Genomic DNA, 57,671 nt, shown 5'->3' with positions numbered 1-57,671 from the left:
GTTGGCCTGAAAATGCGATAACAGACATAAGGTACAATACCAATAATTTGCCGACTGGCGATTTATGTTTAGTATATCCAAGTACATCGGGACATTTACTACCTTCACTAAGGTTAAAACAATTATATCGAGGAATTGAAGACTTTTCTTTATTAAAGAAAGCGGAACAAATAAATTATGAAAAAACGCAAGAGTTAGTGGTAGAATTATTGCACGAAGAAGATCCAAAAAAATGGATGCAAGACAGCCATTTAAGTCGATTAGATTTATTCAGAACAACCGATGAACAGTTTAAAAAGTTTCGTCAAGCTTTGTTAAAAATAATTGAATAACAAAAAACACGTTGAACTTCAAAAGTTCAGCGTGTTTTTATTAGTTGTAATTATTTCTTAGCTTCTTCAATCATCTTCTGCATCATTTGAGCTTGATATTGAGCAGCATATTGTTTAGAAGCTTTAGCCGTTGTATCAGCCATTAGTTTCTTTTGATCACTAGCACTCATTGTAGGATTCTTCTTAAGTGCTGCAGCCATTGTTGACTTCACAGTAGCTGTGACCTTAGCTTTAACATACTTTTCAGCATCAGCTTTCATTTGAGCTTGATTCTTTTTAACGTTCTTTTGAAGCTTAGCGGCTTGTTCTGTTGATAAGGTAATCCAATTATTAGGAACGTAGAAAGTATTAACACGTTTTGAAACTTCACGGTTATTACCGGCAATTCCAAACCAGAACTTGTAAGTGTTGTTCTTATAAGTCCAACGGGTTGTAGATTTAACTAAACGAGCCGTACTCTTTTTAGTTGTTTTAACCTTGTTAGTAGTTTTATCAGTTTCAGTATGACTAGGTTTCTTTTGAGAAGTAGTCTTATTGTAGATATAAACTCGATCTTTATCAGCGGTACCGATACTCTTATAGAGTAACATGCTCATTTGTTTAGAAGGTGAGACTGAGTAGATTTCTTGGGTAGTTGTTTCAGTAATTTTATGCATCCCAAAATGTTCACGATCATTCATTACCATCAAAGCAACCGAAGCGATTACGACGATTGCAGAAATAGCAGAACAAATAACACGGACAGCTGTTTTAGAGATAAGTGTCATCGAAAGGAACGTTGCGATGACTGCGATAATTAAAAGAAAGATAATCATTATTTATTACCTCCTGCTTGAGGTTGTACTTTGGCAGTGCTGCCTGCTTTACGACTTACAAAGAATGCGATGATTAAACCAAGGGCACTAAAGCCAATAGCAATCCAGAATGTCGCATGGTAACCAGCAACGGTTGCGTCAAATGCTTGATCTTTGTAAGCGAGTGGTTGGGCTGAGAGAAGATGCTTACCAGGCATTTGGTTCTTGGTAACGTTGGTCAAGACACTAACCAAGATGGCTGTTCCAACAGAACTGGCTACTTGACGAAGAGTGTTATTAACCGCAGTACCATGACCCATCTTTTCAAATGGAAGAGAGTTCATACCAGCAGTTGTTACAGGCATCATTGCCATCGCAATTCCGGCCATTCGAACAGCATACAAGACAATGATATAAATCATTGGTGTAGTCTTAGTAATGAAAGCAAATGGAAGCGTTCCGGCAGTTAAGAGGAACATTCCAGTGATTGCTAGACGACGGGCACCAATTTTATCAAATAGGCGACCAGTAATAGGGCTTAGGAATCCCATCATTAAAGCACCCGGCAATAGTGTTAAACCTGAATGGAAAGCTGATTCGCCACGCACGGTTTGAATATAAAGTGGAAGTACCATTTCAGCCCCCACCATGGCAATCATTGAAACTGAACTTAAAGTAGCAGAAATTGAAAATTCTGGAATCTTTAGTACACGTAAATCAAGGAATGGTTTTTCTAATCTCAATTGGCGGATACCAAATAAAATAACAAAGATAACACCAACGATTAATGTAGTAATAACTACTGCGTCACCCCAGCCTTTGTCTCCAACTTCGGAGAAACCAAAGAGTAAACTACCAAATCCAATTGTAGATAAAGCAGCTGAAATCCAATCTAGCTTCTTCTTGTCGGTTTCCAAAACGTCTTTCATAAATAATAGACCAGCGATTAGAACGATAAATACGATTGGAATAATCATTCCGAATAGGGTTCTCCAGTGATAGTTATCAATAATCCATCCAGAAAGAGTAGGACCAATTGCTGGAGCTACCCCAATAACTAATCCGGCAAGACCCATGGCTGAACCACGTTGGTTAGCTGGGAAAATTGTCAACATTAGAGTTTGGAGGAGTGGCATGGTAACACCAACTCCGAGAGCCTGGATTAAACGTCCGGCAAGTAAAACTTGGAACGTAGGAGCTGTGTAACATAGAATGGTTCCAATTAGGAAAACAGCCATAGCAGATAAATAAAGTCGTTTAGAAGGAACACGACTTGTTAACCAGGCACTAATGGGAATCATGATACCGTTAACCATCAAAAATCCAGTTGTCAACCATTGAACAGTAGAAGTACTGATATCAAAAGCATCCATTAATGTAGGAAATGCGGTGGTTAAAATTGTTTGGTTCAAAACGCTACAAAAAGTACCTATTAATAGCACAAGGATCAATAAGGATCTCTTATAGGGTTTACCATGTGCGTCAATTGCTTGTGGCATAAGCTTACAACCTCTTTTCAAAAACTTTTCTTTAATACTATAAGTTATCATAACATCTTTGTCAACTTGTTTGACAAAGATGTTAGAGAAGTTATAATTAGTTTAAAAGATGCAACAAGATATACAGCATTAATGAGGAGGAGCAAACATGGAAAACCCCGCGGGTCGCCTAGCAGTGGTAAAGAAAATAATTGATAGCGAAGCTATGTTACTTAGTATCGGTGATGTGGCCAATGCTGTCGATGTATCAACTAGACAATTACGTTATTGGGAGAAAAAAGGTTATATTGAGTCTAAAATTTCAAAAACAGGTCAACGAAAATATACCTATTTTACGATGATTCAAGCTGGTAATATTGCTAGCTATATTGAAGATGGTTTTACTTTAGCCAAAGCAGCTGAAAAAGCGCAAAGTAACGGACGCATTATGAAAGCGTTACGTCACTTTCTTAAAGAACGTTTTAGTGGTGGTCGTGAGATTCCTAATGGCTATGAATTTGACTTAGGTGAAATTAAGGGTTTACCAAAAGATCAACGTTTGTTTATCGAAGTGCTAGAAGATGGGGAAAGTTTTTTTCAAGTTAAAAAAGAAAGTACAAATGATTGACGAATAAGCTATTTGTACTATATATTTATTAATGAAATACTTACAAAAAAATAACGGTTCATCTTCAAGGGGCAGGGTGCGATTCCCGACCGGTGGTAAAGTCCATGAGCTGTCATTCGTGATGGCTGATTCGGTGAAATTCCGAAACCGATAGTTAAAGTCTAGATAAAGGAAGATTGAATTTATTTGCGCAGACTAACGTAATAATAAAACAGTCTAAACACCAATGCCCCAGTTGCATTGGTGTTTTTTGTGTAAATAAACCAAGAAGGTGCTCCTAAATCCAAGGAGGCAGTATGATGAGTGTTTCTAAAGTTAATAAAATGGTTGTAGTCGCTATGCTAGCAGCTATCTCGTTTGTTTTGATTTTCATTGATTTTCCAATTTTACCCGGATTTTCGTTCCTAAAGATTGATTTCGCGGATGTCCCAGTTTTAATTGGGACGGTATTATTTGGGCCAGTCTGGGGGATGGTGACAGCTGGTTTAGCCGGACTGATGGATATAATCCTTCGAGATAGTAATCCAGCAGGTGCATTGGGTGCATTTGCTAACTGGTTGGCAGCTTTGTCATATATCTTACCGATTTACTACGCAATTAAAGCGGTTCAAGGTAGCACGCATAAAAAAGAAGTGGGGGCCTTGATTAAGGGGGTCTTAATCGGTTCGGTTTTGATGACGGTATTTATGAGTGTGATAAATTTATTCATTCTATTGCCCTTATATATGAAGTTAGCAAGTTTCCAAATTAATGTTTCGACCTTAAATATGGTTCTTTATGGTGTGGTACCTTTTAATTTGTTAAAAGGGATTATCGTTGGAATTGCAATTGGATTGGTATATTTTAGATTAATTCCGATTATCAGAAGAGCTTCAAATTAAAATGGTATAATATAACCTCATTAGTTTAGTGGGGTGAAATTTAATGCACATCGAAGCTCAAAGATTAACACGTATGGCATTGCTATTAGCTATAGTCATTGTTTTGGGATTAATTCCAGCGATTCCGATTGGTATAATTCCAGTACCGTTGACAGTTCAAAACATTGGGATTCTATTAATTGGGTTATTGTTATCGCCGTTTGAAGCATTTTTAACAACGGGAGTATTTTTATTGTTGGCGTTAATAGGACTACCCATTTTGACTGGACTTCGAGGTGGGATGGCCGTTTTTATCGGACCGACTGGAGGATATCTCCTAGGATATTGGATTGGGGCCGTTTTATTAGCTTGGTGGTCGAAGAAGCATCGCCATGAATGGTTCTTGCTATTTGCAAAAATTGCGATTGTAGCTGTCTTAATTATCGATTTGTTTGGTAGCATGGGCTTTGCTGTTAATATGCACATTCCACTAATCAGAGCTGTAGCACTCAATAGCCTTTTAATCCCAGGAGATATACTTAAAGCAATCCTGGTAGCAACGATTGCATACAAACTTAAATAACACATAAAAGCTAGAAATTATTTAGTACCGCTGGAGACAGCGGTATTTCTAATTTTTAGCTTTTTTTAAACTTTTTTAAAATAAGTGTCGAAAATGCTGTATTGATGGGAACACTTCTTAAAAACTATATGAACTTTATGTGATAAATATGAATTTTTTTAGCCCGTTATATTACAGGAGTTTTACAAAGAACGAAAAAAATGGCATACTTTTACGTAACGCAATTAGATTTTTATAAATTCACTATCAAATTAGTGAAAATTAGCAGGGGGGATTGTGATGCTGAATTTTTTTAAAGATTTATGGCAACATGATTCAGTAAAATTTATTACGCGAACTGTTTTTTACTTTGCAGTTTTAGTCGTCTTGTTGTACTTGTACGATTACAGCGGAATGACTGGCGGAACATTTATCTATAACGAATTTTAAACGGGGGATTTAATTAATTATGGGGAAAGTAATTAACGTGATTGAGCAAATTGATTCAATCGCAGTTAAACATCCAGATTGGATTGCTTATGATTATCTAGGTACTAAGAACACATATGGAGAATTAAAAGCTTATTCAGATAGCTTAGCTGCATATATTTTAACGCAAGGGTTGGAAGAAGATGCGCCAATTATGGTTTATGGTGCTCAAACCTTTGATATGATTGCAGCTTTTTTAGGGGTTGTAAAAAGTGGACACGCTTATGTCCCAATTGATCGCCACTCACCAGCAGAACGATTAACAATGATTAATGAAATTGCTAATCCTGGGATGTGTATCGCGGTTGAAGATTTGCCTGTAAATTTGGGTGATCTACCAGTTCTAGAAGGACAAGAATTAAACGATGTTTTTAATGCAAATAAAAATGTAACACCTAATAGTTTCGTCACTAAAGATGATAATTATTATATTATTTTCACGTCTGGGACAACTGGTAAGCCTAAGGGAGTACAAATCAGTCACAATAATCTTTTAAGTTTTGTGAATTGGGAAATTGGCAATCTAGGTTTACCTGAACGTCCAGTGACGTTATCACAGCCACCTTACTCATTTGACCTATCCGTAATGGATTTATATCCCACATTAGTTATGGGTGGAACAATCAAAGCGGTGCCCAAGCAAGTTACGGATGATTTCAAAAAATTATTTGAAATATTACCCACTTTGGGCTTAAATGTGTGGGTTTCAACACCATCCTTCATGGATATCTGTTTGTTGCAACCGACTTTTGATGCAGAACATCTACCAGCATTGAGCCGATTCTTGTTCTGTGGTGAAGAATTAACACACGCTACTGCGCAAGCTCTTAAACTACGTTTTCCAGATGCAAAAATCTTTAATACGTACGGGCCTACAGAAGCGACCGTCGCAGTTAGTGCAATCGAAATTACAGATGAGGTACTTAAACAATATGATCGTCTACCAATTGGATATTTAAAAGAAGATACTCTGGGATTTATCCTTGATGATAATGGAAGAATGGCCAATGCTGGTGCTGAAGGAGAATTAGTTCTATCAGGACCAAGTGTTTCCAAAGGTTATCTCAATAATCCGGAAAAAACGGACGAAGCCTTTTTTGAATATGAAGGTCAACGTGCCTATAAAACTGGTGATTTAGTTAAGATTGATGATACTGGAATGCTTTATTATCATGGACGGACTGATTTCCAAATTAAACTGCATGGTTACCGAATCGAACTTGAAGAGGTTAACCATTACTTAAATAACGATCCATTAATTCAGGCTGGAGTGGCAGTTCCTAAATATGGGAAAGACCAAAAGGTGGCTCAATTAGTGGCCTATGTTGTTCCTGAAAAAAATGAGTTCGATTCTCAAATTCAATTAACAGTTGCGATTAAAGATAGTTTGAAGGATAACATGATGGAATATGCTGTTCCAAATCGCTTTGTATTTGTTGAAAGTTTACCGCAAACGGCCAACGGAAAAATCGATATTAAATCTGTTATTGCTGAGGTTAATGCCTAATGCTTTCATTAACACCATATGAAAATCCAATGTATTTTGGCATGCTAGCTGTGGCATTTATTCCCATTGTTGTAGGAATCCTTTGGGGCAAGAGATTTCGTTGGTACGAACTATTAGTATCAATCGGATTCATTCTCTTATCCTTTGGAGGACCTAAGTGGGAGCAAGGCGTTGCACTAGTTGGATTTTTAATTTTTGAAGTGATTTTAGTTTCACTTTATAACGTATATCGTAAAAAGAAAAACGACACGTGGGTGTTCGTTATTGCGGTTCTTCTTGCGATATCACCACTAGTGGTCGTGAAATTAACGCCATTGATGTCGGGGACTCCATCGATTATTGGATTCTTGGGGATTAGTTACCTGACCTTTAAAGCTGTACAAACCGTTATGGAAATTCGCGATGGAGTGTTAAAGGATTACAATCCGTGGTTCTTTTTACAATTTATGGCCTTCTTCCCATCAATTTCATCCGGTCCTATTGATCGTTATCGTCGTTTTAGAAAAGATTACGAGAGCGTTCCGGACCGCGAAAAGTATTTAAATATGTTGGAAAAAGCCTTACATTACGTATTCTTAGGGTTTGTCTACAAATTTATGTTGGCATATCTCTTTGGGACAATTTTACTTCCAAAGGTACAGCATTTAGCTGTGCAATCGACTGGTCTGTCGTGGGGGCTGGTAGGAGTAATGTACGTATATAGTTTCTATCTTTTCTTTGATTTTGCTGGTTACAGTTTGTTCGCTGTAGCAACTAGTTATTTCATGGGAATTGAAACACCAATGAACTTCAATCAACCATTTAAATCTAAAAATATTAAAGAATTTTGGAATAGATGGCATATGACACTTTCATTTTGGTTTAGAGATTATGTATATATGCGATTAGTATTCTTTTTCATGAAGCATAAAATATTTAAGAATCCTAAAACAACTGCCAATATCACCTATGTCTTAAACATGTTATTAATGGGTTTTTGGCACGGTGAGAAATGGTATTACATTGTTTACGGTCTAATTCATGGGGTAGCCTTAGTTATTAATGACTGGTGGCTAAACTTGAAGAAAAAGAATCCGGATCGATTCCCACATAATAAATTTACTGAATACTTGGCGATTTTTATTACGTTTAACTTTGTTTGTTTCACGTTCCTCGTATTTTCAGGATTTTTAGACACATTATGGTTCCACTAAAAATAAAGGAGAATAATTAATTATGAATACAAAAGAAACAGTTTTAAACATTTTGGCAGATCTTACAGGTTCAGATGTAAGTAATAGTATGGATGAAAACCTTTTTGAAACAGGCTTGTTAGATTCAATGGGTACGGTGCAACTATTACTCCAACTCCAAACAGAATTGGGAATTATGGCCCCAGTTTCAGAATTTGAGCGCAGTGAATGGGATACACCAAATAAAATTATCGCTAAAGTAGAGGCAATGCAGTAATCGTGGGTAAAAAACTTTGGATGATATTTGGTCCATTGCTAGTCGCATCAGTTGTTTTGATTGGGCTTTTATTTTCCCCATTCAAAATAAACCGAATCAGTCCAACAATTGAGAAGCAAGCCGCGACATCATTGTCACCAAATATTTTAAAGGGCGATGCAGTTAAGCGAGCCGCCTTATCAGATCCATATTATGTACCATTTTTCGGATCGTCAGAATTTTCACGCTTTGATTTGACGCATCCCTCAGTTATGGCAGAAAAGTATAATTGGGATTTCCGTCCATTCTTAATGGGAGCAGCTGGGACGCAATCTTTAACGCATTATTTCCAGATGCAAGGAATCAATCACCAGCTTAAAAATGGGAAGGCCGTATTTGTGATTTCTCCTCAATGGTTTGTCAAAAAAGGGGCTAATCCTCAAGCATTTTCATTTTATTTCTCACAACTGCAAGCTGTTAACTTTTTACAAAAGCAGCATGGTACAAGAACTGATCGGTACGCTGCCCATCGCTTATTAAAGATGGAACAAAACACTGATAATGGTAATGGAATGATTAACAAAGCTCTTCGTCAAGTAGCACAAGGGCAAAAATTATCAGCAAGTACTCAACGAAATATTAGTTATTACAAACGTTTGTTAGCTCACGAAGATCAACTTTTCTCTAGTTTGAAACTGAAAGATGATAATCAAAAGAAAATTAATCGCCAGCTGCAAGCTCTACCAAATAGTGAATCGGGAGATTTAATTCGCCAAGCGATTATCAAACAGGCCAAGCAACAAACATCAAATAATGATTTTGGAATCAAAAATTCCTTCTATAGTCATCGACTGAAAGATAAATTGGGTAAGTTTAAAGGATTTGAAAGAAATTATGACTACACTAAGTCCCCAGAGTTCGCAGATTTCCAATTGGTTTTAAATCAATTTGCTGCTGATAAAACTGATGTATTATTTGTAATACCACCAATTAATCAAAAGTGGGCAAATTATGCTGGTTTATCACAATCGATGCTGAAAGGCTTCAATAAGAAGATTAAGTATCAATTAAAGAGTCAAGGATTTGACCACATTGCTGATTTATCTAATCAAGGTTCACAACCCTACTTTATGCAAGATACAATTCATTTGGGTTGGAATGGTTGGTACGCTTTCGATAAAAAGGTTAAGGCTTTCGTTGATGGCGAACAAGAAATCCCATCATACAAAATGAACAATCAGTTTTATGCCAAATCGTGGCAAAATTTAGCTCCAGATGATTTAAATTCGTATATCAAGAATAACGGTTAAATTTTAGTTATAATAAAAGGAGGTTAAGTCTTAATTTGGCTTACCTCCTTTTTTTAGAAGGAAGTCAGTGAAACGGAGGAATGTATGAAAGAAAAAGGATTTAAGTTAATTATGCAATTTGCGGTAATGTTGGTTGCACTAGAGGTGCTAGCAATAAGTATCAATATGTTCTACGCTCCTCACAATGTTGCGGCTGGTGGAGCCACCGGTATCTCAATTCTTTTAGAAGATGCCCTAGGTTGGAATCGTGCTTTAATTGTATTTGTTATTAACATTGCCATGTTACTTGCGTCGTACTTTACTTTGGGAAAAGAAACTACTGCAAGAATTACAGTGGGTAGTTTACTATTACCGGTCTGTATGGCGATTACTCCTAGTATTAGTTTAGTGTCAGATCGAACCTTAGCAGTTATTGTTGGTGGTGCTTTATACGCACTTGGAGTAGCGCTCTTATATCAAATCGATGCATCTAGTGGTGGGACAACGGTACCTCCACTAATTTTGAAGAAATACTTCAATTTTAAGCCATCTGTCAGCTTGTTGGTAATTGATACAATGGTTTGTGTGATGAATATCTTTAGTTCCGGAATTGAAGCATTTATTTTAGCTTTATTCTCATCGGTAATTACTTTATTAGTAATGAACTATATTGAGACAGGTATCGATCGTAAAAAAAGTGTCTATATTATGAGTAGTCACTTAGCCGAGGTTGAAGAAATTATCTCGGAGTCTCTCGATCAAAGCTATACTAGCTTAGATGTACAAGGTGGCTTTTCGGGGGATAACAAGCGCATGTTGATGCTTGTAGTAGAAAACTCCGAATATCACCGTATAATCGGTCGGATTCGTGAAATCGATCCCCAGGCATTTATTTTAACTACCAACGTTGCTGAAGTACATGGTGGACAATATTAATTTTTGAAATAAAAACAAGCGATAACAAAAGGTGGTCTGAATTTTAGATTCAACCAAACTTTTTATTATCGCTTGTTTTTTATACTTTTTAAATGCGTTATTTAGCAGATTTTACAATCCTAGCGGCAATCATATCAGCCATACGTAAGCGAACATCATTTACACCAGGAATTGGGGCACCATTAGTCAGCCAATGCCGTTTTTCAGTAGGAAGCCCCCACAAAAAGAAATTAGGCATGATTTTACCGTTGGGAGTAACTAGTTCAGCCGTTTCGGTAGTGACATCTAAAGCACCGGTCTTAAATAAAGTTCCGTCGCTCAAATACAAAGAGTAAATGCGAGCCATTTTATTAGCAAGCAAATTTTTAATTAAAGGATTTTGAGTTGTTTCAGCACTAGGCTGTGGTAACCGTCCTTCGATTAAAACATTCCCAGAATAACGTTGATGATCACTCAATACGGATGAATAAGTTACAAAATGGTCATCTTCATTTTCAACGACCATACCTGGACCGGTTAAAGTGAGCACACCTGCCTTAATTAGGGCTAAAATTTGCTCAATTCTGAACGCAGGCGGTCCCACCGCTAAAAAGCTATTTAATGCGTTAAAGTACTTTAAAATATATTTCACGTAATCATCGTCACTTAGTAATTCGTAGGTGACGATTTTACGAATGTTGGAACGTAATTCGCGTAATTTTTCAACAGCGCTCGTGAAAGGAGAAACTTTGTTACCTTCATTAGCAATATCAATATCTTGTTGGAGATAAGTTTTTATAAAAGTGGTAAAGGAAGCAGTGTCAGTAACACTGGTAGGAATTGGATTCTCCCAAGCTGACCAATCCACGCGATCTTTAGCGCTAACATTGTATTTATCTAGAATTTTTTTGAATCCATTAGAAGCCGTAGCCAATTCTTTTTCAAATTCAACGGGGTTAATATCAGGGTATAGTAGCTTAGCTAAAGTAACGTAGTAAGTTAATTCGACGTCTAACGTAATACGCTTAATAAATTCTGATCCTGTAATTGATTGATTTTTAAGCACCAAGTTATTAACATACGCGTCTGATAGAAAATAACGTGGATAAGTCTCTCCAACTTTTTTCTGGTCTAAACCACGAGCATGGTAAGGAAGTCCTCGACGAGAGCTAGCGTAGATCGTTGGTTCGTCGCCAGAACGTGTATAAATTAACGAACCCCGTTCATCACGCTGAAAAACACCACCACGACGTTCGGTTAGTTCGGACAGGTAATCAATAAAGCTTAAGCCTAAGCCGCGAATGATAACCTGATCAGTAGGCGCAATGTCATCAACATCAACTTCGGCGGGATAGCGAACGGGAACGTATTTTAAATGATGTGCTTCAGCAAATGCTTGAGCCTCTTTTTCTGCGTCACTTGGTTCATCCATCCCTTCGCCCAGAGCGGCTGAAATAGCATCTACTTGGTATGCTAACTCATCTGTAAGCAAGATGTACTTTTCATTGTCAAATTTGACGTTATGGATCAAATTTGAGTGAATTTCGATACTAAAATTACTAGGCATGCGTTTTTCAACATGTTGAAAGAACCATTGTTGATAAATACCAAATAGAGCCCGAGAGCTATAAGAGTATTTAGTTAAATGATCAATCTCTTCTAATAAAAGTTTTTGGCGCTTAAAATTATTATTTTCAATAAAATCTTTTCCAAGAGTTGTTGCCCATTCAAAAAGAGTTGGACCTAAATGAGGATTGCCTTCCATTTGAATTGAATCATCCGTAAATAAAGTTATTTTGGAAGCCAGAGAGTTCATTTTCAGTTCATGATTTTGGTTAGGGTTCCAAACTCGTCCACCTATTCCAAATGGGTCAAATATGAGTATTTTAACTTCATCTGCCCATTTGCGATCTAATGCCCAATAAACTAAACGTTCAAAGGCCATTAAATTACGTGGACCAGCCCCTATTAATGCTATTTTCATCGTGTTGTCCACCTCATTTATTAATTACAGCTATGATAGCACAATAATTAAATTTACCGTAGTTTCATAGTTGAAACGTTTACATGTAATTATACAACTATTTAGAAGTTAAGCCATTTGAATTGACAAAAAATAAGTGAATAGGGTATTCTAATAATTGAAAATAAAACAAGGAGTAATTCTATGCTATTTACGAATACTAAATCAGTAGTTGAAGCTTGCGCATGTTGTCTAAAAGACCACATGTTATTTGGCAGGCGTAAATAGCGGAATTATTCAACGAACCAATTGGGATTAGTTGAACCGGTTAATTACACTGCGGTGTAGTTAGCCGGTTTTTTGTTTGTTAAGGACGTGATGATATGGAATCTGAATGTAGCGATTGTAGGGTGTTTCCAAGTTGATGTGATTAAAATTAAAGGAGTAGAAAATGAAAAATAAAAAGTGGATCGGGTTTCTTTCGGTTATTTTAGTATCATTGGTGGTATTGGCGGGTTGTGGAGCTAAAAAAGGTGGCTATGCTGCTGAACAAACCATGAATTTAGCAGCTGATGCTCCCTTGGACACGCTGGATGTATCTAAAGCCAATGGTTATGGACAAACTGGAAATGTATTTGAAAGTCTATATCGCCTAGGGAAAAATGGTAAGACAACCCCAGGTTTGGCCAGCGAGGCTAAAGTTTCTAAAGATGGATTGACGTGGACTTTCAAGATTCGCAAAAATGCTAAATTTAGTGATGGTAGTAAAATTACAGCTCATGACTTTGTCTATTCATGGCAAAGAACGATTAATCCTAAGACTAAAGCTTTGTATGCTTACTTATTTGAAGGGATTAAAAATGCCGACCAAATTAATGCAGGTAAGATGGATCCCTCTAAGCTAGGGGTCGAGGCTAAAGATGATCAAACTTTCGTTGTACATTTGGATCAACCTATTCAATATTTTAAAGTTTTAATGAGTTATCCACTATTTTCACCAATTAGCCAAAAGGCTGTTGAAAAATATGGTGATAAATATGGAACAAAGGCGCAATATACGGTTTATTCAGGGCCTTTTAAAGTAAAAGGCTGGACAGGAACGAACGATACTTGGAGTTTCGTTAAAAATCCACAATATTGGGATAAAAAAGTTGTTAAATTGGATCAAATTAAATTTAGAGTGGTGGAAAACCCACAAACTAAGTTGAATTTATACCAATCCGGGAAGCTAGATTATACACAGCTTTCCAGTGAACAAGTTAAAAACTATAAAAATAATAAAGATTACACCACCTTTCCATATTCCATTACCACTTTCTTACAATATAATTTTAATGATGCAGATAAAACCAAACGTAAAGCCTTTAACAATGTAAATATTCGTAAGGCTATCGCCTATTCAATCAATCGGAAGCAGTTGATTGAAAAAATCATTGGGGATGCTTCAACACCAAGTAAGGGCCTCGTTCCCACGGATTTAGCTAATAATCCAAAAACGGGAAAGGACTTTGCTGATGACGCATATTTAGACGGTACCATCGAGTACAATCAAAAACAGGCCAAGCAGTACTGGGAAAAAGGGCTTCAAGAAATTGGAGTAAAGAATTTGAAACTTAATTTAACTTCAGATAATGAGGGGAACAGCAAAAATTATGCTGAATTTTATGCACAGTCCTTGGAAAAGACATTACCTGGATTACAAATTCACATTGTTAACGTGCCATCGCAAGTAGCATATTCGAGATCTCAAAGTGGAGAATTTGATATTTTAGTTGGACATTGGGGAGCTGACTTTAATGATCCAATTTCACATCTTCAAATTTTACAAAAAAATAGTGCATATAATTATGGCAAATGGGACAACACGGAATATAATAGCCTTGTGAAAAAAGCCCAAAATGAAGATGCTAATAATGCTGAGAAACGCTGGCAAGATATGATTAAGGCAGAACAAATTGTGATGAAAGAACAAGCTGTTTCACCACTTTATCAAACTGTATATTCATACTTGAAAAATCCTAAAGTAAAAGGCGTTATTCACAACACAGCGGGTACCCAATGGAACTACAAGTATGCTTATATAACAAATTAGTAACAAAAATGTTTTATTTTAAGGAGAAAGTCCCAAATGAGGATTTTCTTCTTTTTATATTGGGCAAGGGGGCGTAATATAGGTGGCAAATACTAATAAGATTTTTGGAGGATATTATGACTAAGTATAAAGTTGCTTTATTTGATTTAGATAACACCCTTTTAAAAACTGAAGATGCATCTGTGGCAGCATTAACATATGCTTTAAACCAAGATGGCGTAGAAGTCACCCCGCAAGCAATTGTTGAATTAATGGGTCTTCCAGGAATTGATATGGCACGCGAGTTAGGTTCATCGAATCCAGCCAAGACAATTGATATTTTTAACGAACGGATTAATCAAGAAGTTGATTTAATTAAGGAATATGATGGAATTGATGAAATGTTTGCTGGTTTAAGAGAATTAGGAATCGAATATGGAATTGTAACTTCTAAGCTTAGACGAGTTTTTGATGATGAAATGCGTAGTTTTCCTAAGATTAGAGCAATTGAAAAAGTCGTGCTTTCAGATGATACGAAAAAGCATAAACCTCATGCTGATCCAATTGAATTTGGTATGCAGAAGTATTTCCCTAAGCTAAATCGAGCGGATGTGATTTATGTAGGTGATTCGCTATTTGATATGCAATCAGCGCATGCCGCTGGAGTCGATTTTGCCAATGCTGGATGGGGAGCAATCCCAGCGAATGATTTCTCTGAAGCAGAATATATTTTAAAAACACCAACTGATTTATTAGAGATTGTTAAATAAAAAGAAGCTGTGAATCAAATGAAGGGGATTAAATCCTAGCATTTGTCACAGCTTCTTGGTTTAATATCGGATTAAATTTGAATACTTGGTACAAGCCAATCACTAGCTATCAATTGATGAAATTGTTTAGTAATTGGAAGCCACATTTTATTATTAATAATATCTTTTAAACTTTTCCAAAATAAAGGATCGTTAGTTTGTTCGGTGGTAGGATAAACAAATATGTATTGTCCAGCGCTGGTTTTGGCTTTGATTTTGTTATCTTTATGGCCAATTAATTGAACTTCAAGGTACTGGTCCATTTTTTTATCGTTAATAATCATCAAGCATCACCTTTCTTTACTTTTTCAGAATACCATGGAAAGGTTAAGGAATTATAAAATATACCAATAATTAAGTGCATCTTAATAAAAATCACGTTTGCGAGTTTTTAGTGATTGTATTTTATGGATAAAATGCTATCTTTAAAATAAAGTTGGTATCTTAAAAAGGAGTACTTAATGAGAGCGTTACAAGTGTTGAAGAACTGCCTATTTTTAGTATTACTATTTGGAATGGATCAATTGGTTTCTATTCCACAACTAGTAGCAGCATATACACAAAACCACCATCTCTTTTTATTTTTTCTAATAATCGTCTATATTGCGATTGCCATAGCAGTTATCGTCTTTTTCTGGCAATTTTATCGATATAAAATTAAAAAAAATCATAGTATTTATGGGGATTTACCACCAAAAAGGGTGCGAACTCAAACATTGCTGTTAATGGTTCTAGTTTGGATGATTTTTATGCTTTTTCAAATCTGGTATACCAATCAATTTAAAGTTAATATTTCTGCTAACCAATTAGCAATCGAAAAACTATTTGAAAAACTACCAATTTGGACATTCATCGATGGCGTGTTGGTGGCTCCAGTCATGGAAGAGCTCATTTTTAGGGGGATTTTCTTTGAATTATTTTTCCAAACTGATCAACCAGTAATAAAAGTAATCGGAGTGATCGTTAATGCAGTTATCTTTGGTGCATTGCACGATACAGGAATTAATTTTCCTATTTATGCAATCATGGGCGCAATTTTAGCGGTTACCTACATGCGTACCCGTGATATTAAATGTAGTATTGGAATTCACATCTTAAATAATTTTATATCTTTTATTTAATAAAAAACGGAGGATTTACATGGATAGTATTTTAACTAAGGGAAGTCCCATCAAGGGCATTATTTTGTTCAGTATCCCACTTCTTTTGGGAAATATTTTCCAACAGATTTATACGCTTTCTGATACCTTGATTGTTGGTCGAGTAGTCGGTGTACAAGCATTGGCTTCTGTCGGGGCAACCAATGGACTTACTTTTTTGATTATTGGATTTGCGCAAGGGATGACAACGGGGTTATCGATTATTACGGCTCAGCACTATGGGGCTGGGGATGTTAAAGCAGTTAAGCAAAGTTTTGCTACGAGTATTTGGATTTGTGGCGTATTCGCCTTAATGCTGACGGTAGTTAGTGTACTGGCGGCTAGACCGTTGCTAGAAATGATGCAAACCCCAGCTAACATTATTGACGGTGCCACGACCTTTTTGACGATCATTTTTGGTGGTGTGCTTGCAACTATGTTTTTTAACCTTTTCTCCAATATGTTACGTGCGTTGGGAAATAGTCGTTTGCCACTCGTATTTTTGGTAATCGCCTGTATTATCAACGTGGTATTGGATATTATTTTGATTGTCTTTTTACACATGGGAGTTGCTGGAGCCGGAATTGCTACGGTTACGGCCCAATTAATCTCATGCTTTCTATGCTGGTTCTATATTAAGTCTCACGTTCCGGTTTTATCGCTTGAAGTAAAAGAAATTAAAACAAATATGAAATTGGTTCGTGAACAAATCAAGATTGGATTACCAATGGGGTTCCAGGCGTCCATTATCGCGATTGGGTCAATTATCCTACAAATTTCTTTGAACCATCTTGGATCATCAGCAATTGCTGCTTATACTGCTGCTGGAAAAGTCGATCAGCTAGCAACGCAGCCAATGATGTCACTGGGGATCACAATGGCAACCTTTACGGCTCAAAATTATGGGGCCAAAAAATTTAAACGTATTTTGAAAGGTATTCGTCAAACGTTGATCACTTCGGTCGCTTACAGTTTTATTGTGGGTGCTTTAATTATTTTGAATAGTCGCGTACTGGTTAATCTATTTATTGGAAATTCAGAACAACATATCACCAACTTGGCGCATGAATATTTTGTGATCGTTAGTGCGAGTTATTTCTTGCTAGCAATCTTGTTCATCATCCGATATACCTTACAAGGATTCGGAAAGAGTGTGGCCCCAACGATGGCTGGGGTAGCCGAATTGATTTCAAGGATGTTAGTGGGACTCTTTGTGGTTCCGGCTTTTGGATTTTGGGGAGCATGTACCGCTAACCCATTGGCTTGGTTAGGTTCAAATTTAGTATTAGTTTATTCATACGTTCAAGTTGTACGACAATTGAGAAAACGTGCTGAGCCGTAGAAAATGCTAAAAGAGCGTGAACACGATATAATCGAGGTATAGAAAGTAAATGCGTTGGGGGTAGAGTGATGATTTTTACTTATAACGTTCTAAAGAATGTAATTGATACCGGGAAACCGATTATCATTAATGATCAGAGTCAAATTAAAAAAATGGATAGTGATCAAATCGATGCAATCACCTTCATTTCAGAATTGAGAAATGAAAGAGATTACTATGCTTTCTTAGAATTAAACCCAGGAAAAGGCATTGTTTTTTATTCCGATGGTAACACCTTTGATGGCTTTACGGTTTTTGAGATCCCCTTAAGTGAGTTTTATTTCGAAGTGAATACAGAAAAGGGCGTCATTGATATTGAAGACGGAGTTGGAAATCAAACTGATTTTCTAGATCTCTTTACAGGACCAGTTATCGAGGATTTAACTAAAAAATATCGTAATGCTACTGATGAAGAAATTATCCAGAGTAATGAATATCAAATGGCGGATCGTTATATTAGTGTTTATCTGGGCTACAGCGATGGAGATGAACAAAAGGTCAATTTAACCTTGTTGAAATTCGCAATGGCGATTTATATCGACCAAAATGAATCAAAATAATTCCAGTAATTTTACAGTAAGATTACAACTGTTGCTTTTTTGATTGCAGGGAGTATAATTTCTTCTGTTCCAGTATTTATGGTTATTTTTTGGAGGAAGAAAAATGATTTTTAAATATGATGTTTTATCAAAAGTGATCGAAGAAGATAAAACAATCAAAATCAACGAAAACAGCTACATCACTAAGATCAAAGGTTTAAACGGCATTGATTATAGTGTGAGTGATCATAATCGTCACGATTACTATGTATTCTTGCCGCTTAACGACGATGAAGGTGTAGTAATTAGCACGGACAATCATACCGGACTGGGTTTTGAATTGTTGAGAATACCTAAGCGAGAGTTTTGTTTGGGAATTAATACAAATAATAATTTTGTCGATTACTATGATGGACCAGGAACACAGACGGATTTTCCTGATGTAATTGAACAAGAAGAACTTGATCAAAAGTATATTCAATACAACGATGCTAGTGACGAAGAATTAAAAGAAACTAAGCTATACCAACAGGTGGATACATGTGTAAGTAAATACTTACGGGTTAGTTCAGGTCTAGAAGAAGCCTTGAACTTAGCTATTATCCGCTTAGCGTTCTTGGCTCATACTGTTAACCAACGTGCGGTGGCATAGTTTATAGAACAAAATAAAAAGGAGTTATGGCTTAGGCCGTAACTCCTTTTTATTCCGCTTTGTTATCTGTAGGTTGCGTAAAGTCCAAGTGATCCAAAGCATTATAAAATGCACCGAAAAGGTCAGTATCCTGTTTAAAAATCGAAGTTTCAATTACCGGCATTTCCAGCATTTCTTTGAGGACCGGAATCGTTTCTCGAATAATTTGAATTTGGTGATTAATTTCAGGAACGAGAATACTCTGATTACTAATTCGTCCACTAATGACGTACTTATTAAGATCAAGAACGGCCTGCGTATTCACAATCATATAAGCTACATTTCGACAATATGCGTTAAACATTTCGCGAGCGTTAGCATCTCCATTTTCAATTGCCTTAAATACTTTGATATCGTCATTGGGATCAGATAACTCTAACGCACTGCCGATGGTGTTAATCATTTTTGAGGCAGAACAGGCGTTGAACATGATATCTTCAGGTTGATGATTTTCAACCGTTGGATTGGCAATAATCATGCCAATTCCGCCCGCTTGTAAGTGGGAACCAGAAAAAATCTGGTGATTTAAAACTAAGCCAGAACTTACACCATCATCAAGGGCGATGGTTGCTCCGTTAGTGACACCCTTTAAATTACCATTCCATTGAGAAGCTAAAGTAACACAAAAACCAGTACTTTCCATCGACACCGGTAATTCGTAGCGAGTGGCAAGGATTTTTCCAAGGCTGAGTCCGTGGAGCATGGGCAACGAGCCCCCCTGATAAATTACGCCATCTTTTGGGTCGACTTGGCCAGGAACACTAAGTCCGATTCCATAAATCGATTTAAGATGGTCAGTAACAATTTCATAAATTTGTTTTAGAAAATTTTCAACGCTATCGGTTGGCGTTGGAACTTGTTTTTTTACTTTAAGACTGCCACTTTCGTCAAATAGTGCGTAACGAATAAAAGATGCACTGATGGCGATACTTAAGTAGTTCGTATTATTCATATAATCATTCCTTTGTGTCATTATTATACATTGATTGAGAACGATTTCAAAGTTACGAATGAGGAATAAAGTTTTAATTAGTAAAAAAAGACGCTATAGTAGTAAGCAATACCAGACTGAAGAGGTAAGACTATGAAAGTATTTAATCTATTAAATAAATTAAGCACCGAAGCAGTTATTTTTATTATTTTGGTAGTAGGGGGATTAATTTTTAAAGGAACCTACATCGTAAGTAATATTTATTTTATTTTAGGGATGCTTTTACTATTATGGGGAATTTTAGCAATTTTATTCAACGCTCACTTATTTAGTGGATGGAAATTAAATGGCAATCGAAAAAACAGTGAATTTGTTGAAAAAATTGAGCATAAAGCTGTCCAGTCTAAAACTGAGCGGGCAAAAGAAATTGCTGCACAAAAAAACGAGCCCATGCGGTTCACCCCATTTACTCGTTTAATACTAAGCTATGCTTTGATTCTAATTGTTAATGCGATCCTAGTTTCATTTTTCTAGTACAAATTTTTGAATGGCTTTGGCAACGCCACTTTCGTTATTATTGGCCGTAATGAATTGTGCATTTTGTTTAACTTCATCAATTGCATTTTCCATTGCTACACCAGTTCCGGCAGCTTTAATCATGGAAAGGTCATTACCTTGATCACCAATTGCCATGACTTGGTCTAAAGTAAGGTTAAGACGTGCAGCTAACTCAGTTACAGCATTACCTTTGCTAACGTTTTGGGGCATAAGTTCAATAAAGTATGGTTCACTTTGAACGACGCTAAAGTTGTCTTGGAACTTAGCAAAAATCTGGTCGCGCGCTTTACTTAAAACTTTAGGATCATCAATGAACATTACCTTGGGCATTTCTAAGTTAGGGTCCATTTCATTAACGGCGCGATAGCGAAGACCCATTTCAACTAGAAAACTTTCACCTACCGTATAAGTGCTGATATTCTTATTGGCAGTGTAAATGTGATTTTTACCATCTACGTGGAAATGCACACCAATTTTACGGCTAAATGCTTCAGCAGTGAGATAGTCTTCAAAGGAAAGTGTGTGTTTAATGAGGGTTTCGCCAGTCAGAGTTTGAGCGAGTGCTCCATTATAAGTGACGGCATATTCCTTTTCGTTAGTAAGGTCTAGTTGGGTGAGGTAACGTTGAATTCCTGTAATGGGACGTCCGGTACAAAGGACGACGTTAATCCCGATTTTAGAAGCAGCGTTGATGGCCGCGATATTTGCTTCTGTAAGTTGTTTGTTGTCATTTAAAAGGGTGCCATCAAGGTCGATGGCGATTAATTTTATACTCAAGATTATTACTCCTAACTAATTATATTGTTTTTGATATGAGCTTGAAAAGCTTCAAAAGTATCTGTAAACAAACTCTCGTTACTATCTATAAGCATTTCCTTGGGGAAAAAGAAGCGCTCGTCACGAGAAACTTTACCTGAAATTGCTCGTACTAAATCACTAACGGTCGAAAGTTCGACTAGGCTACCATCCGATTGCATTAGTTCAATTTGAGTCCGTGGTTTTTTAGAGGTTGGATCATAGGCATCATATGGTAAGTCATAACTGTCATTTTCAGCAGTATAATATTCAGAATCAAAACCAGCTTCAGCCACCAATTGTTTTAATTCAGGTAGAAGACTCCGCGTTTGATCGGTGATGCGTGCTGATTTTAAAGGAACACGATCCAAGAAGCGATGGGCAAGATCACTCAAAATAGGATCTTCATCATCCACCCATTGAAGAAAATACGTATTTAGGACGCCATCATCTAGTTTTAAATAATCATCTAACGTAAAATTTTCATCAAAAAATGGCATTAAGTAATGAGGTTGAAAGTTACGTTGTCGATGGTTAGCTCGCTCAGACTGATATAGCTGGTTAGCTAACTTTAAGAGATGTCCAAGAATGACCTCCATAGAACGGGAAACAGAATGAAAATAAACCTGAACGTACATTTGAAAACGACTTACAATAAAATCCTCGACGGCATGAATGCCACTCATTTGAAAGGCGATACCATGCTCATAAGGACGCATCACACGTAAGATGCGGGTTAAATCAAAGTTTCCGTAGTTAGTTCCGGTGTAGTATGAATCACGTAAAAGATAATCCATACGGTCGGCATCAATTTGGCTAGAAATTAGCTGTACTACTTGTGGATTAGGATAATCATGGCTAATTACAGAAGCGACCTTTGTTGGAAAGTCGGGACTAATACGTCGTAAAACTTGGTTAACTTCGGTTTGAGGGTCCGTAATAATCCGGGTAGTAAATTTTTCATGGTCGGTATTAAAAATATGTTCAAATGTATGCGAGTAAGCCCCATGACCAATATCATGTAAGAGGGCGGCACAAAGCGTTACTAACCGTTCATCATTATTCCACAATCCATCACTGGGAGTTTTTGAAGGATAATTTCGAGCAAAGCTTTCAACGATGCGACGTGCTACTTCATAACATCCTAATGAATGTGAAAAGCGGGTGTGTTCAGCTCCATGAAACACAAAGGAAGTGGTTCCCAATTGATGAATTCGACGAAGACGCTGAAATTCTTTAGTATTAATCAAGTCTAAAATGACTTGGTCTTGAACATAAACGTAGTCATGGATAGGATCACGAAAGACTTTCTCCATCGGTAAACGTTGATTTTCTTGGGACATCTTACTACCTTCTTACTTTGTAATTTTAAAAAGAAACATCTAACTAAAATTATACAAGTTTTAAGGTGAGATTGTAAAAGCTTAAAGCTAGAATAATATATGAAATGAATTATAATTATTACATTAGAACAGTGAACAAAGAGGAGGATTCAAATGGCTGGATTAAACAATGGCATTCCAATTGAAATCCATTTAGAGACATTTATTGAACAAGAAGGTGAAAAAACACACCTAGCTTTTGACGAACCAGGACAGATTTTTAAAATGGGCGATTCACTTTACTTAAGATATCAGGAAAAAAATGAAGAAACTGGAAAAAAATCACCCGTAACCATGAAAATTGATGGGGATGGCAATGTCCTATTAACACGTTCGTCTGAGAGTGAAATGCGTTTGCGTTTTGCTAACGGTAAAAGAATTGAAGCGCGGTATCGCACGCCTTACGGACTTTTTCCGATTGAAACAGTAACACCATTTCTAGAGATAGAACTCCAAGAAGGACCCCTGGCGGGAAGGGTAAATATTGATTACCAACTTTTTGCAGGAGAACAGTTGATTGGTAACTACAAAATCCGATTGCAATTTACTGCTTAATTGTAGTATTATTTGAGATAGACTGTGGAAAGGACGTGCACCAGTTGGAATTAGAAAATTTTAAGGGTCAAAACAAAAACGAACTCTCAATGATCGAAGTTGCCCACGCTATTTTAGCTAAGAGTGGTGAACCAATGGCTTTTGTTGATTTAGCCAACGCGGTTCAGAGTTATTTAGATAAGACAGATGAGGAATTTAGAAATCGATTATCACAATTTTATACTGATTTAAACGTTGACGGAAGTTTTATTTCCTTGGGCGAAAATACATGGGGACTTCGTACTTGGTACCCATTCGAATCAATTGATGAAGCCTTAATTCACGCTGAAGATGAAGACGAAGACCGTCCTGTACGTAAAAAACGTAAGAAGGTTAATGCCTTTCTTGCTGATGCAGCTGATGACGATGATGTAATTGACTACGATTCTGATGATCCAGAAGATGAAGAAGTCGAAGCTGAAGATACTACATCAGATGACGCTCCAGCATTTGAAGATCTTTCTAACGATGACGATACTGATGTTCTTCCAGATGGAATTGAAGGTCAACTATCAGAATTAAACGAAGATGACGAAAACTAAATATACAAACTTGACTTATAGTCTGTAACTCTGTATTATATTTTTTGGGCTCTGGAGATCCTTTTGAGGATTTTTCAGACAATGAACGGTAATACCCCCTATTCTCAGAATAGGGGGTATTTTTATTGTTGTATCAGTATTTCAACAGTAAAAACAACTGTTTTGCGTTTCCTAATTTAACCAGTCATAAATGTTAGAAAAGGAGAATTTTAATGACCAAATATATTTTTGTTACAGGTGGGGTTGTTTCATCTTTAGGTAAGGGGATTGTTGCTGCATCCCTTGGACGTCTTTTGAAGAATCGTGGACTTAAGGTTACGATTCAAAAGTTTGATCCATATATTAACGTGGATCCAGGAACGATGAGTCCTTACCAACATGGTGAAGTTTTTGTTACTGATGATGGAACAGAAACAGATTTAGATTTAGGCCACTATGAACGTTTTATCGATATCAACTTAAACAAGTATTCTAACGTTACAACTGGAAAGATTTATTCAGAAGTATTACGTAAAGAACGTCATGGCGATTATCTTGGAGCAACTGTCCAAGTTATTCCTCATATTACGGACGCAATTAAAGAAAAAATTATGCGCGCTGGTAAAGTGACTGATTCTGATATCGTAATCACTGAAATTGGTGGAACGGTTGGGGACATCGAGTCACTTCCTTTCTTGGAAGCTATTCGTCAGATGAAGAGTCAAGCCGGATCAGAAAATGTTTTCTACATCCACACGACTTTGGTTCCATACCTAAAAGCTGCAGGGGAAATGAAGACAAAGCCAACGCAACACAGTGTTAAAGAACTTCGTGGTTTGGGAATTCAACCTAATATGTTGGTTGTTCGTACAGAAGAAGATATCACAGATGGTATGCGTTCGAAGATTGCTGCATTCTGTGATGTTGAGCCAGAAGCTGTAATTGAATCTCAAGATGTTGCAAGTTTATACGAAATTCCATTGAACTTAAAAGCACAAAAGATGGACGACATTGTGATGGACCACTTTGGTTTGCAAGCACCACAAGCAGACATGTCTAAGTGGGAAGATCTTGTCGATCACGTTAATAACCGTTTGAACCATACCATTAACATTGCATTGGTTGGTAAATACGTTGCCTTACAAGATGCTTATATCTCGGTGAATGAAGCGTTAAAACATGCAGGTTATGTTGTCGATGCCGACATTAAGATTACCAAAATTGATTCAGAAAAACTTACTAAGGAAAATGTTGCTGAACAACTTGCCGGGCAAGATGGAATCATTGTTCCTGGTGGCTTTGGTGATCGTGGGATTGAAGGAATGATTCATTCCATTCAATATGCTCGTGAAAATGATGTGCCATTCTTAGGAATTTGTTTAGGAATGCAAATGGCCAGCGTTGAATTTGCTCGTAACGTATTGGGTTACCAAGATGCTAATTCGGCTGAAATGGATCCAGCAACTAAGCACAACATTATTGATTTAATGGCTGATCAAGAAGGTGTTAAAGATATGGGTGGAACTCAACGCCTCGGTCTTTACCCATGCAAGCTTAAAGAAGGATCTGTAGCTGCCGCCGCTTATAACAACCAAGAAATGATTGAAGAACGTCATCGTCATCGTTTTGAATTTAACAATGACTATCGTGCCGAAATGGAAGCTAAGGGTCTTGTATTCTCAGGAACTTCACCAGACAATCGTTTAGTAGAAGTAATTGAGTTACCAGAAAAGAAATTCTTCGTGGCAGCTCAATATCACCCAGAATTTTTATCACGTCCACAACGTCCAGAAGGATTATTTAAGGCATTTATCGCTGCTGCAAATAAATAAGCATAAAAATAGTCGAATTTTTCGGCTATTTTTTTATTTGTTGCGTTCATGAGGTTGTATTTTTGGAACAAATTATTTATGATTGAGGTTGACTGTAAAATACATTCCTTAATTTTAAAGTACTTAAAGTTCGTTTGTGAGGAAAAACCATGAAAAAAATGATAATCAAGGGTGGACAGCGACTGTCTGGAGAAGTGACCATCGGTGGTGCTAAAAATAGTACCGTTGCGTTGATTCCGGCTGCAATTTTGGCGGATACTCCAGTACGGTTTGATTCAGTGCCCGACATACTTGACGTGCATAACTTAATGATTATCCTTGAATCGATGAATGTTCATTCAACGTTTGAGGATGGAGTTATGGTGATTGATCCAACTGAAATTGTTGAGAATCCATTGCCTAGTAAGGCAATTAAGAGCTTACGAGCATCATATTACTTTATGGGCTCTTTACTTGGTCGTTTCAAGCGTTCAACAGTTACATTTCCAGGTGGAGATAATATTGGTCCAAGACCAATTGATCAGCATATTAAAGGCTTCAAAGCCTTAGGTGCCAACGTTACAGAAGATGAAGATACAGTGTACATTTCAGCATATGATCGTGGACTCCATGGAGCGCACATCTTTTTAGATGTGGTTTCTGTAGGAGCAACGATCAATGTTATTTTGGCTGCCGTTAAGGCCCAAGGTATTACAACGATTGAAAACGCAGCACGTGAACCCGAGATTATTGATTTAGCAATGTTTTTAAATAATATGGGGGCTAAAATTCGTGGAGCAGGGACTGATGTTATCCGAATTGAAGGTGTAGATAAGTTGGTTTCTACAGCTACGCATACCATTATTCCGGATCGAATTGAGGCTGGAACCTATTTGTCTTTAGCTACGGCTGTGGGGGATGGTGTGATGGTAAATAATATTATTCCAGAACACCTAGAATCGTTTACTTCAAAGATGCTTGAACTTGGCGTCGATATTAAAATTGATGGCGATAAGATTTTTGTTCCTAAAGTGGATCAATTAAAAGCAATTGAAGTCAATACGAGTCCTTTCCCTGGATTTGCGACTGATTTGCAACAACCTTTGACGGCTTCCCTATTAAAAGCAACTGGTCAAAGTGTTGTTAATGATCATATTTATCCAGAACGTATCAAACACGTAATTGAATTACAAAAAATGGGTGCTAAGATTAAACATGCTGATGGAGTGATTTATATTAATCATTCTGAAAAACTTACGGGCGCTGAAGTTGAGGCTGGAGAAATTCGGGCAGGGGCTTGTTTAATGATTGCAGCCTTTATGGCCCAAGGCACTACAACCATCACCCGAGCAGATAACATCCTACGTGGATACGACAGTTTGGTTAAAAAACTAACTAAGCTCGGAGCGGATGTTTCAATCACGACCGACAATACATTGTAGTCAAAGATATAGGAGAGTTAAGTCGATGGATAATTTTTTAACAATGAATGACTTGCAAGAAATGACTCTCAAAGAAATATACGGCCTTGCCCGTGAATATAAGATTTCATATTACAGCCAGATGAACAAGAAGGAATTGTCTCTGGCTGTTTTGCGTGCTCAGGCTAAAAAGAAGTCATTTGTTGAAATGGAAGGCGTTTTAGATATCGTTGGAAATGATGGATATGGTTTTTTACGGCCAATCAACTATGGTTCTTCGCAAGAAGATATCTATATTTCAGCATCGCAAATCACACGTTTCGGTTTGCGTAATGGGGATTTAGTTGGTGGTGAAGCTCGCCATCCCAAACCAGGTGAACGGTATTATGGATTAATGCGGGTTACTTCAGTGAATAATAAGGACCCAGAAGAAGCTAAGCAACGTCCTCATTTTCCAGCTCTAACCCCCATCTATCCCAATCAACAATTAAAATTAGAAACAACTTCTAATATTTTATCAACGCGATTAGTTGATTTGTTTTCACCAATTGGATTTGGACAACGTGGTCTGGTAGTAGCACCACCTAAAGCAGGAAAAACCACTTTACTAAAGGCTATTGCTAATGGGATTACCACCAACTATCCAGATGTGAAGCTCATCGTTTTACTAATCGATGAGCGACCAGAAGAAGTAACAGATTTAGAACGCTCGATTAAGGGAGAAGTGGTTTATTCCACCTTTGATCAAGAACCCCGGAATCATACTCGTGTTTCAGAATTAGTATTACAACGGGCGCTTCGTCTAGTAGAAGATAAACAAGATGTTGTTGTCTTACTAGATTCAATTACGCGATTAACCCGTGCATATAATTTAGTGACCTCCCCTAGTGGTCGAACACTTTCTGGTGGGGTTGATCCGGCAGCGTTTTATAAGCCTAAAAAATTCTTTGGCTCTGCTCGAAATATTGAAGAGGGTGGATCACTTACCATCATTGGGACAGCTTTGGTTGATACAGGAAGCCGGATGGATGATGTGATTTATGAAGAATTCAAAGGTACGGGTAATTCAGAGCTAGTCTTATCACGGAATTTAGCTGAGCGCAGAGTATTTCCAGCGTTAGATATCCGCCAGTCAGGAACTCGTAAAGAGGAACTAATGGTCTCAAAAGATATACTTAATCAGCTTTGGGATATTCGCCGGTCGATGCGTGGAGATGCTCTGGAGTATACGGAACAAGTGCTTAAGTTATTGAAAAACACTAAAAACAACGAAGCGTTTATTGCTAACTTAAAGAATTTAAATTTAGGTCCTAATGGTAGTAAAAAATCTTAATCGACCTTGTTTAAGTTGTTTTTCTATGCTATTATTGGGGACGTTGATTTATAATAAATAACTATGACTCAGCAAATGACTCATGGCAAAGGAGCGTAATATCATGAAAAAAGGAATTCATCCAGACTATCATCCAGTTGTATTTCAAGATTCAGCAACTGGTTTTAAGTTCTTGTCAGGTTCAACTGTAGGTTCAGCTGAAACAATCAAGTGGGAAGACGGTAACGAATACCCATTGATTCGTGTGGAAATCACATCTGACTCACATCCTTTCTACACAGGACGTCAAAAGTTCCAACAAGCAGACGGTACTGTTGCAAAATTCAACAAAAAGTACGGTTTGGCTTAATTATAACCATTGGTTATCAAAAAGAGGCACCGCTGAATTTATCAGTGGTACCTCTTTTTTTGTGGTCTGAAATATAGTTTAGGATTGCTTCTCAGTAATCAACATAACACAGCGTTACTAACTTGATTTATGCTACTGATCGTCCGTTTAACCAACGGAATAAGATAAAGTTAATTAAAACTAATACAGAAGTAGCAATAAAGACAGCGTTATAGTCAAATAAACCAGAGACTGCAGAGCCTAGTAATGGGCCAATCATATTTCCGAGTGCTTGGAAAGACTGGTTCCAACTAAATACACGCCCAGTTACCGCAGCAGGTGTTCGTTTAGATAAAATACTCTGAACCGCTGGTAGCATCGCTCCATCAGAAATTCCGATAAAGAAGCGGAAAACTCCTAGCCAAAAAATAGAAGGAACAAAGGCCATTGGAATGTAGAATACCATGGCGAAGAGAAAGGCCACGGAAAGAACTTTTTCGGTTCCAATCTGGTCCCCAAGTTCTCCTAAGCGCGGAGCCGCTAACATGTTAGCAATTCCCGGAATTGCAGCAATTAAACCAGCAACCATTGTTACACCAGCCCCATTATGCATTAATTCTTTAACGTATAAACTAATAATCGGCGCGATTGAATTATTAGATGCTTGAATAATCATCGTTGTGATAAACATGCCGAATACGGCCTTAGGCTGATTTAGTTTACCAATTACCTCTCGAGCAGAAAGCGAACCAGATTCACTTTCTACGGGAACGAAGTGTTCATGTACCAAGAAGAAACTTAGGAAAAAGACGATTAGTAATAAACCACCTGTAATAAAGAAAGTTACTCGATATGAAAAAATAGAAGCTAGTGCACCACCAATGAGGGGACCTAGTAGAGATCCGGATACAGGACCAGTAGATAAAATACCAAGTGCATAACCACTTTTTTCTTTAGGAGTTTCGGTAGCGATGAGTGCATTGGAGTTACTAATATAACCTGCAAAAACACCTTGTAATAAACGAAGGCCAATCAGTTGAAAGACGTTTTGAACAAGGCCCATTGCGCCTAAGACGAAAGCCATTCCGAGTGAAGCTCTTAAAATCATTACTTTTCTTCCACGCTTATCCGCAATTTTTCCCCAAATTGGAGAAATAATTGCTAAAATTAAGAAAGTAGAAGAATAAGTTAGACCACTATAAAAAGATAGTTGCGATTTTGAGAAGTCACCGAGTGTGTTGACATAAAGCGACAAAAACGGCATAATCTCACTAAATGCGACCCCGGCTATGAAGGTTCCGAACCAAAGCACAAAAAGATTTTGTTCCCAAGGTTCACGTTTCTTTCTAGATTGTCCTTTTCGATTGAAAAACATCATAAAAAGCCCTCTTTCAAAAAAGATATACCAATATACAATACCATAAAAATTAAAAATAGTAATGGAGCAAAAGTCAATGAGTAAAAAACTAAAAAATTGGTTAGTTTCGATTGGATTAACATTATTGGTGCTACTAAGTTTAGCGATGATTTTTAATCGTCAAATCAAAACATGGATGGTAGCACAATATAATCCAGAGGTGAACGAGAAAGTGGTTGCTAAAAACACTGAAAAGAAAGCCAATTTTGACTATACAAAAGTAAAATCATTGGATTGGCAGACGGTCCTAAAGGCACGGACTTCGGAGAAAAGAATTAAAGTGATTGGTGAAATTGTTTACCCTGATATAAACATACACCTTCCGATCGGCAAAGGGGTCGATAATCTTACGTTGGCGTTGGCGGCGGGAACTTTAAAAGAAAATCAGCGAATGGGTGAAGGTAACTACGCATTGGCTGGACATCATATGGTTGATAAAAATGTTTTATTTAGTCCGCTTTATTGGAAAGCCAAAATTGGGCAAAAGGTTTATTTGACAGATGAGACCAATATTTATGAGTATCGGGTAGACACCCGTAAATTTATAAAGGCGACCGATGTGCAAGTAGTTGACGATATTAAAGGTAAGAAAATTTTAACGTTGGTTACCTGTGATGATACGGGAGCGGGTCGTTTGATGATTCGGGCTAAATTTATCAAGAAAATGAGTCATACCAAGGCTCCGGAAGCAGTTCAAAAAGAGTTTTCAGAAAAGTTTAATCGTTAAGAAAATTTAGTGTTCAAATTCATATAATTTGCTTGACGAATTTGTTACTATTAATATCATATATAGGAAGTTTTGAAAGGATGGGATTGAATGGTAGGAATGATAATAGCACTAATTGTAATTGTGGTGATTGTAATTGCGATCGTCTCAATGTACAACGGCTTGGTAAAAGCTAGAACCTATACACAGGAATCATGGAGCCAAATTAGCGTTCAAATGAAGCGTCGAAATGATTTGATTCCTAATCTTGTAAATACGGTTAAGGGATATGCAGCCCATGAAAAAGATACTTTAAGTAAAGTGGTGGCACTTCGTAATCAATTAGTGGATCAGACTGATAATTCAGCCCCTTCTACTAAACAACGTGAAGAGATTATGAAAACTTCTAACCAGATTAGTGACTCACTTAAAAGTATTTTTGCTTTATCTGAAAGTTATCCTGACTTGAAGGCTAACCAAGAATTTACTAAATTAATGGAAGAATTAACTAATACAGAAAATAAAATTGCTTATTCTCGTCAACTATATAATTCGAGTGTAGCAAGTTACAACATTAAACTACAATCTTTCCCTAATAATTTAATTGCTGGGATGGGTGGATTTAAGCCGGTTGATTATCTTCAAGTTCCTGAAGAAGAAACTAAAAACCCAACCGTTTCATTTGATAAATAATTAAGAGGTCGATTAATGTTATATCAACAGATTGCAAGTAATAAGCGAAAGACCGTTTATGTGATGATCGGTTTTGCTATCTTAGTATTGTTTATTGGTGCTGCAGTTGGTTATGTTTTCTATGATAGTGCAATGGCAGGGATTATTATGGCGGCAGTAATTGCCGCTATTTATATGGCCATGATGATTGCCAATTCTACTAATGTCGTGATGGGAATGAATCACGCAACTGAAATTAGTGAAGCCGATCATCCGGAAATTTGGCATATTGTAGAAGACATGGCCTTGGTAGCTAATATACCAATGCCCAAGGTTTATATTGTTAACGATGCCAGCCCTAATGCATTTGCAACAGGAAATAGCCCTAAAAATGCTGCCGTAGCAGTGACTACTGGTATTTTAGAACGGCTTAATCGAGAAGAACTTGAAGGCGTAATTGGACACGAAGTTTCACACATTCGAAATTATGATATTCGCCTTTCGACCATCGCCTTGGCATTATCTTCGGCGATCGCAATGCTAGTAAATATTGGAATGCGCTCATTTTGGTGGGGCGGGGGACGACGTCGCAATGATAATGACAATGAAGGCGGAAGTTTGGAAATTGTGATGATGATTATTTCCATCGTATTGGTTATTTTAGGTCCAATTGCCACAACTATCGCTCAATTGGCTTTATCACGAAATCGAGAATATCTCGCCGATGCCTCTAGCGTTGAATTAACACGTAACCCACTGGGGCTAATCCATGCTCTACAAAAGATATCGGTCAGTGAACCGATGAAAGAAGCCGATCCAAGTAGTGCTGCACTTTATATCTCTGATCCATTTAAAAAGAAACGTACCATGGCACATCTATTTGATACGCATCCACCAATTGAAGATCGCATTCAACGTTTGGAAAGAATGTAAGTATATAGTTAATTGAAAGAGAGTTATGGGATCATGCGTGATGACTATATTTTTGTACATTTAGAATCAATTGTTAATTTAATTTATTCGCGCGGGATTACGGCAAATGATTTCCTAAAGGGAGTCTTGCAAATACCAACCAATATTTTATTATTAAATCGGGAAGTCAGTGATGATTTAACGATTGATAATCATACATTTTTAAATGAAATTAATGGCGCTAAAAAAGTTAGTGAGTATTTAATTGGAAACCATGGCCCACGCAATTGGATTGATTTTTCTCAGCGAGATGCGTTGAGTGAGCTCACGCCGGCTGATATTGCTAATCTTTTATATATGGGGCATATGAAAACTCATAATGATACGCCATTTTCGTATAAGCTCCAAAACGACTATGTTTATTTAGACATTGGCGAAAATCAGGTGAAGACCTATTATCGTCGTCTAAAAAATTTTTATTTAGTTTTGAATCAATCTATTATTCGTCATGCTGAACAAGCTTATAACGAGCATCGAATTGTATTTCGTCGGGGAAATAAATTTGCTGAATTACCAGCTGGAATGGTTCGACAATTAATTCCTGTGTTAGGAGAAGGATTAATTTTTGCGTTTGATCAAGCTTTTGAGCAAGATCGCGAATATCGAATCCCGATTTTGATTGCTAGCGACAGTAATTTGGCTCCTACGTTACGCAGCAAAGATTCACTTTATAATAATGCCCAACAAATTGCGATTTTGAAATATAATCTACGTAGTAAACATTGGCATTTTATTATTACTAACCCGCAAGCCTTTGATGCGGATGCATTATATTAAATTGAGAACTTGTGTCAGATAAGATATAAGTTCTCTTTTTTAGCAAAAAAGGGTAATTATTTTGGGGATAAGATGTTTAGTCTACTTTTAAGGTAAGTTAATTTAATGAGCTATTATGGTATAATTGTAGCCAGGTTTTTTAATTTAAGGGGAGTTTTAAAAAGATGAAAATGCAACTTAGCGAAATTGCGCGCGCTCTTGGAACGGATGAATATCCTGAACTATGGAACGATATTAGCGTAACGAGTGTTCAATTTGATAGTCGAAAATTATCTCCAGGATCACTTTTTGTGCCAATTATGGGTGAACGTGACGGACATGATTTTATTAGTCAAGCAGTAACAGCAGGCGCCGTTGCAACTTTATGGGCGGAAGACCACCAAGAACGGCGTCCAGCTGATTTACCAAGTATTCTAGTAAAAAATCCATTAGAAGCTCTGCAAAAACTTGCTAAATATTATCTGGATAAGATTAACCCTAAGGTAGTTGCTATTACTGGAAGTAATGGAAAGACAACTACTAAGGATATGACTGCAGCAGTTCTGGAAGCAGAATATAATGTGGTAAAAACTAAAGCAAACTTTAACAACGAACTGGGCGTGCCAATTACTATTTTGGGAATGAGCTCTAATACGGAAGTATTGGTAGTTGAAATGGGAATGGATCGTCCAGGACAGTTACACTTTTTAAGTGAATTGGTTCAACCTGATATTGCTGTGATTACGATGATTGGCGAAGCCCATATTGAATTTTTTAAGACGCGTGAGCGGATTGCTGATGCAAAAATGGAAATTACAGATGGCCTAAAAGAGGACGGTTGTTTTGTTTTTAACGGGGATGAACCGCTATTAGAACAGCGTGCTAAAGACCTCAATGTTGAACAATACCGTTTTGGGCTTAAAGCAGATAATGATGTCAGCGCCAGCGATATCCAGGGAACTGACACAAGTACAATGTTCAAAACTAATTTGGATGAAGAAACCACCGTAACAATTCCAGTATTGGGTGATTACAATGTAACTAATGCGTTAGCAGCAATCGCCGTTGGACATAAGTACCATATTGACCTAAAAAAAGAAGCTGAAGCGCTAGTTGACTTTGATTTAACCAAAAATCGAACAGAGTGGTTAACTGGAAAAAAAGGCGAACGTATTTTAAGTGATGTTTATAATTCTAATCCGACTGCTGCTCGAGCAGTATTGGATTCATTTGCTAACGTAAATACTGAAGGACGTCGTTTGGTAGTTCTAGGAGATATGTTGGAATTAGGTGAGAATGCTGATCAAATGCATGCTAGCTTAGCTGAAAAATTAAATGCCAAGCGTTTTGCACAAGTATATTTAATTGGCCCACATATGAAAGCTCTTGAAAAACGACTGATTGATGAAGATATCTACAGTAAAGATGCTGTTCATTATTATGAAACTGGCGAATTAAAGCGACTTACAGATGATCTTTCAACTGAAATTCAAGCAAATGATAGTATTTTATTAAAAGCAAGTCACGGAATTCATTTAGAAAATGTTGTTGATAAAATTAAAAATTAAAAAATAAAGTTGTGATGTGGCTTTTAGATTTTTTACAGCGTATGTAAATTATTCTTAAAACGCGGTTGCCGACCTTTGAGTGGGGAATGCTAGCCTAAATATCACAACTTTATTTTTATTAAAAAGGCTAAATAGAGCTGTTTTAACAGCGTTTTCAAGAACTTTTGTTTGCTAATCCCTAAGCAGGGGTGTATGATTATAAAGTTATGTTTACACGATTGTCACCGTGGGCGCGGCCCTAAAAGGACGGATTTTCTTTGATGCGGTGACGAAAATTTAGGAGGAATTATATTTGAAATTTACCGAACTAGGGTTAGACGAAGACATTTTAAAAGCAGTTTTAGACAATGGGTATGACGAACCAACACCTATCCAAGCTGAAACTATTCCTGGTGTTTTAGAAGGAAAAGACATCATTGGACAAGCTCAAACAGGTACTGGTAAGACAGCTGCTTTCGGATTACCAATCCTACAAAATGTTGACCTAGATAATCCTAACATTCAAGCAATTATTATCTCACCTACACGTGAGTTAGCTGCTCAAACACAAGCAGAAATCTTTAAATTAGGAAAATATAAAAAAGCTAAAGTTCAAGTGGTTTACGGTGGATCAGATATCCGTCGTCAGATTAATGCTTTAAAGAGCCATCCACAAATCGTGGTTGGTACACCTGGTCGTTTGTTGGACCATATTGGTCGAAAGACAATTCGTTTAGACCACGTTAAAACATTAGTTCTTGATGAAGCTGACGATATGCTAGATATGGGATTCTTACCTGATATCGAACACATTATTGAACAAACACCTAGCGAACGCCAAACATTATTGTTCTCAGCCACAATGCCAGCACCAATTAAGAAAATTGGTGTTAAGTTCATGACTGATCCAAAACAAATTACAGTTAAGTCTAAAGAACTTACTGCTGATTTGGTTGATCAATACTACGTTCGTTCTAAAGAATTCGAAAAATTTGATATTTTAACCCGCGTACTTGATGTACAAGCACCAAAACTTGCAGTTATTTTTGGTCGTACTAAGCGTCGCGTTGATGAAGTTTCTAAGGGATTAGTTACTCGTGGTTACAATGCTGCTGGAATCCATGGTGATTTAACTCAACAACGCCGGATGAGTATTTTACGTCAATTCCGTGAAGGACAATTAGATATTTTAGTTGCTACTGACGTTGCTGCACGTGGGCTTGATATCTCTGGTGTAACTCACGTTTACAACTATGATATTCCTCAAGACCCAGAAAGTTATGTTCACCGTATTGGTCGTACAGGCCGGGCCGGTGCTACAGGTACTTCAGTAACCTTCGTTACTAACTGGGAAATGGACTATCTTCGTGACGTTGAACATTTGACAAAGAAACGTTTGTTACCAATGAAGCCACCAACAGAAGAAGAAGCTTTTGCTGGACGTGCTGCAATGGCTGAACAAAGCATTGAAGAATTGGTTCAAAAAACAGATGTTGCTAAGTTCGAAGAACAAGTTGATCATCTTTTAGAACAACATGATGCTAAAACGCTGGTTGCTGCACTTCTAAATGAAGTAACTAAGTCTGACGCTAGTGAAATCAAAGTTAAGATTACTCCTGAACGCCCACTTCCTCGTAAAAAAGGTGGCAACAAAGGCGGTAAAGGTGGCGGCGGATACCGTGGCGGAAACCATCGTGGTGGTAATGGTCGTCGTAGTAATGGTAATAGCAGCAATGGCGGGGGCCGTGGTGGTAAATGGAATAACGATCGTAAGGGTGGCGGCAAGTCACGCTTTGGTCGCGATGACCGTAACCACAATGGTGGTAAGCGTAATGATCGCAACTCAGGTAACAAGGGTGGATCAAACCGTCAATTTGTAATTAAAGAAAAATAAACATTTTCAATAAACTAAGGGGCCCGGAAAATACATTTTTTCTTGACCTCTTTTTTTGATACAATAGGAACGACATTGGAGGTACTAGGATGATTTACGGAATTGGCATTGATATAACAAACATTGATCGATTTAAAACTCTCCACAATCCAGCAACGTTTATCCAAAAGGTTTTGACGCCCACTGAATTTGATGAGTTTGAAGCTAAGAAAGGTCAACGCGCGTATGAATTTTTAGCAGGGCACTTTTCGGTTAAAGAATCATATAGTAAAGCTTACGGGACAGGATTAGGTAAAAAACTTAATTTTCAAGACATCGAAATTAATTACGATGGGGTTGGAAAACCTAAGATTGTTAAACATCCGTTTAGTGGAACCGTACATGTGTCAATTTCCCATTCTGACCACCATGTTGTAACACAGGTAATTTTAGAGGGGGATAATTGAAATGGTTGTAGGGATACATCGTCCCAGCAAGCTAGTTATTAATGCTGAGGCAATTAGAAATAATGTAAAAAATGAGATTAGTCGATTAGATGGACACAGTGAATTATTTGCCGTGGTTAAGGCTAATGGCTATGGACATGGAATTGTAGAAACAGCCCAATTTACGAAACAAGCTGGGGCAACTGGTTTTTGTGTTGCTATCTTAGACGAAGCGTTGGCTTTGCGAGATGCTGGGCTAACAGAAACTATCCTAGTTTTAGGAATTACAGATGTTAAATATGCTAAATTAGCTGCTGAAAATGATATCTCGTTAACGGTGGGTGATAAAGCATGGCTAGATGAAGCTACGCAAATTCTAAATCAAAAGCCGCTGAAAGTTCATTTAGGTATTGATACAGGAATGGGACGGATTGGTTTTCAAGATGGAGCTTCTTTTAAGAAAGCGGCCGATTATCTTGAACAAAGTCAACAGTTCAATTTTGAAGGTGTGTTTACACATTTTGCAACAGCAGATGAAAAGGATACGACTTATTTCAATTTACAGGTGGAACGTTTTAACCATTTCATCAGCCAATTAACTCGACGTCCACGTTATGTGCATGTTTCTAATACTGCTACCAGCTTGTGGCATGCAGCTTGCAATGGTAATATGATTCGTTTTGGAGTCGGCATTTATGGGATGAATCCTTCTGGAAAAACACTGGAAAGTCCTTTTGATTTACAGCCAGCTATGAGTCTGGAGTCTGAACTATCTTTTTCTAAACTAGTGCAAAAAGGCCGTTCAATTAGTTATGGAGCGACTTATACAGCTGAAGAAGATGAATGGATTGGGACGATCCCGATTGGTTATGCAGATGGTTATGAACGTCGTTTACAAGGATTCCATGTTTTGATTGATGGTCAATTTTGCGAAATAGTAGGACGAATTTGTATGGATCAAATGATGGTTCGCTTACCAAAGTCATATCCTGTGGGAACTAAAGTAATTTTAGCGGGAAAATCAGGCGAAAAATCAATTACCATGACAGACATTGCCGAATATGCTGGGACCATTAATTATGAAATCACATGTGGATTCACACAACGTTTACCACGAATCTATACTGAAAATGGTGTAGTAAATTAATGTATTGAATGCTAAAATAATGTTAATAATTAAATAGTACAGGAGAGCAATCTAATGAGTATTCAACCAAAAGATATGTCAATTGAGAAAGAGACTTACTGTGAAATGTTTGGTTTTGAACCTAGTTGTGTAAATGATGATATTGTAAGGAACTTTTTTACCCATCACGCAACTGAGCATCTTGAACAGCTTAAAGCCGGATACCTTCAAATGGCTGATATCAATTCCGAAATTACTCATGACTTTTCTTCATGTGAAGCGGATTGTGAAAAGCATGTGCTTGAACGTTACTAAGTTAAATTTTTTAAATTAAAAGTTAATGGGGTGACACTGTGGACGAGTCGAAGATAAGACGCGGTGATTTATTCTATGCAGACTTGTCACCAGTTGTTGGTTCTGAACAGGGCGGGATGCGACCGGTTCTTGTTATCCAGAATAACATCGGTAATCACTATAGTCCGACGGTCATTATTGCAGCAATAACGGCTAAAATTTCTAAGCCTAAAATGCCTACCCATGTAGGAATTAAAGGTGGAGAACAAGGAGTAGGCCGTAATTCAGTTATTTTAATGGAACAGATTCGAACAATTGATAAACAACGTCTACATGATAAAATTGGTCGATTAGATGACCAGAAGATGAAACAGGTGGACGAGGCCTTAAAGGTAAGTATAGGTCTCGTACCGAATACATAGAATAGAAAATGTGAACAAAGTTTCACGCTCAAATTTTAAAACCACCTATTTCAAGATAGAAAAAAGGATTCGCAAACTGCGAATCCTTTTTTATTTACGAACTATAAACGATCTTGTTTTAGGTTTTCAACTTCAGGAACTCTGAAGCCTTTACGTTCTAAGTTACTAATAATTTGATGTAATCTCTTTTCATCAACACTTGCTGGGAGAGTGAACATCATCCGATGCACTAAATCCCCCTCTTCAACGTCTAAAGAGATAACACTAGCAATTGAGGTATATTTAGTAATGATCTTTGCAATCGTCTCTAAATCGCCTCGTTCGTCCCCAGAAATGACAGTAATCACATAACTACCAACATTTACGTTCCACGATTGAGATAACCCATCCAAGAGACGTGCATGGGTTAAAATTCCATAGAAGTAATTGTTATCATCTAATACAGTAATGAAAGGTAAATCCTTAATTGAGAAGAAGACGTTAAAGAAAGCAGCATTAACATTAATATACTTAGTGGCATTTTTTAAAAGAGAAGTCACAGGTTCTTGCATTGATCCACCACGTGATTTGTGGCGATAAATATGCATTTTATAAATATTTCCACGGAACAAGCGACCCGTTTTATCTAAAACTGGAACGCAACGGAATCCAGATTCTTCAAGAATATCAAGCGCTTCTTCAAGAGTTGCATCTTCACGAACAGTTGTTAAATCTTTCTTAGGTTTGACCATTGATTTTAAAAGCATTAGAATTTCCTCCCAAAACCGCAATTTTCTTTAATACAAATTTAATAATAACACAAAATGATAATTTAGAACACGACTACCGGTGTTCCGAGGGCTACTTCAGCATAAACAGTTTTCATTGTTGCAGGTGGAGTGTTGACACAACCATGGGAACCATGGGTTTTATACCAATCTCCACCAAATTTAGGTTGCCATGAAGCATCATGGAGACCAACTCCAGTATAATCAATTGGCATCCAGTAGCTGACTGGTGAGGCATAATTAGAGCCATCCGTATTTTTACCTTTTAGGGTAGCATTACGTTTTTTATTCCAAACAAAGAACACACCAGTTGGAGTGTCATCATTATTTGCAGGCATTCCAGTAACAACATCAGTTGAAATTTTAAGCTTGCCGTCTTTGTAATACCACATATGTTGGTTAGTTTTATCAACTTCGACATACGTTGATCCGAGTTCACCTTTTTTAAGAGATTGTCCAGAACCTGAAATTGTAGCTTTTTCGGTGAAGTCTTTACCAGTTGCAATTTTTTGGGCTATATCAGCTGCGTCGGTGGTAGTATCAATAGTCCAACCAAAAATTTCATTTTTAACAGTTTGAGAACCACGTTTAGTACTATTAAAGGTCACACTAGCTCCATAGGTAGAATACTTATCGTTTAAGTCATCTAGATAGGCTTTAACTTGGGCATTATCGACCGAAACAGTTTGAGTACCGTCGTTTTTAGAAGTAAGAACTATCCACTGCTTTAAAGTATCACTTGGAATAGTGACATTGGTACCGTTGATGTTATAAGTAATTTTTTCTGCTGTATACTTTTTAATTTGTTTTTGAATATCATCTGAATTAACAGTAGCTGATTGATATGTTTTGGTTAAATCAATATCTTTTTGTCCTTTTGCGATGCTGGTTTTGATTTCCTCTGCAAGCGCAGTAGAACTAATTATCTTATTATCTTTTTTAGAGCTTGAGCTAGCCAGTTCAGTGGCACTAATAGCGGAAGCTGAACCAGTATTACGATTCTTATTCAAAGTAATCGCTGTTTTTTTAGCAAATTCTTCTAATTTAGCCTTGCTAGTTGCGTTTACTGTGTTATCAGCATTAGCGGCATGGACAAGTTGTAGGGGCCACATTAAAGCATTTTGTTTATTGAGAAGCTTAGCTATAGTCTTATTATCAGAAGAGGTTAAACCTGCATCTGCATATTTAGCAGTTTTGAGAACTTTGTTTTTTTCAGTTAAATTAAAAGTTTGGTTTTTAACATGATTGTTAACCAGTGTTTGTGCCTGATTTACATTTTTCCCAGCAACATTTACGCCATCAATTACAGTATTAGGCATGAATGTGTTGGAAGTACTGTAGTGGATTGCTCCTCCTGCATAAATTAAGACTAGCACAGCAGCGACTGCACCAAGTATTATGTAAGGAAGTTTCCTTGTTTTTTTAAGATGATTTGATCTACGTTGCATCGTGAGCCTCCGAAATAAATTTTATCCTCTGTAACATTACTGTAATAAAGAATATTAATCAAGCCTATTTATATATTTTTATTTAGTAAATAGAAAAATACAGGTCAACATGGAGTGGTTGATTTTTAATGACGAGAGAATATATAGAAAAATTAAATAACTAAAACATTAAAAGTGTTTGCTATCTTCAAAATATTTAATCAGTTATTATTATCTAGTAATTAATTGCATACGGTAAATATTACTTACTTATTATATCAGAAGAAATGCTATCTTTTTATGAAGAAGTAATGTTAGAAGCGTGAAATTAGTAAATTGGGCATAAAAAAACGACTCTGAATATTTATTCAGAGTCGTTTTTTCAACTATTTGAAATTAGTTGATGTTGAAAAGCTTATTTTTCTTCAAGAGCTTTCAAACCATCTGTAAGAACTTTTTTCAATGTTGTAGCTGAATCTGTCATCTTCTTCATTTCGTCATCACTAAGTGGTGATTCGATAACACGGTTCAAACCTTGGCCGTTAATAACAGCAGGTGTACCGATGTAGATGTCATTCAAACCATATTCGCCGTCCATGTAAGCACCAACAGGCAATACAGCATTTTCGTCACGCAAGATAGCTTTTGAAATACGCATCAAAGCAGTACCAACACCGTAGAATGTAGCACCCTTCTTGTTGATGATTTCGTAAGCTTTGTTACGAACACTGTCTTCGATTTCAGCTAATTCGTCAGTTGAAACGCCTTCTTCTTTAGCGATATCAAGCAATGGCTTTGTACCGATTGAAGCAGTTGAGTAAGCAGCGAATTCACTGTCACCATGTTCACCCATGATGTATGCATCAACTGAGTCAGGGCTAACGTTGAATTTCTTACCAAGAGCAACACGTAGACGTGCTGAATCAAGAGAAATACCTGAACCGATAACCTTTTCTTTAGGGAATCCTGAGAATTTCCATGTTGCGTAAGTAAGGATATCAACTGGGTTAGCAGCAACTAAGAAGATACCGTCGAAGCCTGAGTCAACAACTGGCTTAACGATTGTTGAAAGAATGTTTAAGTTCTTGTTAACAAGGTCAAGACGTGTTTCACCTGGTTTTTGTGGAGCACCAGCAGTGATAACTACAAGATCTGCATCTTTACAGTCAGAATATTCACCTGAGTAAATGTTCTTAGGTGCAGTAAATGGAGTAGCATCTTCAAGATCAAGTGCGTCACCAACAGTACGGTCCTTAACAACATCAACGATTACGAATTCTTCTGCAATTCCTTGTTGTGCCATTGCAAAGGCATAACTTGAACCTACAGCGCCGTCGCCGACTAATACAACTTTTTGATGGTTTTGAATTTTAGACAAAAGATCAATCCCCTTTTTTCATATAATATTTGAATTTATCAAACAATACTAAGTATAGCATTTTCATAAAAGAAAGTTGAGTAAAAATTTTATGAAGTTCGGGTACAGTTAGTAAAGTGATTGATAAGTTAGAGGTTAAAAGACCCGCTTGGGGTCAATAATATGGTAATATTACATGAAAATAAACGTGGACAGCTGAGGGGTTTTTGCTCTTTCAGCCGTTTTTGCGTGTTGAGGGTGGAAAAATAACATGAAAATGATTGTGGGTTTAGGAAATATTGGTAAAGAATATGATAAAACGCGCCATAATACTGGTTTTATGGTTGTCGATGAATTAGCAAAAAAGCATGATATAAATAATTTTAAAGTTCAAAGTGATGCCTTGATCGCAGATTTTCGAGTAAATGGTGAAAAAGTTTTGTTAGTAAAACCAACTACTTATATGAACGATTCTGGTCGAGCAGTGCGTCCTTTAATGGATTACTACGATGTTGATTTAAATGACATGATTGTGGCCTATGATGACATGGATATGCCAGTTGGTAAAATTCGACTTCGTCAAAAGGGCTCAGCCGGGGGACATAATGGGATTAAAAGTATAATAGCCCATGTAGGAACCCAATCCTTTAATCGAGTGCGAGTAGGGATTGATCATCCGACTAAAGAAAGCGTCGTGGATTACGTACTAGGTAAGTTTAGGAAGGAACAGATAACCGATTTTGAAATTGGTGTTCAAAATGCAGTAGCAGCATTAGAAGATTGGACTACAATTGAAAATTTCAGTCAGCTAATGAATAAATACAACTAGGATTATTTAGGAGCAAGTATGAATATAAATGAAATTTTTGCATCTGATTCGGGAGTTACAACCGTTGTTGATGCTCTCCAAAAAGGGTCGCGGCAATTAGTTACTGGTTTACTAGAGCCGGCTAAACAACTTTTCTTAAGTACGATTATTGAAACTAAATCAGCCCCAATTTTATATGTAACAGATAGCTTAGCGCGGGCCGAACATGTCTATAACATGTTTAAAGAAGAACAGTCCGAGATTGATACGTATTGGTTTCCAGCTGAAGAGATTATTGCGGCCGAGGTGGCCACTAGTTCGCCAAATTATCGTACGGCACGAATCCAATTTTTAAGTGCTTTAGCGACATCAAAGACAGGTATTTTTATTACTTCTACATCCGGTTTACGCCGATTAGTTCCCGAACCTAAGGATGTTATTGAAGCTCGAATCACTCTGGAAGTGGGAGCTGAATATGAGTTTCAAACTTTAATTAGCGATCTGAATGCGCTGGGATACCAACGGGTTGAACAGGTGGAAAAGAAAGGTGAATTTGCGGTTCGAGGTTCGGTAGTTGATATTTTTCCACTTAATCAAGATGACCCAATCCGAATGGATTTTTTTGATATCGAAATCGATTCGCTGCGAACTTTTGATCAAGCAACCCAGCGAAGTATTGAAAATATCGAAAAAATTGAAGTATTGCCCGCTACAGACTTGATAATAAATGAAACAAAATTAAACCAAGCAATTAAAACGATGAATAACGAGCTGGCGCAAGCTCAAAAAAAATTAAGTGAAGAAAACTTTGAGGCTTTACAACAAAATATTAATGAAGTAATCGAGCGCTGGAAACACCACCAACTGATTCAAGAAGATACAATGTACGCTAAACAATTGTATGCAGCTAAAACTTCATTGCTAGATTATCTAACAAAGGGCACGCTAGTTTTAGACGACTATCCCCGGATCTTGGATGCTGAAACTGACATTGAAAATAATGAAGCCAGTTGGATCGTTGATCAGTTAAAAAATAACGTGTTGTTAGATAACGAATCCTTTGGCGTCGATATTCGAACATTGATCAAGAAAAAGTCTGTTCCTCAGTTATTTTTGTCGATGTTCCAAAAAGGGATGGGGCGCTTAAAGTTTGACCAGTTGACGGAAATCACTACTAGGGCTGTCCAAGATTTCTTTGGACAAATGCCTGTTTTAAAAGGTGAGGTGGAACGATGGTTAGCTCGTAAGCAAACGGTGTTAATCTTTGCCAATTCCAAAGAACGACAAGGAAAAATTACCGAAGTGCTTCACGATTTTGAGATTACTGCTCAAAAAGTTAATGCTGATCGAATTCAAGTGGCAGCGGTTAACATTATTGGACAATCATTTCCACAAGGTTTTGATATGCCTAGTACGAAATTGGTAGTGTTAACGGAGAAAGAGCTATTTGCTAAGGTTCCTAAAAAACGTCCTCGCCAACAACATGTGGAAAATGCCGAACGTCTCAAAAGTTATACAGAACTAAAAACTGGGGACTACGTTGTTCATGTCAATCACGGGATTGGAAAGTTTATGGGAATGACCACGATGGAAGTCGATGGCGTTCATCAAGATTATATGACCATCCAGTACAAAGGGAGTGGTCAATTATTTATTCCGGTAACACAGTTAAATCTTGTACAAAAATACGTTGCAGCGGAAGGTAAAAGCCCTAAACTAAATAAACTGGGTGGCTCTGACTGGGCTAAGACGAAGAAGAACGTTGCTTCTAAGATTGAAGACATTGCCGATGACTTAATTGAACTGTATGCCAAAAGGGAAGCTGAAAAAGGGTTTGCTTTTAAACCAGATGACAGCTATCAACGTCAATTTGATAATGATTTTCCATATACTGAAACTCCAGATCAATTACGGTCCATTGAAGAAATCAAGAAAGATATGGAAAGAGAACGCCCGATGGATCGTTTGCTAGTAGGAGATGTTGGCTACGGTAAAACAGAAGTTGCGTTACGGGCCGCCTTTAAAGCGGTTGAAAGTGGTAAACAAGTGGCTATTTTAGTTCCCACCACTATTCTGGCGCAACAGCATTTTGATACGATGAATGAACGGTTTGAAGGATACCCAATTGCAACGGGAATATTGTCTCGTTTCCAAACTGGGGCACAAGTTAAGGAGACCCTTGAGGGATTAAAAGATGGCAGTGTAGACGTGATTGTTGGAACCCATCGACTATTATCTAAGGATGTTGAATTTAAAGATTTAGGATTACTGGTAATTGATGAGGAACAACGTTTTGGGGTTAAACATAAGGAACGAATTAAAGAGCTTAAATCACAGGTGGATGTTTTAACCTTGACCGCGACCCCCATTCCTCGGACATTGAACATGTCCATGATTGGGGTGCGAGATTTGTCAGTGATTGAAACACCGCCAACTAATCGTTATCCGATTCAAACGTATGTAATGGAAGAAAACGCGGGGGCTATTCGTGAAGGAATTATGCGAGAAATGCGCCGTAATGGACAGGTTTTCTACCTTCATAATCGAGTTCAAGATATTGAAAAAGTAGTGGCTGAAATTGAAGCATTAGTTCCAGAAGCCCGAGTGGGTTATATTCATGGACAAATGACCGAGAAACAATTAGAAGATATCTTGTTTGAATTTATTGCGGGTGAGTACGATGTGTTAGTTACAACGACAATCATTGAAACCGGAATTGATATTCCGAATGCTAACACTCTTTTTGTGGAAAATGCCGATCATATGGGACTTTCCCAATTATATCAACTTCGTGGTCGAATTGGGCGTTCATCACGGGTGGCTTACGCGTATTTCTTGTATCAGAAAAACCGAGTGTTAACTGAATTAGGCGAAAAACGATTGGAAGCCATCAAAGATTTCACAGAACTAGGTTCTGGATTTAAAATTGCTATGCGAGATTTATCAATTCGAGGCGCGGGAAATCTGTTAGGAAAACAACAACATGGCTTTATCGATTCTGTTGGATATGATTTATACTCACAAATGCTGGCAGATGCGGTTAAGAAGAAGCAAGGTAAAAAGGTTAAACGGCGTTCAGATAGTGAGATTAGTCTCGGAATCGAAGGTTTTCTTCCTAGTTCTTATATTGAAGATGAACAGCAGAAAATCGAATTCTATAAACGATTACGTCAGGCTAACAGTCATGAAGAAGTTGTTGATATTCAAGATGATATGTTAGACCGCTTTGGAGATTATCCAGCTGAAGTTGATAATTTATTACAAATTACCGACTTGAAAATTATAGCCGATCAAGTTCAAGTCGAAAGAATCACCCGCAAGGACGGTATTTTAACTGTAACTATGACAAGGGCAGCCAGCCAAAAATTAACTGGTGAGCAGATATTTGAAGCATTATCAGTTACAAGACTGAGAGCGACGGTAGCGGAATCAGATGCTAAAATGCATATTAAGCTGGTAATTCAACCACGAATGACACAAAAGGATTGGTTTACACAGCTGTTTAATTATATTGAGAAACTTAAAGAATATGTGTGAGGACTGATTGTGAAAAATTCGAGTGCTAAAAAGGTTATGCGTGGGGCATTAATTTTATCCATCGCATCAATTGTGGCTAAAATTTTAAGTGCAGTCTATCGAGTGCCCCTTCAAAATTTAGTTGGTAATACTGGTTTTTATGTATACCAACAAATCTATCCAATTTATGGCATTGGAATGACCTTTGCATTAAATGGATTTCCGATTTTTATATCAAAAATTATTGCTGAGGAACCCGAAGAAGAAAAAAGGTTACGTTTAAGTCGCTATGCGATGCTAATTTTGGCAGGGCTATCATTGTTAATATTTTTATTTTTAATGGTAGGTGCTAGGTGGATTGCTGGTGCAATGGGGGATGTTAGTTTAACCCCACTATTGCGAATGGTTTCGACTATGTTCCTGTTTATGCCATTATTGGCGACGGGGCGGGGTTACTACCAAGGAATTTATGATGTGGCGCCGACGGCTAAATCACAAGTGCTTGAACAAGTAGTGCGGGTTTCAATCATTATTTTAGTTGCGGTATTGGCGGTTAAACTAAATTGGTCCGTGTATAAAATGGGGACTTGGGCGATGGCTAGTTCAACTTTAGCTGCCGTTGCTTCAACGCTCTTTTTTATAAAGTTTGGGTCCAAGTTAATAAAAGCTAAACGACATAAATTTAATTGGCAACTGTTTAAAATTTTAGTGAAACGCTTTGTGGTTGAAGGTGGCGTAATTTGCTTATTGGCAGCCATGATTATTTTGCTACAGTTAGTAGATTCGTTCACGGTTAAAAATAGTTTGGTCAGTGGTGGGCTAACCCAATCAATGGCTAAGTCGATGAAGGGGATTTATGATCGTGCACAGCCGTTAGTTCAATTAGGGACGGTGATTGCTACGGCTTTTGCCACCACGTTGCTACCATCTCTTACGGAGGCTTTACAAAAAAGGGACACAAAAGCCTTTTATCGATCAGCAACCTCACTATTGCGGGTTTCACTAACCATATCGATGGCTGCCAGTATAGGAATGGTGGCTTTAATGCCTCAAATCAATCACCTGCTATTTGGCAGTTCGGAAGGTTCCTTAGCTCTAGCTGTGTACAATTTAAGTGTGATTTTTGCTGCATTAATCTTTGTGTATAACAGCATCTTGCAAAGTGCGGGGGCTGTTAAACCGACCTTGGTGGCCATTATCACAGGAATTATAATTAAAGTTGTTTTAAATAGTTGGGCTACTCAATGGTTGGGAATCTTAGGAGCTAGTCTCGTGACAGTATTAAGCTTAGCTGTGATTGCAGGTGTGATGAATTATGCATTACCGAGTCAGTTGTCGAAACGGGTTTACCGAGAACATCACTTTTTAAGGAAACTCATCTGGGGAAATTTGTTAATGTTCATAGTAGTAAAATTACTCGTGATTGTTTTACAATTAACAGTAGTTTCTCCAGGACGCTTCGGCGCTACTATTATCACAGTAATGGGTGTAATCGTTGGAGCAGGTGTTTTTATTAGTTATATCTTTAAATTCAGGTTATTTAGTATTCGGGAATGGTTGACTATTCCCTATGGTTCAAAAATTTTAAGAATGGTACAGAGGATTGTTAAATGAGATTAGATAAATTTTTAAAGGTTTCAAGAATTATCAAACGGCGTGCTTTAGCTAAGGAAGTAGCTGATCAAGGACGAATTTTGATCAATGATAAAGTGGCTAAATCTTCAACTAATGTGGGAGTAAACGACCATATTGAAATTCGTTTTGGAAATAAAACGTTGGTAATTAAAGTTGATCAGCTTTTAGATACTACGAAAAAAGATGATGCAGAACGGATGTACACGATCGTTTCCGAAAATTACGAACAAGATTTTAGAAAATAATTAAGAAGTTAAAAATGATAGACAGTTAAAGAAAGCGTTGTTATAATTTAAGATAATTGAGAGGTTATTTTAATGGAAAATGTGAAGAAAAATAAGAGAAGTATGAAAGCAAGAACAGCGACAGGAGCAGTAAATCCCTATGCTAGGGCCCGTAAACAACGAGCACTATTTATTTTAGGTGTTTTCGCGATTATTGCGACCATTTTTATTTTTCAAATTGTCCATGCACATATTTCCAGAAGTAGCGTTAATAATAAATTAGCAATGGAAACAGCGCATTATGAAAAGATTCAAAATGATAACAAGGCGCTCAAAGTCAAAGTTAAGCAGATGAACGATGAACAATATTTGGAAAAATTGATTCGTTCTAAATATCTCTATACTAAAAAAGGTGAAACTGTCTATAATTTGCCAAATGATGCAAAATAAAATTAGATTAAAGCATTGAAATGACGTAGGTCATCTTAATGCTTTTTTTGTTAATTAATGGACTGAATTTGCGTGAACAAAACTCGCAAGGAGTCGGTGTGGAATGGTATAATTAAGCATTAAATTTTTTAGGAGGATCATAGGTATTTATGACAATCGAAGTTGGAACTAAGGTAGACGGAAAAGTTTCAGGAATTACAAATTTCGGAGCTTTTATTGATTTGGGGGAGAATCGTTCGGGCTTAGTCCATATTAGTGAAGTTTCTGACGGTTTTATTAAGGATATTCATGATGTACTTAATGTTGGAGACACCGTGAAGGTTAAGGTTTTATCGATTGCGGACGATGGAAAGATTGCTCTTTCAATTAGAAAGGCAGTTGATCATCCCGTACAAAAAGAAACTGCTAAAGTTGCTTCAACTTCCCACCATTCCAATGGAAATTTCCATGGCCGTCCAGCAGGAAACATGGATAGAAAGTATTCACATAATCAACACAGTCATCGCGATAATCATCGTGAACAACGCAGCTCAAATGTGGAACCAGATTTTGATCAAATGCTCTCTGGATTTTTAAAGGATAGTGAGTCACGCTTATCAACGTTAAAACGTAATACGGATGGTAAACGTGGTGGCCGTGGCGGACGCCGTAGTTAACTATGAAAATCGGTGAGCTAGGTGATCAGATTGTTGAACAATATGGACTGAGCCAATTCAAAATCGTAGTGGCAGTTTCAACGGGAGTCGATTCAACGGTGCTAATTAACGCATTGATAAATTCAACTAAAATTAAGCATCAACAATTGATTGTTGCCCATGTCAATCATCAGCTGCGTGAGCAAAGTATTGAAGAAGAACGATTTTTACATAAATGGTGTCGACAGCATCAAATCACGTTTATGGAGACGGACTGGCCTAAAAGTCAGCACCCTCAACATGGAGTAGAAGCTGCTGCACGCGAATTTAGATATACTTTTTTTAAGCAGGTAATGCATGACCAGCATGCGCAAGTACTATTGACTGCACATAATGCGGATGAGCAAGCTGAAAATTTCGTAATGCAAGTGATTCGGGGGGGCTGGCTAAATCAATTAAATGGAATTCCAGAACGGCGAACGTTTGCACAAGGATGGCTAATTCGCCCGTTTCTAAAATTTACTAAGCAATTTTTGATTGAGACCGCTCAAGAAAATAAATTACGGTGGTTTGAAGATCAAACCAACCGTACTACTGAATTTTTACGTAACCGTGTGCGAAATGAAATCATTCCTGCTTTTCGAAAAGAAAATCCAAGGGTGGTTGAACATATCCAGCACTATCAAGATCAGCTATTAGAACAGTCTAACTTAGTCGACCAAGTGGTTCTTGAAAAACTTACTAAGTTACAAAGAGATGAAAGCTTTGATCTGCTGGCACTACGTAAAGAATCGCTCCCATGGCAGAAAAAAATTATTTTAAAAATTATTACTGAAGTTAATGCGGAAATTGCAATAAATGAGAATAAGTTGGATGAGCTAGTTCGATTGGTTAATAATACTAAACAAGCTCAAGCTACAATCGACATTGGAAAAAACTATAAATTTGAAATCACGTACAATTATCTACGAATTGGTAAAAAAATAACCGTAAAAGGTGAACAAGTAAAAAAGCGTGTGGTAACATTGAATTCGTGGTTAAATTTAGATGGTGATGCTCAATTCCAATTATCTAATCAAAAGTCGGCTTTGGATGCTGACGAGACGATGGTTTTGAGCGCCAATCAGCTGAGGTTCCCGCTTTTTATCCGGAAAATAAACCCCAACGACCGCTTAAGACTTAAAAATGGTGGTTATAAAACAATTCGTCGAGAGTTAATTGATCAAAAGGTTCCGAATGAACAACGAGAACGTTATTTTGCAATTACGGATGTTGATGATGAAATTTTATGGGTACCAGGTTTGCGAAAGGCCTGGTTAAAGGAACCTTTCCTAAAAGATAATCAACAATTTATTATGGAATTTAGAATTGGAGGAAGTCCCCATGGACAATGATATCGCCAGAGTTTTGTACAGTAAGGCGGATATAAAGGAAGCTTGCGAACGTTTAGGTAAACAATTAACAAAGGACTATGCAGGAAAACGTCCTTTAATCTTAAGTGTATTAACGGGTGCTATGTTCTTCACAACGGATGTCGTTCGTGAATTTGATGTATATTCTGAAATTGATTTTATCGATGTTTCAAGTTACAAAGGTGGCATGGAATCAACGGGAACTGTTGATTTGGTGTCAGATTTATCTGAAGATGTTAATGGACGCGATGTTTTAATTATTGAAGATATCGTTGATACTGGGCGGACATTAAGTTATATTGTGGATTTATTATATTCACGCAATGCGAAAAGCGTTAAGATTTGTACCTTCTTAGACAAGCCAGCTGGACGTGTTGTAGAAGCTAAAGCTGACTACGTTGGTTTTACCGTACCTAAAGAGTTTGTAGTGGGTTATGGATTAGACTATCAAGGCTATTACCGAAACTTACCTTATGTGGGAGTTTTGAAGCCAGAAGTTTACGAATAAAATCATTGGTCAAAGTTAGTCAAATATGGTATTATATCGTCAATGGTCAAGATTGTAACTGATATTTCTTGATGCCTTACAAGGAGGAACTACATGAAAAATAACAGAAATGGCCTGTTTAAAAATAGTCTTTTCTATATCGTAGTTTTTTTGAGTATTATGGGAATTATCGCGGCTGTAGTTGGAAAGGGTGGCAATAGCCAAACTTCTACTATTTCGTCTAGCGAATTTGTCTCACAACTTAAAAAAGACAACGTGAAGAGCTTTGATATTCAGCCAGCCAATGGAGTTTATAAGGTTACAGGTAAATATCGTTCTGCACAAAAGGATGATTCTTCAGCAGGATTATTCCCAGGAACCGTTTCATCTAATAAGGTGACTGGATTCCAAACTTCAGTTCTACAGAATGATTCAACAATTACCGAAATAACTAAATCTGCTTCAGCTGATGGAGTTAAGGTCACAACTAAAGAAGAAGAATCAAGCAGTTTCTGGGTTCAATTACTAGTAACGGGCTTACCTTTAATTTTCTTTATCTTTATCTTCTACATGATGATGGGTCAAGCCGGTCAAGGTGGCGGAGGTAAAGGGGTGATGAACTTTGGTAAATCCAAGGTCAAACCTGCTGATAAGAGTGCAAATAAAGTTCGCTTCTCTGACGTTGCGGGTGAAGAAGAAGAGAAACAAGAACTTGTTGAAGTTGTTGAATTCTTGAAAGATCCACGTAAGTTTGTTCAGTTGGGAGCTCGAATCCCAGCGGGGGTACTTTTGGAAGGACCTCCCGGAACTGGTAAGACTTTACTTGCAAAAGCGGTAGCCGGTGAAGCCGGAGTTCCGTTCTATTCAATTTCTGGTTCGGATTTCGTGGAAATGTTTGTTGGGGTTGGTGCAAGTCGTGTACGTGACTTGTTTGACCAAGCTAAGAAAAATGCTCCATCAATCATCTTCATTGATGAAATTGATGCTGTAGGTCGTCGCCGTGGCAATGGTACCGGCGGAGGACATGATGAACGAGAACAAACTTTAAACCAATTATTGGTTGAAATGGATGGGTTCACGGGAAATGAAGGAGTCATTGTTATGGCTGCTACTAACCGTTCGGATGTTTTAGACCCAGCTTTACTACGTCCGGGACGTTTTGACCGTAAGATCTTAGTTGGTCGTCCAGATGTTAATGGACGTGAAGCAATTTTGAAAGTTCATGCCAAGAATAAGCCAATTGATAGTGATGTTGATTTAGCAGAAATTGCTAAACAAACACCAGGTTTTGTTGGAGCTGATTTGGAAAACTTACTTAATGAAGCTGCTTTGTTAGCTGCTCGTCGTAATAAGAAGACGATTGATGCTGCTGACTTAGACGAAGCTGAAGACCGAGTAATTGCAGGACCAGCGAAGAAGAACGCAGTGGTTAGCAAGAAGGAACGTCAGACAGTTGCTTTCCACGAGGCTGGACATACAATTGTCGGTTTGGTATTAAACGATGCACGAGTTGTTCACAAGGTTACAATTGTTCCTCGTGGACGTGCCGGCGGTTATGCCATCATGCTTCCTCGTGAAGATCAAATGTTAATGTCGAAGAAAGATGCTATGGAACAAATTGCTGGTTTGATGGGTGGTCGTGCTGCAGAAGAGATCATTTTTGACCAACAATCATCTGGAGCATCAAATGACTTTGAGCAAGCTACTCAAATTGCTCGAGCAATGGTTACTCAGTATGGGATGAGCGAAAAAATTGGTCAAGTCGAGTTGGCTGCTCCGGGGCAATCCTACTATGGTGAAGGTGGACCAGCTTATTCTGAAAAGACAGCTGCGACAATTGACGAAGAAATTCGGCGCTTTACTACTGAAGGTTATAACGAAGCTCGTAAGATTATTGAAGAGCATCGTGAACAACATAAGATTATTGCGGAAGCATTGCTTGAACATGAAACACTTGATGAAAAGCAAATTATTAGTTTATTCAAGACAGGCAAGATGCCTGAAAAGAAAACTACTTCTGAATTTCCGAGCGAAAAAGCTGCAACGTTCGAAGAATCTAAACGAGAACTAGAACGTAAAGAAGCTGAACGCCATGATGAAGCTGCTAAGGCAGTTAAGCATGACGGCTCAGAAAGTGATTCTGCTACGACTGTTTATTATCCAAAAGACGATAACAATCATTCAGAAAATCAATAATTTAAGAATCGTGGGTTGCAAAATGCACTCACGATTTTTTGATGAAAGCGGGTATAAAATGAAAGATTATTTAGTTAAAAGTATTGTAAATGATGGAATGTTTCGAGCCTACGCGGTTAGTACCACTAATTTAGTGCAAGAAGCACAACAACGTCATGATTCTTGGAGTGCCGCAACTGCTGCATTGGGACGTTCTTTAACGGCAACACTGTTATTATCATCGTCGGTTTTAAAGGGCGAAGAAAAATTAACTGTCAAAATTAATGGTGGCGGCCCTACCGGAACGATTGTGATTGATGGAAATGCGAACGGAACGGTCAAGGGCTACCTTCAGAATTCCCATGTTTCATTACCTTTAAAAGAAGATCATCATATTGATGTGGGGCAAGCAGTTGGGAATGCTGGGGTAATGGCTGTTACCAAAGATATGGGTCTAGGAGATCCATTTACTGGACAAGTTGGCTTAGTTTCTGGAGAAATTGGGGACGATTTTACGTATTATTTAGCCCAATCTGAACAAATCCCTTCTGCCGTCGGCGTATCAGTATTTGTTAATCCTGACGAAACGGTGGGGGTGGCAGGTGGCTTCTTGATTCAAGTTATGCCAGATGCTACAGACGATGCTATTGATAAACTTCAACAACGTTTGAAAGAAATTCCACTAGTTTCAGAAATGTTACGTGCTGGTAAAACACCAGAGGAAATTTTAAAAGATATTTTCAATGATGATGAGATTAAATTTTTAGACAAGATGGATGTTAAATTTGAATGTGATTGTTCTAAAGAACGTTTTGGCGATTCAATTTCAGCATTACCATTACAAGATATCAAAGAAATGATGGAAGAAGATCATGGTGCTGAGGCGGTTTGTCGTTTCTGCGGTAATAAGTATGTATTTTCGGAAGCGGATCTCCAAGAAATCATTGACCAAAAATAAGTGAAATTGGTAAGCTTCTCCACAATCATGAATTTCTGTGATATTATATTCTGCATGCATAAAAAGTTTGACGAGGTGAAAAAATGGAATGGAAAATTGGGGACATTACAATCCCAAATCAACTAGTTGTTGCTCCAATGGCCGGTGTGACTAATACTGCTTTTCGAATGATCTGTAAAAAATTCGGTGCGGGATTAGTGGTCTGCGAAATGATATCCGACCGAGGAATTATCTATGGAAACAAAAAAACTCTGAGCATGATGACAGTTGATCCAAATGAACATCCAATGAGTATTCAAATTTTTGGTGGTACTAAAGAAACATTAGTAGAAGCTGCTAAATTTGTTGATCAAAATACTGATGCAGATATTATTGACATCAATATGGGATGTCCCGTAAACAAAGTTGTTAATACTGATGCTGGTGCCCGTTGGTTGCTGGATCCTAATAAGGTATATGAGATGGTATCTTACGTGACGGATGCGGTTAAAAAACCAGTAACAGTTAAAATGCGAACTGGTTGGGATGCTAACCATATTTTAGCGGTTGAAAATGCATTAGCAGCCGAACGTGCGGGTGCTTCTGCGCTTGCTATGCACGGTCGAACTCGTAAACAAATGTATACTGGACAAGCAGATTGGAATATTTTAAAAGAAGTTGGAAGTCAGTTACATATTCCATTTATGGGTAATGGAGATGTACGGACACCTGAAGATGCCAAAAGAATGTTGGATGAAGTTGGTGCGGACGCGGTAATGATTGGCCGTGCTGTACTGGGTAATCCATGGGAATTACAACGAATTTCAGCTTATTTAAATGATGGAACAGTTATTGATGAACCTACACCAAGAGAAAAAATTGAGATTGCAAAAGAGCATTTACACGCTCTAGTAGAATTGAAGGGTGAAAATGTCGGTCCGCGAGAATTCCGTGGACAAGCTGCCTACTACCTCAAGGGTATTCCACATTCAGCTCGAACCAAGGTGGCTGTAACGGGAGCAGATACTGAGCAACAAATGATTAATATTTTTGATAGTTTTATTGAAAAACTCGAAACTAGAAGAGTAAGAACTTTGAATTAAGGTTGCAATTTGTTGTTTTAGTAGGTAATAATTATATTTGAATAAATTTAAGAGGGGGACAAAATAGTGGGTGAAAAGCAACAACCAAGTATGAATGACCAACTAAGAGTTCGTCGCGAAAAGATGCAAGAACTTCGTGATAAGGGCATCGATCCATTTGGTCATCGTTTTGAGAGAACACATTTAGCAGCACAATTACACGAAAAGTACAGTGATATGACAAAGGAAGAGCTTGATGAACAGGGCGTGGTAGCTACGATTGCCGGCCGTATGATCTCTAAGCGTGGTAAGGGTAAGGTCGGTTTTGCAGATCTTAAAGACCGTTCTGGAAAAATGCAATTGTACGTTCGTAAGGATGTTTTAGGCGAAGATGTATACAAAGTCTTTAAGCGTTCTGATATTGGTGATTTCCTCGGTGTAACTGGGGATGTCATGAAAACCGATATGGGTGAATTAACAATTAAAGTAACGGGACTAACTTTCTTAAGTAAAGCGCTCCGTCCTCTTCCCGACAAGTTCCATGGTTTACAAAACGTTGAACAAATTTATCGTCAACGTTATCTTGATTTAATTGCTAATGATGATAGTATGGATCGTTTCAGAAAACGGACTAAGATTGTTTCAGCAGTAAGAAGATATCTTGATGGTAATGATTTTGCCGAAGTTGAAACACCAGTGCTACATACTCAAGCTGGTGGAGCTAGTGCACGTCCATTTATTACACACCATAATGCCCTAGATATCAATTTATATTTACGGATTGCGTTGGAACTTCATTTAAAACGGCTAATTGTTGGTGGAATGGAACGAGTATACGAAATCGGTCGCGTATTCAGAAATGAAGGGATTGATACTCGTCATAATCCTGAATTCACTATGCTCGAAACATACGCAGCTTACTTTGATTTCCATGACGTAATGGATGAAACTGAAGGAATTTTTAAGGCAGCAGTTGCAGCGGTTTCAGATGATGGTAAGATTACGTACCAAGGAACAGAACTTGACTTAGGTCAAGATTTTGAACGTCTACACATGGTCGATGCAATCAAGAAATATGCGGGAGTGGACTTTTGGCCTAAGATGTCGGTTGAAGATGCGAAGAAACTTGCTGATGAAAATGGTATCCACTACGAGTCTTGGTGGACAGTTGGACACATCATCAATGAATTCTTTGAAGAAAAGGTTCAAGACCAATTGAAACAACCGGTGTTTATTTACGGACATCCAGTAGAAATTTCTCCACTAGCTAAGAAGAACGCCGAAGATGATCGTTTTACAGATCGATTTGAGTTGTACATCTTAGGTAATGAATATGGTAATGCCTTTACTGAATTAAATGATCCTATCGACCAACGGGCACGTTTTGAAGCTCAAGTTGCAGAACGTGAAGCAGGTAACGATGAAGCTGAAGGTATTGACGAAGATTATATCGAAGCACTTGAATATGGTATGCCACCAACAGGGGGACTTGGAATTGGGATTGATCGTTTAGTGATGTTGCTAACTGATGCTCCTTCAATTCGTGATGTACTATTGTTCCCAACGATGAAACCCATCGATTAAATAAGAACTAAGAAAAGAATGAGAATAGCAAAATTCTCATTCTTTTTTTGTGCATTTTACGCAAGGAAAAAGATGTTTTTTTAGCTTCATGAAATCGTTAACAAATCAATTTCTAATCCTTTACTAAGTAATTATTACTTTTTTAAAATAAACTATTGACGAATCACGGGTAAAATTGGTATTATATTCTAGCAGCGTTAGTTCGCAGCAGTCATCGAATTAGATTTATGAAAAAATGCTAAAAAAAGTTATTGACAGTAATTGATCTCGATGATATAGTTAAATAGTTGTCAAAAGCGCTAACAGCGTTGATATGACAACGATAGTAGACCTTTGAAAACTGAACAAAATTTTGACAATCAATAGTGTAGGGTCTTACAAATCGCAAGATTATG

56 protein-coding genes and 1 riboswitch (1 of these 57 running past the window's edge) are annotated in these 57,671 nt (G+C 37.5%); of the genes, 45 read left to right on the top strand and 11 right to left on the bottom strand.

Annotated features, from left to right (window positions below; all coding sequences use genetic code 11):
* Positions 1-332, top strand: partial view of a DUF4091 domain-containing protein gene (locus HFC68_RS03170; protein WP_011673748.1) — the end only. Its footprint begins 1,351 nt before the window's first position; the window shows 332 of its 1,683 coding nt (coding positions 1,352-1,683); its start codon lies off the left edge, out of view; the stop codon is at positions 330-332.
* A gap of 50 nt (positions 333-382) precedes the next feature.
* On the opposite strand, the gene HFC68_RS03165 is transcribed toward HFC68_RS03170, so the two are convergent.
* Positions 383-1,147, bottom strand: coding sequence for a DUF4811 domain-containing protein (locus tag HFC68_RS03165; RefSeq protein WP_011673747.1), 765 nt, complete (start codon positions 1,145-1,147; stop codon positions 383-385).
* Positions 1,147-2,625: an MDR family MFS transporter gene (locus HFC68_RS03160; RefSeq protein ID WP_167399682.1), complete on the bottom strand. Its 1,479-nt coding sequence runs from the start codon at positions 2,623-2,625 to the stop codon at positions 1,147-1,149. Before HFC68_RS03160 ends, HFC68_RS03165 begins: the two co-directional genes overlap by 1 nt.
* A 148-nt stretch (positions 2,626-2,773) precedes the next feature.
* Between HFC68_RS03160 and HFC68_RS03155 the strand changes: the two genes are divergently transcribed.
* From HFC68_RS03155 to HFC68_RS03115, 9 genes are all read left to right on the top strand, one after another.
* Positions 2,774-3,232 (top strand): MerR family transcriptional regulator, encoded by a 459-nt coding sequence (locus HFC68_RS03155; RefSeq protein ID WP_011673745.1) that lies wholly within the window; start codon positions 2,774-2,776, stop codon positions 3,230-3,232.
* Between the two features lie 56 nt (positions 3,233-3,288).
* Positions 3,289-3,413, top strand: a riboswitch (FMN riboswitch).
* Positions 3,414-3,531: 118 nt separating this feature from the next.
* A complete protein-coding gene (locus HFC68_RS03150; RefSeq protein ID WP_002832977.1) occupies positions 3,532-4,113 on the top strand; it encodes an ECF transporter S component in 582 nt (193 codons plus the stop codon).
* 43 nt (positions 4,114-4,156) lie between these two features.
* Entirely contained in the window at positions 4,157-4,675 is a 519-nt protein-coding gene (locus HFC68_RS03145; protein WP_011673744.1) for a biotin transporter BioY, read from the top strand.
* Positions 4,676-4,954: 279 nt separating this feature from the next.
* Positions 4,955-5,104 carry a teichoic acid D-Ala incorporation-associated protein DltX gene (locus HFC68_RS03140; protein WP_011673743.1) on the top strand — a complete coding sequence of 50 codons (150 nt, stop codon included), beginning with the start codon at positions 4,955-4,957 and terminating at the stop codon, positions 5,102-5,104.
* A 19-nt stretch (positions 5,105-5,123) separates the two neighbouring features.
* Positions 5,124-6,650: a D-alanine--poly(phosphoribitol) ligase subunit DltA gene (gene dltA, locus HFC68_RS03135; protein ID WP_011673742.1), complete on the top strand. Its 1,527-nt coding sequence runs from the start codon at positions 5,124-5,126 to the stop codon at positions 6,648-6,650.
* On the top strand, positions 6,650-7,843 hold the full coding sequence (gene dltB / locus HFC68_RS03130) for a D-alanyl-lipoteichoic acid biosynthesis protein DltB (protein WP_002832981.1): 1,194 nt from the start codon (positions 6,650-6,652) through the stop codon (positions 7,841-7,843). Before dltA ends, dltB begins: the two co-directional genes overlap by 1 nt.
* Before the next feature lie 22 nt (positions 7,844-7,865).
* Complete coding sequence (dltC, locus tag HFC68_RS03125) at positions 7,866-8,099, top strand: D-alanine--poly(phosphoribitol) ligase subunit DltC (protein ID WP_002832982.1); 234 nt, start codon at positions 7,866-7,868, stop codon at positions 8,097-8,099.
* Between the two features lie 2 nt (positions 8,100-8,101).
* The gene (gene dltD, locus HFC68_RS03120) at positions 8,102-9,388 is read left to right on the top strand and encodes a D-alanyl-lipoteichoic acid biosynthesis protein DltD (RefSeq protein ID WP_002832984.1); all 1,287 of its coding nucleotides are present in this window, start codon (positions 8,102-8,104) and stop codon (positions 9,386-9,388) included.
* Positions 9,389-9,472: 84 nt separating this feature from the next.
* Positions 9,473-10,303: a YitT family protein gene (locus HFC68_RS03115; RefSeq protein ID WP_011673741.1), complete on the top strand. Its 831-nt coding sequence runs from the start codon at positions 9,473-9,475 to the stop codon at positions 10,301-10,303.
* A 97-nt stretch (positions 10,304-10,400) separates the two neighbouring features.
* Here the strand turns inward: HFC68_RS03115 and HFC68_RS03110 are convergent, their stop codons facing one another.
* Positions 10,401-12,266: an FAD/NAD(P)-binding domain-containing protein gene (locus tag HFC68_RS03110; protein ID WP_011673740.1), complete on the bottom strand. Its 1,866-nt coding sequence runs from the start codon at positions 12,264-12,266 to the stop codon at positions 10,401-10,403.
* A gap of 430 nt (positions 12,267-12,696) precedes the next feature.
* On the opposite strand from HFC68_RS03110, the gene HFC68_RS03105 reads away from it, so the two are divergent.
* On the top strand, positions 12,697-14,337 hold the full coding sequence (locus HFC68_RS03105; RefSeq protein WP_002832987.1) for a peptide ABC transporter substrate-binding protein: 1,641 nt from the start codon (positions 12,697-12,699) through the stop codon (positions 14,335-14,337).
* Between the two features lie 116 nt (positions 14,338-14,453).
* Positions 14,454-15,086 carry an HAD family hydrolase gene (locus HFC68_RS03100; protein ID WP_002832988.1) on the top strand — a complete coding sequence of 211 codons (633 nt, stop codon included), beginning with the start codon at positions 14,454-14,456 and terminating at the stop codon, positions 15,084-15,086.
* 71 nt (positions 15,087-15,157) lie between these two features.
* On the opposite strand, the gene HFC68_RS03095 is transcribed toward HFC68_RS03100, so the two are convergent.
* Positions 15,158-15,409, bottom strand: a complete 252-nt coding sequence (locus tag HFC68_RS03095; protein WP_002832990.1) for a hypothetical protein — start codon at positions 15,407-15,409, stop codon at positions 15,158-15,160.
* 177 nt (positions 15,410-15,586) lie between these two features.
* On the opposite strand from HFC68_RS03095, the gene HFC68_RS03090 reads away from it, so the two are divergent.
* The 4 genes from HFC68_RS03090 (at position 15,587) to HFC68_RS03075 (ending at position 18,836) form a co-directional block, all read left to right on the top strand.
* Complete coding sequence (locus tag HFC68_RS03090; RefSeq protein WP_011673739.1) at positions 15,587-16,246, top strand: CPBP family intramembrane glutamic endopeptidase; 660 nt, start codon at positions 15,587-15,589, stop codon at positions 16,244-16,246.
* A 19-nt stretch (positions 16,247-16,265) separates the two neighbouring features.
* Positions 16,266-17,606 carry an MATE family efflux transporter gene (locus HFC68_RS03085; protein WP_011673738.1) on the top strand — a complete coding sequence of 447 codons (1,341 nt, stop codon included), beginning with the start codon at positions 16,266-16,268 and terminating at the stop codon, positions 17,604-17,606.
* A 68-nt stretch (positions 17,607-17,674) separates the two neighbouring features.
* On the top strand, positions 17,675-18,205 hold the full coding sequence (locus HFC68_RS03080; protein ID WP_011673737.1) for a hypothetical protein: 531 nt from the start codon (positions 17,675-17,677) through the stop codon (positions 18,203-18,205).
* Between the two features lie 103 nt (positions 18,206-18,308).
* Positions 18,309-18,836, top strand: coding sequence for a hypothetical protein (locus tag HFC68_RS03075; protein WP_002832994.1), 528 nt, complete (start codon positions 18,309-18,311; stop codon positions 18,834-18,836).
* Between the two features lie 49 nt (positions 18,837-18,885).
* Here the strand turns inward: HFC68_RS03075 and HFC68_RS03070 are convergent, their stop codons facing one another.
* Positions 18,886-19,827 carry an ROK family protein gene (locus tag HFC68_RS03070; protein ID WP_055126420.1) on the bottom strand — a complete coding sequence of 314 codons (942 nt, stop codon included), beginning with the start codon at positions 19,825-19,827 and terminating at the stop codon, positions 18,886-18,888.
* A gap of 132 nt (positions 19,828-19,959) precedes the next feature.
* Between HFC68_RS03070 and HFC68_RS03065 the strand changes: the two genes are divergently transcribed.
* On the top strand, positions 19,960-20,340 hold the full coding sequence (locus tag HFC68_RS03065) for a DUF3899 domain-containing protein (RefSeq protein ID WP_011673735.1): 381 nt from the start codon (positions 19,960-19,962) through the stop codon (positions 20,338-20,340).
* Here HFC68_RS03065 and yidA read toward each other — a convergent pair.
* Both yidA and HFC68_RS03055 read right to left on the bottom strand, forming a co-directional pair.
* On the bottom strand, positions 20,329-21,141 hold the full coding sequence (yidA, locus tag HFC68_RS03060) for a sugar-phosphatase (protein WP_011673734.1): 813 nt from the start codon (positions 21,139-21,141) through the stop codon (positions 20,329-20,331). The two genes, HFC68_RS03065 and yidA, sit on opposite strands and share 12 nt — an antisense overlap.
* Before the next feature lie 11 nt (positions 21,142-21,152).
* Positions 21,153-22,502 carry an HD domain-containing protein gene (locus HFC68_RS03055; RefSeq protein ID WP_002832998.1) on the bottom strand — a complete coding sequence of 450 codons (1,350 nt, stop codon included), beginning with the start codon at positions 22,500-22,502 and terminating at the stop codon, positions 21,153-21,155.
* Between the two features lie 153 nt (positions 22,503-22,655).
* Between HFC68_RS03055 and HFC68_RS03050 the strand changes: the two genes are divergently transcribed.
* The 6 genes from HFC68_RS03050 (at position 22,656) to HFC68_RS03025 (ending at position 28,570) form a co-directional block, all read left to right on the top strand.
* On the top strand, positions 22,656-23,096 hold the full coding sequence (locus HFC68_RS03050) for a DUF1934 domain-containing protein (protein WP_002832999.1): 441 nt from the start codon (positions 22,656-22,658) through the stop codon (positions 23,094-23,096).
* 44 nt (positions 23,097-23,140) lie between these two features.
* Entirely contained in the window at positions 23,141-23,677 is a 537-nt protein-coding gene (gene rpoE, locus HFC68_RS03045) for a DNA-directed RNA polymerase subunit delta (protein ID WP_002833001.1), read from the top strand.
* Positions 23,678-23,889: 212 nt separating this feature from the next.
* Complete coding sequence (locus tag HFC68_RS03040) at positions 23,890-25,488, top strand: CTP synthase (RefSeq protein ID WP_011673733.1); 1,599 nt, start codon at positions 23,890-23,892, stop codon at positions 25,486-25,488.
* 149 nt (positions 25,489-25,637) lie between these two features.
* Positions 25,638-26,909: a UDP-N-acetylglucosamine 1-carboxyvinyltransferase gene (locus HFC68_RS03035; protein WP_002833004.1), complete on the top strand. Its 1,272-nt coding sequence runs from the start codon at positions 25,638-25,640 to the stop codon at positions 26,907-26,909.
* A gap of 25 nt (positions 26,910-26,934) precedes the next feature.
* Entirely contained in the window at positions 26,935-28,221 is a 1,287-nt protein-coding gene (rho, locus tag HFC68_RS03030; protein ID WP_029258136.1) for a transcription termination factor Rho, read from the top strand.
* Between the two features lie 103 nt (positions 28,222-28,324).
* Complete coding sequence (locus HFC68_RS03025; protein WP_002833006.1) at positions 28,325-28,570, top strand: type B 50S ribosomal protein L31; 246 nt, start codon at positions 28,325-28,327, stop codon at positions 28,568-28,570.
* 127 nt (positions 28,571-28,697) lie between these two features.
* On the opposite strand, the gene HFC68_RS03020 is transcribed toward HFC68_RS03025, so the two are convergent.
* On the bottom strand, positions 28,698-29,924 hold the full coding sequence (locus HFC68_RS03020; protein WP_029258135.1) for a multidrug efflux MFS transporter: 1,227 nt from the start codon (positions 29,922-29,924) through the stop codon (positions 28,698-28,700).
* 79 nt (positions 29,925-30,003) lie between these two features.
* Between HFC68_RS03020 and HFC68_RS03015 the strand changes: the two genes are divergently transcribed.
* The 10 genes from HFC68_RS03015 (at position 30,004) to HFC68_RS02970 (ending at position 38,780) form a co-directional block, all read left to right on the top strand.
* Positions 30,004-30,693, top strand: a complete 690-nt coding sequence (locus HFC68_RS03015; RefSeq protein ID WP_002833008.1) for a class A sortase — start codon at positions 30,004-30,006, stop codon at positions 30,691-30,693.
* A gap of 90 nt (positions 30,694-30,783) precedes the next feature.
* A complete protein-coding gene (locus HFC68_RS03010; RefSeq protein WP_011673730.1) occupies positions 30,784-31,365 on the top strand; it encodes a LemA family protein in 582 nt (193 codons plus the stop codon).
* A gap of 15 nt (positions 31,366-31,380) precedes the next feature.
* Complete coding sequence (gene htpX / locus HFC68_RS03005; RefSeq protein ID WP_002833010.1) at positions 31,381-32,277, top strand: zinc metalloprotease HtpX; 897 nt, start codon at positions 31,381-31,383, stop codon at positions 32,275-32,277.
* 33 nt (positions 32,278-32,310) lie between these two features.
* Positions 32,311-33,093: a hypothetical protein gene (locus HFC68_RS03000; RefSeq protein ID WP_011673729.1), complete on the top strand. Its 783-nt coding sequence runs from the start codon at positions 32,311-32,313 to the stop codon at positions 33,091-33,093.
* Between the two features lie 164 nt (positions 33,094-33,257).
* The gene (gene murF, locus HFC68_RS02995; RefSeq protein ID WP_011673728.1) at positions 33,258-34,640 is read left to right on the top strand and encodes a UDP-N-acetylmuramoyl-tripeptide--D-alanyl-D-alanine ligase; all 1,383 of its coding nucleotides are present in this window, start codon (positions 33,258-33,260) and stop codon (positions 34,638-34,640) included.
* 292 nt (positions 34,641-34,932) lie between these two features.
* Positions 34,933-36,513, top strand: coding sequence for a DEAD/DEAH box helicase (locus HFC68_RS02990; protein ID WP_011673727.1), 1,581 nt, complete (start codon positions 34,933-34,935; stop codon positions 36,511-36,513).
* A gap of 89 nt (positions 36,514-36,602) precedes the next feature.
* Positions 36,603-36,959, top strand: a complete 357-nt coding sequence (gene acpS / locus HFC68_RS02985) for a holo-ACP synthase (RefSeq protein ID WP_002833014.1) — start codon at positions 36,603-36,605, stop codon at positions 36,957-36,959.
* Between the two features lies 1 nt (position 36,960).
* A complete protein-coding gene (alr, locus tag HFC68_RS02980; protein ID WP_167399681.1) occupies positions 36,961-38,085 on the top strand; it encodes an alanine racemase in 1,125 nt (374 codons plus the stop codon).
* A 54-nt stretch (positions 38,086-38,139) separates the two neighbouring features.
* Positions 38,140-38,379 (top strand): hypothetical protein, encoded by a 240-nt coding sequence (locus tag HFC68_RS02975; protein WP_011673725.1) that lies wholly within the window; start codon positions 38,140-38,142, stop codon positions 38,377-38,379.
* 38 nt (positions 38,380-38,417) lie between these two features.
* On the top strand, positions 38,418-38,780 hold the full coding sequence (locus HFC68_RS02970; protein ID WP_011673724.1) for a type II toxin-antitoxin system PemK/MazF family toxin: 363 nt from the start codon (positions 38,418-38,420) through the stop codon (positions 38,778-38,780).
* Between the two features lie 101 nt (positions 38,781-38,881).
* Here HFC68_RS02970 and cbpA read toward each other — a convergent pair whose 3' ends face one another.
* The 3 genes from cbpA to HFC68_RS02955 all read right to left on the bottom strand — a co-directional run bounded on the left by cbpA (position 38,882) and on the right by HFC68_RS02955 (position 42,352).
* Positions 38,882-39,526 (bottom strand): cyclic di-AMP binding protein CbpA, encoded by a 645-nt coding sequence (gene cbpA / locus HFC68_RS02965; protein WP_002833019.1) that lies wholly within the window; start codon positions 39,524-39,526, stop codon positions 38,882-38,884.
* 65 nt (positions 39,527-39,591) lie between these two features.
* On the bottom strand, positions 39,592-40,995 hold the full coding sequence (locus tag HFC68_RS02960) for a L,D-transpeptidase/peptidoglycan binding protein (protein WP_011673723.1): 1,404 nt from the start codon (positions 40,993-40,995) through the stop codon (positions 39,592-39,594).
* Between the two features lie 394 nt (positions 40,996-41,389).
* Positions 41,390-42,352 carry an L-lactate dehydrogenase gene (locus tag HFC68_RS02955; protein ID WP_002833021.1) on the bottom strand — a complete coding sequence of 321 codons (963 nt, stop codon included), beginning with the start codon at positions 42,350-42,352 and terminating at the stop codon, positions 41,390-41,392.
* Between the two features lie 250 nt (positions 42,353-42,602).
* Here HFC68_RS02955 and pth point away from each other — a divergent pair, with 250 nt between their 5' ends.
* From pth to lysS, 12 genes are all read left to right on the top strand, one after another.
* A complete protein-coding gene (gene pth, locus HFC68_RS02950; RefSeq protein WP_002833022.1) occupies positions 42,603-43,160 on the top strand; it encodes an aminoacyl-tRNA hydrolase in 558 nt (185 codons plus the stop codon).
* Positions 43,161-43,178: 18 nt separating this feature from the next.
* Complete coding sequence (gene mfd, locus HFC68_RS02945; RefSeq protein ID WP_011673722.1) at positions 43,179-46,676, top strand: transcription-repair coupling factor; 3,498 nt, start codon at positions 43,179-43,181, stop codon at positions 46,674-46,676.
* Positions 46,677-46,685: 9 nt separating this feature from the next.
* Entirely contained in the window at positions 46,686-48,269 is a 1,584-nt protein-coding gene (locus HFC68_RS02940; RefSeq protein WP_011673721.1) for a polysaccharide biosynthesis protein, read from the top strand.
* Positions 48,266-48,535, top strand: coding sequence for an RNA-binding S4 domain-containing protein (locus HFC68_RS02935; protein ID WP_002833026.1), 270 nt, complete (start codon positions 48,266-48,268; stop codon positions 48,533-48,535). The genes HFC68_RS02940 and HFC68_RS02935 overlap by 4 nt, the downstream gene beginning before the upstream one ends.
* A gap of 72 nt (positions 48,536-48,607) precedes the next feature.
* Positions 48,608-48,964, top strand: coding sequence for a septum formation initiator family protein (locus HFC68_RS02930; protein ID WP_011673720.1), 357 nt, complete (start codon positions 48,608-48,610; stop codon positions 48,962-48,964).
* A gap of 149 nt (positions 48,965-49,113) precedes the next feature.
* A complete protein-coding gene (locus tag HFC68_RS02925; protein WP_002833029.1) occupies positions 49,114-49,620 on the top strand; it encodes a S1 domain-containing RNA-binding protein in 507 nt (168 codons plus the stop codon).
* 2 nt (positions 49,621-49,622) lie between these two features.
* Positions 49,623-50,993, top strand: a complete 1,371-nt coding sequence (gene tilS, locus HFC68_RS02920; protein ID WP_011673719.1) for a tRNA lysidine(34) synthetase TilS — start codon at positions 49,623-49,625, stop codon at positions 50,991-50,993.
* The gene (gene hpt / locus HFC68_RS02915; protein WP_002833031.1) at positions 50,983-51,519 is read left to right on the top strand and encodes a hypoxanthine phosphoribosyltransferase; all 537 of its coding nucleotides are present in this window, start codon (positions 50,983-50,985) and stop codon (positions 51,517-51,519) included. The genes tilS and hpt overlap by 11 nt, the downstream gene beginning before the upstream one ends.
* A 93-nt stretch (positions 51,520-51,612) precedes the next feature.
* Positions 51,613-53,694 (top strand): ATP-dependent zinc metalloprotease FtsH, encoded by a 2,082-nt coding sequence (ftsH, locus tag HFC68_RS02910; RefSeq protein ID WP_011673718.1) that lies wholly within the window; start codon positions 51,613-51,615, stop codon positions 53,692-53,694.
* A 58-nt stretch (positions 53,695-53,752) separates the two neighbouring features.
* Positions 53,753-54,631, top strand: a complete 879-nt coding sequence (gene hslO, locus HFC68_RS02905) for an Hsp33 family molecular chaperone HslO (RefSeq protein ID WP_002833034.1) — start codon at positions 53,753-53,755, stop codon at positions 54,629-54,631.
* Between the two features lie 83 nt (positions 54,632-54,714).
* Positions 54,715-55,713 (top strand): tRNA dihydrouridine synthase DusB, encoded by a 999-nt coding sequence (gene dusB / locus HFC68_RS02900; RefSeq protein WP_011673716.1) that lies wholly within the window; start codon positions 54,715-54,717, stop codon positions 55,711-55,713.
* A 66-nt stretch (positions 55,714-55,779) separates the two neighbouring features.
* Entirely contained in the window at positions 55,780-57,276 is a 1,497-nt protein-coding gene (gene lysS, locus HFC68_RS02895; RefSeq protein ID WP_002833036.1) for a lysine--tRNA ligase, read from the top strand.
* The last annotated feature ends 395 nt before the right edge of the window (positions 57,277-57,671 follow it).

The organism is Pediococcus sp. EKM201D (assembly GCF_011800215.1).
GTDB classification, from domain to species: Bacteria; Bacillota; Bacilli; order Lactobacillales; family Lactobacillaceae; genus Pediococcus; species Pediococcus pentosaceus.
The sequence above is the reverse complement of the archived record's forward strand: the minus strand, read 5'-3'. Positions and strand labels throughout refer to the sequence as shown.

Excerpts from the sequence above, each read along its gene's own strand:
- HFC68_RS03165 (WP_011673747.1), bottom strand. The coding sequence starts at position 1,147 with ATGATTATCTTTCTTTTAATTATCGCAGTCATCGCAACGTTCCTTTCG.
- HFC68_RS03160 (WP_167399682.1), bottom strand. The coding sequence starts at position 2,625 with ATGCCACAAGCAATTGACGCACATGGTAAACCCTATAAGAGATCCTTA.
- HFC68_RS03155 (WP_011673745.1), top strand. The coding sequence starts at position 2,774 with ATGGAAAACCCCGCGGGTCGCCTAGCAGTGGTAAAGAAAATAATTGAT.
- HFC68_RS03150 (WP_002832977.1), top strand. The coding sequence starts at position 3,532 with ATGAGTGTTTCTAAAGTTAATAAAATGGTTGTAGTCGCTATGCTAGCA.
- HFC68_RS03145 (WP_011673744.1), top strand. The coding sequence starts at position 4,157 with ATGCACATCGAAGCTCAAAGATTAACACGTATGGCATTGCTATTAGCT.
- HFC68_RS03140 (WP_011673743.1), top strand. The coding sequence starts at position 4,955 with ATGCTGAATTTTTTTAAAGATTTATGGCAACATGATTCAGTAAAATTT.
- dltA (WP_011673742.1), top strand. The coding sequence starts at position 5,124 with ATGGGGAAAGTAATTAACGTGATTGAGCAAATTGATTCAATCGCAGTT.
- dltB (WP_002832981.1), top strand. The coding sequence starts at position 6,650 with ATGCTTTCATTAACACCATATGAAAATCCAATGTATTTTGGCATGCTA.
- dltC (WP_002832982.1), top strand. The coding sequence starts at position 7,866 with ATGAATACAAAAGAAACAGTTTTAAACATTTTGGCAGATCTTACAGGT.
- HFC68_RS03115 (WP_011673741.1), top strand. The coding sequence starts at position 9,473 with ATGAAAGAAAAAGGATTTAAGTTAATTATGCAATTTGCGGTAATGTTG.
- HFC68_RS03110 (WP_011673740.1), bottom strand. The coding sequence starts at position 12,266 with ATGAAAATAGCATTAATAGGGGCTGGTCCACGTAATTTAATGGCCTTT.
- HFC68_RS03105 (WP_002832987.1), top strand. The coding sequence starts at position 12,697 with ATGAAAAATAAAAAGTGGATCGGGTTTCTTTCGGTTATTTTAGTATCA.
- HFC68_RS03100 (WP_002832988.1), top strand. The coding sequence starts at position 14,454 with ATGACTAAGTATAAAGTTGCTTTATTTGATTTAGATAACACCCTTTTA.
- HFC68_RS03095 (WP_002832990.1), bottom strand. The coding sequence starts at position 15,409 with ATGATTATTAACGATAAAAAAATGGACCAGTACCTTGAAGTTCAATTA.
- HFC68_RS03090 (WP_011673739.1), top strand. The coding sequence starts at position 15,587 with ATGAGAGCGTTACAAGTGTTGAAGAACTGCCTATTTTTAGTATTACTA.
- HFC68_RS03085 (WP_011673738.1), top strand. The coding sequence starts at position 16,266 with ATGGATAGTATTTTAACTAAGGGAAGTCCCATCAAGGGCATTATTTTG.
- HFC68_RS03080 (WP_011673737.1), top strand. The coding sequence starts at position 17,675 with ATGATTTTTACTTATAACGTTCTAAAGAATGTAATTGATACCGGGAAA.
- HFC68_RS03075 (WP_002832994.1), top strand. The coding sequence starts at position 18,309 with ATGATTTTTAAATATGATGTTTTATCAAAAGTGATCGAAGAAGATAAA.
- HFC68_RS03070 (WP_055126420.1), bottom strand. The coding sequence starts at position 19,827 with ATGAATAATACGAACTACTTAAGTATCGCCATCAGTGCATCTTTTATT.
- HFC68_RS03065 (WP_011673735.1), top strand. The coding sequence starts at position 19,960 with ATGAAAGTATTTAATCTATTAAATAAATTAAGCACCGAAGCAGTTATT.
- HFC68_RS03055 (WP_002832998.1), bottom strand. The coding sequence starts at position 22,502 with ATGTCCCAAGAAAATCAACGTTTACCGATGGAGAAAGTCTTTCGTGAT.
- HFC68_RS03050 (WP_002832999.1), top strand. The coding sequence starts at position 22,656 with ATGGCTGGATTAAACAATGGCATTCCAATTGAAATCCATTTAGAGACA.
- HFC68_RS03040 (WP_011673733.1), top strand. The coding sequence starts at position 23,890 with ATGACCAAATATATTTTTGTTACAGGTGGGGTTGTTTCATCTTTAGGT.
- HFC68_RS03035 (WP_002833004.1), top strand. The coding sequence starts at position 25,638 with ATGAAAAAAATGATAATCAAGGGTGGACAGCGACTGTCTGGAGAAGTG.
- rho (WP_029258136.1), top strand. The coding sequence starts at position 26,935 with ATGGATAATTTTTTAACAATGAATGACTTGCAAGAAATGACTCTCAAA.
- HFC68_RS03025 (WP_002833006.1), top strand. The coding sequence starts at position 28,325 with ATGAAAAAAGGAATTCATCCAGACTATCATCCAGTTGTATTTCAAGAT.
- HFC68_RS03020 (WP_029258135.1), bottom strand. The coding sequence starts at position 29,924 with ATGTTTTTCAATCGAAAAGGACAATCTAGAAAGAAACGTGAACCTTGG.
- HFC68_RS03015 (WP_002833008.1), top strand. The coding sequence starts at position 30,004 with ATGAGTAAAAAACTAAAAAATTGGTTAGTTTCGATTGGATTAACATTA.
- HFC68_RS03010 (WP_011673730.1), top strand. The coding sequence starts at position 30,784 with ATGGTAGGAATGATAATAGCACTAATTGTAATTGTGGTGATTGTAATT.
- htpX (WP_002833010.1), top strand. The coding sequence starts at position 31,381 with ATGTTATATCAACAGATTGCAAGTAATAAGCGAAAGACCGTTTATGTG.
- HFC68_RS03000 (WP_011673729.1), top strand. The coding sequence starts at position 32,311 with ATGCGTGATGACTATATTTTTGTACATTTAGAATCAATTGTTAATTTA.
- murF (WP_011673728.1), top strand. The coding sequence starts at position 33,258 with ATGAAAATGCAACTTAGCGAAATTGCGCGCGCTCTTGGAACGGATGAA.
- acpS (WP_002833014.1), top strand. The coding sequence starts at position 36,603 with ATGATTTACGGAATTGGCATTGATATAACAAACATTGATCGATTTAAA.
- alr (WP_167399681.1), top strand. The coding sequence starts at position 36,961 with ATGGTTGTAGGGATACATCGTCCCAGCAAGCTAGTTATTAATGCTGAG.
- HFC68_RS02975 (WP_011673725.1), top strand. The coding sequence starts at position 38,140 with ATGAGTATTCAACCAAAAGATATGTCAATTGAGAAAGAGACTTACTGT.
- cbpA (WP_002833019.1), bottom strand. The coding sequence starts at position 39,526 with ATGCTTTTAAAATCAATGGTCAAACCTAAGAAAGATTTAACAACTGTT.
- HFC68_RS02960 (WP_011673723.1), bottom strand. The coding sequence starts at position 40,995 with ATGCAACGTAGATCAAATCATCTTAAAAAAACAAGGAAACTTCCTTAC.
- pth (WP_002833022.1), top strand. The coding sequence starts at position 42,603 with ATGAAAATGATTGTGGGTTTAGGAAATATTGGTAAAGAATATGATAAA.
- mfd (WP_011673722.1), top strand. The coding sequence starts at position 43,179 with ATGAATATAAATGAAATTTTTGCATCTGATTCGGGAGTTACAACCGTT.
- HFC68_RS02935 (WP_002833026.1), top strand. The coding sequence starts at position 48,266 with ATGAGATTAGATAAATTTTTAAAGGTTTCAAGAATTATCAAACGGCGT.
- HFC68_RS02930 (WP_011673720.1), top strand. The coding sequence starts at position 48,608 with ATGGAAAATGTGAAGAAAAATAAGAGAAGTATGAAAGCAAGAACAGCG.
- HFC68_RS02925 (WP_002833029.1), top strand. The coding sequence starts at position 49,114 with ATGACAATCGAAGTTGGAACTAAGGTAGACGGAAAAGTTTCAGGAATT.
- tilS (WP_011673719.1), top strand. The coding sequence starts at position 49,623 with ATGAAAATCGGTGAGCTAGGTGATCAGATTGTTGAACAATATGGACTG.
- hpt (WP_002833031.1), top strand. The coding sequence starts at position 50,983 with ATGGACAATGATATCGCCAGAGTTTTGTACAGTAAGGCGGATATAAAG.
- ftsH (WP_011673718.1), top strand. The coding sequence starts at position 51,613 with ATGAAAAATAACAGAAATGGCCTGTTTAAAAATAGTCTTTTCTATATC.
- hslO (WP_002833034.1), top strand. The coding sequence starts at position 53,753 with ATGAAAGATTATTTAGTTAAAAGTATTGTAAATGATGGAATGTTTCGA.
- dusB (WP_011673716.1), top strand. The coding sequence starts at position 54,715 with ATGGAATGGAAAATTGGGGACATTACAATCCCAAATCAACTAGTTGTT.